This window comes from Lachnospira multipara ATCC 19207 (assembly GCF_000424105.1).
Taxonomy (GTDB): domain Bacteria; phylum Bacillota; class Clostridia; order Lachnospirales; family Lachnospiraceae; genus Lachnospira; species Lachnospira multipara.
Map to the genome: position 1 here is coordinate 1 of NZ_AUJG01000018.1, position 46,820 is coordinate 46,820.

Sequence of the window (46,820 nt, forward strand, 5' to 3'; positions counted from 1 at the left end):
AAGAAATTCTTGTAGGCTTTCTGTAAATTCATTTGTACATTGGCAAGAGCTAGACTGTCTACTTCCCTAAGATAATGGTAATCGTTTTTATATTTAGCAGGTGTCACAGTGGGGAATTTGCCCGTAGCTTTGTAGCCGTCAATCTTATCAGAAAGCATAAGATTCCAGACCTTACGACAACAGCCGAAGGTCTTAGCAAACATAACTTCTTGTTCAGTTGTAGGATATACTCTGTACTTAATTGCCTTATTTGCCATCTTTCTTTCCTTATGCTTGAATGTATTGTTTAATAATATCTACAGTAACACCGTCTGAGTAATACGATAGATTTATACTTATATTATACAATCAAATTACAAAATAGTCAAACAAATGTTCTTATAGTAATTATATGTAACAAAAAATGCCGTGTTATTCGCAATTCATCCCACCACCTACACTTCGTTTAGAGGTGGGGGATTTCTTGCTCACGGCATGTTAAACTAGATTTTTAATGATAAAAAAAGGACCTAAGAGACGGATAAACTGTCCCTTAGGCCCTTGCGTACCAACTATATTAATAACTAATCCCTAGTTATATCTTTAATTTAAAACCTTATTAGTCTTCCTGTCCGTAAAGAGCAACAAGCTTCTGAAGATGCTTAAATCTATCATTAGCTGCCTTCTCTGAATCAGCGAAGAGCTTCTCAGCTCTTTCTGGGAATGGCTTAATAAGTCTTGTATAACGAGCTTCATTGTTAAGGAATTCCTGATAAGATCCATCACCTTCCTTAGATGTAAGTGTGAATGGATTCTTACCTTCAGCCTTATTAGCTGGGTTGAATGAGAAGAGGTTCCAGTAACCAGACTTAACAGCCTTCTTCATTTCATCCTGGCAGTGGTTCATACCACCCTTAGCGATACCGTGAAGTTCGCAAGGAGCATAACCAATGATAAGTGATGGACCTGGATAAGCCTCAGCCTCAGCAATTGCCTTAACAGCCTGAGCTGGGTTTGCACCAAGAGCGATCTGTGCTACGTAAACGTAACCATAGCTCATAGCGATTTCAGCTAATGACTTCTTACCGATTTCCTTACCTGCTGCAGCGAACTGACAAACTTCACCGATGTTAGAAGCCTTAGATGCCTGTCCACCTGTATTAGAGTACATTTCTGTATCGAATACCATAACGTTAACGTTCTCGCCAGATGCAAGTACATGATCAAGACCACCGAAACCGATATCGTAAGCCCAACCATCACCACCGAAGATCCATACAGACTTCTTAGCAAGGTAATCCTTCTTAGCAAGGATTTCTGGAGCGATTTCACAACCGTTAGCTGCTGCCTTCTCTAATTCAGCTACTAATGGAGCAACTGTATCAGAGTTCTTCTTTGTATCTTCCTTAGTGTCAAGGAAGTTCTTAGCTGCTGCCTTAAATTCAGCAGAAGCCTTATCAGATGCTGCCATCTCTTCGATCTTAGCAATAGCCTGATCTCTTAATACCTTCTGACCTAAGTACATACCGAAACCGTGCTCAGCGTTATCTTCAAATAATGAGTTAGCCCAAGCTGGTCCCTTTAATGAATCCTTATTAACTGTATATGGTGATGTAGCAGCTGGACCACCCCAAATTGAAGAACAACCTGTTGCGTTAGAGATGTACATATGCTCACCAAATAACTGTGTAATTAATCTAGCATAAGATGTTTCTGCACAACCTGCACATGAACCTGAGAATTCAAGTAATGGCTGGTTATACTGAGAACCGATTGGTGTTGTATCTGTAAATACTGGCTTGATTTCCTTCTTACCAACATTTTCAACTAAGTAATTGAATACTGGCTGCTCTGCTGCCTGTGATTCCTGTGGAACCATCTTTAATGCACCCTTAGCTGCTGCAGGACACACAGTAACACACTCACCACAACCCATACAGTCAAGTGGAGATACAGACATTGTAAACTTCATTGATGTATCTACTGCATGCTTAGAATCAGCTAACTTAATGTTTTCTGGAGCTGCTGAAACTTCAGCTGCATCTAAGATAAATGGTCTGATTGTAGCATGTGAACAAACAAATGCACAGCTATTACACTGAACACATGATGCTGGATCCCATTCAGGAACCATAACTGCTGTACCTCTCTTCTCGTACTGAGAAGCACCTGTTTCAAACTGACCATCAGCGCAATCCTTGAATGCAGATACTGGAAGACTATCACCATCCATTAATCCGATAGGATCAAGTAATTCGTTAACCATCTTAACTGTAGCAGGACGACCCTTACGATCGATAACCTTCTTTTCAGCTGTAGCATTTGCCCAATCAGCTGGAACTTCTACCTTATGAAGAGCGTCAACACCAGCATCAATAGCCTTGTAGTTCATTTCAACTACTGCGTCACCCTTCTTAGAGTAAGACTTCTTAGCAGCTTCCTTCATAAATGTGACTGCATCATCGATAGGCATTACGTTAGCAAGCTTGAAGAATGCTGACTGTAAGATTGTGTTAGTTCTCTTACCCATACCGATTTCGATAGCCTTATCGATAGCGTTGATTGTATATAACTGAATGTTATTCTTAGCAATATACTGTTTAGCTTCTGCAGGCATATGTTCATTTAATTCTTCGTCTGACCACTGGCAGTTAATCATAAAGATTCCACCTGGCTTAACGTCCTGAACCATCTTGTAACCCTTGATTACGTAAGATGGGTTATGACATGCAACGAAGTCAGCCTGGTTAATATAGTAAGGAGATCTAATTGGGTTATCACCAAATCTTAAGTGAGAAATTGTGATACCACCTGTCTTCTTTGAATCATACTGGAAGTATGCCTGAATATACTTATCTGTATGGTCACCGATGATCTTAGTAGAGTTCTTGTTAGCACCTACTGTACCATCACCACCAAGACCCCAGAACTTACATTCAACAGTACCCTTAGCAGCTGTAATAGGAGCTGGCTTAACTTCTGGAAGTGAAAGGTTAGTAACATCATCCACGATACCGATTGTAAATCTGTGCTTAGGCTGGTCATTCTCTAATTCCTTATATACAGCAAATACTGATGAAGGAGGAGTATCCTTTGAACCTAAACCGTAACGACCACCAACTAATGTGATGTCATTTAAGCCTGCTTCACGAAGTGTTGTAGCAACATCAAGGTAAAGTGGCTCACCAAGAGAACCTGGTTCCTTTGTTCTATCAAGAACAGCAATCTTCTTAACTGACTTAGGTAATACCTTAAGTAAGCCCTTTGAAGACCATGGACGATATAATCTAACCTTAACAAGGCCGACCTTCTCACCCTTAGCTGTTAAATAATCAATAACTTCTTCACATACGTCATTAATAGAACCCATAGCGATAATAACTCTATCTGCATCAGCTGCACCATAGTAGTTAAATAAGTCGTAGTTAGTACCTAACTTCTCGTTAACCTTAGCCATGTACTTCTCTACTACTGCTGGAAGTTCATCGTATGCTGTATTACATGCTTCTCTGTGCTGGAAGAATACATCACCATTTTCATGAGAACCACGCATTGCTGGATGTTCTGGGTTAAGAGCATGAGCTCTGAATTCCTCAACTGCATCCATTGGGCACATATCCTTAAGATCTTCGTAATCCCATTCTTCAATCTTCTGAATTTCATGAGAAGTTCTAAAACCATCGAAGAAGTTAAGGAAAGGCACCTTACCTTCTAATGCTGCACAGTGAGCTACTGGAGAAAGATCCATAACTTCCTGTGGGTTTGTTTCACAAAGCATTGCGAAACCTGTCTGACGACATGCGTATACATCACTATGATCACCAAAGATATTAAGTGACTGTGTAGCTACTGTACGAGCTGATACGTCGAATACACATGGTAACTGCTCACCAGCAATCTTGTACATATTAGGAATCATAAGTAAAAGACCCTGTGAAGCTGTAAATGTTGTTGTAAGTGCACCAGCAGCTAATGAACCGTGAACAGTACCAGCTGCACCAGCTTCTGACTGCATCTCAGAAACCTTAACTGTGTTTCCGAAAATGTTCTTTCTACCGGCTGCAGACCACTGATCCACTACATCAGCCATTGGGCTTGATGGTGTAATTGGATAGATACCAGCTACTTCTGTGTAGGCATATGCTACATGAGCTGCGGCTGTGTTACCATCCATAGAATGTTTAACTCTTGCCATTATATTTTCATCCTCCTTTTGATGCTTGACGTTATAGTACTACATAACGTCGACTATATAATATTTTATAGTTTTAGCACAAAAAAGTAAACAATTTAAGGGCAAGAATTAAATAAAATACATAAATTTTATCTATAAATTGTATACTTTTAATTTACTTAGTTAAATTTTTATCGTAATTTGATAATAATATAACCATATTAATAGTAAATAGACAAATATTTTAGTGTAACTATAGTTTTGGCATTGAAAAAAACATTGTGAAAAATATAATTTGTCATCCATTTTTTACAAAAGTTTACATTTCTTGAAAAAAAAGGACATTTTTTATTGACTTTTGGAATAATTGTACTATTATTAAAATAGATAGAAATATTTATGATAAAAAAAGTCAGTTTGTTCAATATTTAAAGGAGGGAAATATGAGCACTACTAGCAACATGATTCAGCCTTATTTTGACTTAGACACAAGTGCATTTAAGGTAACAACAACTACTCTTTACACACCATCTCGTATGATGATTTACGAGCTGGACGCTAAAAGACCAACCTCTCTTAATTTAAGAGTTGTACCATCACCATATATCGATTGGATTATTGGTTATAATGATGATAATGAAAATGCAACGTTTTATTGCATTGGTCTTCAATCAGAGTACAAAGAAATAAAGCTTAAGGCTTACAAACATTTCTTTGGTGTACGTTTCGATGAAAAGGGGGCATATTTTGGAAAGGGCGTTGATGCAGAATCTTATCCTGTATTACTTAAAGATACAGTTTCAGACTACGCACCAGAAAAGGATTCTTTTGAGAAAATATTAATCGACAACCTAAAGTCTAGCCAGTCTTCAAAGGAAAGAGTTAAGGCCTTTACAAATTACTTATCAAAGAGTAAGACTTTCGTTCCTATCTCGCCAATCGTTAATGATATCGTAGATGATATTAACGCAAGCAAGGGAACACTTCCTATTCTTTCATTAGCAGACAAATATGGTTACTCATCAAGACATATTACAAGAATTTTCTTCTTAACATATGGCCTTACACCAAAGGAATATGCAAAATTAATTCGCTTCCAGTGTGTTGTTAAGGAAATGATTAAATATCCAAACCTTGAAATTGGAAAGATAATAAATGGCTACGGCTATTCTGATCAGGCTCACTTCCATAGGGATTTTAAGAAAATGATGCAGAATACACCAAGAGCATTTGAGCTTCTCTGCAGGGAGAAGGAAGGAAAGTAGATTGCTAACGGCGTAGTGAATACTAGAAAAAAGACACGATACTTTGTATCGTGTCTTTTTTACTACCAACGCCATTATGACATTCTTTGAGGGGCTTAATCTTAAGCTGCAACGCCCCATCTGCATTACCTAACCTATTATAAAATCCGCCATCACACTATTACTTATATCCACCCCACTTCTTGTGAGCTTCATCCTATCACCTTCAATCACAAGCAAACCTTTTTCCACGTTGCTTGCAATTTCTTTTTCATATTGTTTATTTATGTCTTCTCCGAAGCGCTCTTTATAGTCCTCTAGAGAGATGCCATCCGTTTTTCTAAGTCCTAAAAATACAAATTCTTCCTTAGCATCATTGATGTCCAATTTTTCCACATTTTCTCTAATGGAATCTAACTTCATGTCCTTTTTATTCAATGCGTCCATGTAAGCATTTATATCTCTAGTATTTGAGTATCTTGTTTCATTTACAAAGCTTGCAGCGCCAATACCAAAACCTAAATACGCTTCTCTATTCCAGTACTTCAGATTGTGAATGCACTCATAGCCCTTCTTTGCATAATTTGAAATCTCGTACTGTCTAAGCTTCGCCTTAGTTATCTGAGCTCTACCAAGCTCATACATATCTCTATCATCCTCGTCAGATGGGATACTTGGGTAATTGTTTATATTTTCAAAAAGCTTAGTACCCTCTTCAAGGATAAGTCCGTAAGCGGAGATGTGCTCAGGTTTAAAGGCAAGCACAGTCTTTAAGGTCTTTTCTAGACTTTCTTTAGTCTGCCCTGGAAGGCCTGTCATAATATCGATATTGATATTGTTAAAACCGTAGTTTCTAGCGAGTCTAAAGCTATCTCTAAACTCTTCAAAGCTATGTATTCTACCAAGCATCTTAAGCTCGTCGTTGTTTACCGACTGCAAGCCAAAGCTTATTCTATTAATTCCAGCATTTCTATAAATATAGGCCTTATCTTCATCAAGAGTTCCTGGATTGCACTCTAGACTCACCTCTGCGAATTCATTTATTTGAAAATGTGTTCTAAGGGCGTCCATGATTTCAACTATCAAGATTGGATCTAGGGTTGAAGGCGTTCCACCTCCAAAGAAAATGCTGTTGACATCCCTATCCTTAAAATCCTTTGAAGTCTTTTCAATCTCTTTAATGAGTGCGTGAACATAGCTATATTTTGTTTCTTCATTTGCTGGTGCAGATAAAAAATCACAATAAATACATTTCTGCACACAAAAAGGGATATGTATATATATCCCTAATTGATTATTATTCTTCATCTAATTTTAGAACGCTCATAAACGCCTTTTGTGGAATGTCTACATTACCAATCTGGCGCATTCGCTTCTTTCCTTCTTTCTGCTTTTCAAGCAATTTCTTCTTTCTTGAGATATCACCACCGTAACACTTAGCAAGTACATCCTTACGAAGCGCCTTAACAGTTTCTCTTGCAATGACTTTGCTTCCAATTGCTGCCTGAATTGGAATTTCAAATTGCTGTCTTGGAATTTCAAGCTTAAGCTTTTCACACATCTTTCTTCCACGCTCTTCAGCACTGCCAGCAAATACAATAAATGAAAGGGCATCCACCTCTTCTTTGTTAATAAGAATATCAAGCTTAACAAGCTTAGATCTTACGTAACCCTTCATTTCATAGTCAAAAGAAGCATAACCTCTTGAACGAGACTTTAAGGCATCAAAGAAATCATAAATAATTTCGTTTAGTGGTAATTCATACTTAAGTAGAGCTCTTGTCTGCTCAATATATTCCATGCCAAGATAGATACCACGTCTCTCCTGACAAAGTTTCATAATAGGACCAACAAATTCTGTTGTTACCATGATTTCAGCATTAACAAATGGTTCTTCCATAAAGTCAATTTCTGAAGGATCTGGCATATTAGATGGATTAGTTAAATCAATAACCTCACCATTAGTTTTATGTACCTTATAAACTACGCCTGGTGCTGTAGTTACAAGGTCTAGATTATACTCTCTTTCAAGTCTTTCCTGAATGATTTCAAGATGTAATAAACCAAGGAAGCCACATCTAAAACCAAAGCCTAAGGCAATAGATGTTTCTGGTTCAAAGAAAAGTGAAGCATCATTAAGCTGTAGCTTTTCAAGGGCATCTCTTAAATCCTGGTACTTAGAACCATCTGCAGGATAAAGGCCACAATAAACCATTGGATTAACCTTCTTATAACCTGGAAGTGGCTCACTACAAGGTCTGTTAGCATCTGTTACTGTATCACCTACACGGGTATCAGATACATTTTTAATACTTGCAGTAATATAACCTACCATGCCGGCTGAAAGTTCATCACATGGAATAAATTGGCCTGCACCAAAATAACCAACCTCAACTACTTCTTCTGAAGCACCTGTGGCCATCATCTTAATCTTAGTGCCCTTCTTTACAGTTCCTTCCTTGACTCTTACAAATATAATTACACCCTTATAGGCATCATAAATCGAATCAAAAATCAAGGCCTGAAGTGGCGCCTTTCTATCTCCTGTTGGAGCTGGAATCTTAGTTACAATCTGCTCTAATACCTCTTCAATATTAATTCCGTTCTTAGCCGAAATAAGAGGAGCATCCTGTGCCTCAATTCCTATTACATCTTCAATTTCATCTATTACTCTTTGTGGCTCTGCACTTGGTAAATCTATCTTGTTAATTACTGGGAAAACATCTAGGTCATGATCTAAAGCTAAGTAAACATTAGCTAAAGTCTGAGCCTCAATACCCTGTGCCGCATCTACAATTAAGATAGCACCATCACAAGCAGCAAGAGCTCTTGAAACCTCGTAGTTAAAATCTACGTGACCTGGAGTATCAATTAAGTTGAAAATGTATTCTTCACCATCTTTTGCCTTATAAACAGTTCTTACTGTCTGGGCCTTAATTGTAATACCTCTTTCTCTTTCAAGATCCATATTATCAAGGACTTGTTCCTGCATTTCTCTACTAGTTAAAAGTCCTGTCTTCTCAATAATTCTGTCTGCTAATGTTGATTTACCGTGATCAATATGTGCGACTATGCAAAAGTTTCTAATATTTTCCTGTTTAATGCTAGCCATAAAAATTACATTCCTTTTCTATTAATTATACCTTTAGATTAATATCCTTGTGAAATAAGGTAAGAAGCGATTCCGTCTGCAATTGCCTGCGCTGTAGCATCTTCCTTAGTAGTAAACATTTCATTATCCTTTTCACTATCTAAAAATCCTAATAAAATGATACAGCTTGTGCTCTTAACCTGACTGTTAATTGCATAATCTGATTCGGAAGATTTCTCTGTTCCTGCCTTAATTCCTCTGCTAGTAAAACCTTCATTGGCTATTTCCTCAAGAATTGAGTTTGATAATTCAATAGCTTCAATTGGCTCACCAGAATAAATCCAGCTTTCCACGCCACTAGCCTTACCATTATAAACATTTCTTCCTAAAGAAACAACCACAGCAGCGTCACTTTCATTAGCTGTTGCTACTCTATCTGAGTCTGAGACAGTCTTATCACTATCTCTTGTAAGTACTACTGTAACGCCCTTTGCTTCAAGCTTTTCCTTTACTAGCTGGGCCATCTCTAAATTCTGATTCTTTAAAAGAGTGCCATCAAGAGAAGTACCACCATTAGATGAACCTCCAAGCTGAGGATCAACTACTACAGTGACTTCTTTAGTTATCTCAGTTCCTGTTGCAACCTCATCTGAGGCCACATCTCCTGAGCTAAAGGTTACATTCTTAAGCTCATCATTGGCATAAGATGAAATATTGCTGCCATAATCTAAATAAACCATAAGAACTAAAACAAGTAAAGAAATCAATGTTAATAGTCCAAAAATCTTGTCATAACGATAACTTTTCTGATTATCCTTCTGAGTTTTCTTCTGATCTTTCATAAAATATGTTCCTCCCGATAATTAGTATCTGATTAAAATATCCCTATCCTGACCCATAGAAATTTATTCATTTTTTCAAGTAAAAGTTGCTAGTTCAATTTTCTATCATTTTTTTAATTTTGTCAATTATAGAGAAGAAAAAAATCCGGACGGAGAATGAATCCGTCCGGATTAAATAATCTAAATTTAATTACTTCTTGCTCTTCTGTAAGAATGTAGGAATTGTAATTCCTCTTTCTTTAACATTACTTGTAACAGGCTCTGGCTGCTTGAGACCAGGAAGTGGTGTCTCAGTAACTTGAGCGCTTGGCTGTGGAGCTGTACTTGCTCCGTTATAAGTATATGTTGGTTTAACTACAGTCTTAGCTGGTGTTGTTGCCTTAGCTGAAAAACCTGCTAATGCAAGGTTAACATTACGATCTTCAAGACCTGTTGCAATAACAGTAATTGTTGCCTTGTCTGTTGCTGTTTCATCAACCATAGCACCAAAGATAATGTTAGCATTATCACCTGCAAGTTCCTGAACGTATCTTGCAGCTTCATCAGCTTCCATAAGACCTACATCACCTGAAATATTAATAATAACATGTGATGCGCCTTCAATTGTTGTTTCAAGAAGTGGACTTGATACGGCCTGCTTAACAGCTTCAATAGCCTTATCATCACCTGTTCCTGTACCAATACCGATATGGGCAATACCCTTATCTGTCATAACAGTTCTAACATCGGCAAAGTCAAGGTTAATAAGACCTGGAACATTAATAAGGTCTGTAATTCCCTGTACTGCCTGCTGTAAAACTTCGTCGGCCTTCTTTAAAGCATCTGGCATTGATGTTCTTCTGTCAATAATCTGAAGAAGTCTGTCATTAGGAACAATAATTAATGTATCAACATTCTCCTTAAGCTTTTCAATACCTAAATTGGCATTGTTCATACGAGTTCTACCTTCAAAAGCGAAAGGCTTAGTTACTACACCGACTGTAAGGATACCCATATCCTTAGCAACCTTAGCAACTACTGGGGCTGCGCCTGTACCAGTTCCGCCACCCATACCGCATGTAACAAATACCATATCTGCGCCCTTAAGGAGCTGAGTAATATCTTCAATATTCTCTTCTGCGGCTTTTTCTCCGATTTCAGGAACTGCACCAGCTCCTAAACCTTTAGTAAGTTTCTCTCCAATTTGGATTGCAGATGGAGCCTTACATGACTGAAGTGCTTGTCCATCTGTATTGATAGCTACAAATTCCACCCCGCTGATATTTTCATCTATCATTCTGTTAACAGCATTGTTGCCTGATCCGCCGACTCCTACTACTATAATCTTTGCAGAGCCTTCTGCGTCATTAGTCATAATTTCTAACAAAGTTGTTGCCTCCTTCTACTCCCTTAAAAATCACTATAAAATATAATATCGTTTTTCAAATAAAATATCAACCGTTTTAGTTGTCTTTCTTAAAAATAATTGAGGACTGACTGCCGTCAAACTCGTCTAAATACAGGGTTCCTGACAATCCGTTCAATTTTGAGTACAATTGTTTTAATTCAAATAATCTCTCGCTATAATCGTCTGTATTTCCCATTGCTACTTTAACACTTCCAACGTAAACATAGATATTACCTTCACTATCAAAGAAGATAGAATCTACATCTAAATCATACTTATCAAAACCTTGGGCAAGCTCTAATATCTTATCAAATATTGACTCGTCCGCCACTTCGATTTTCTTATTAAGTACAATTGAGGAATACTCTAAACCTTGAACTTCCGGTACCGAGTCAATTAACTCAGTGGAGCTTTCAACCACAATACCGTCTTTATCAAAATACATATAGCTGCCCATATATTTCACATATCCTATTATAGGTTTTTCGTATACCGTAACGTAAAATTTATTAGGCCATTTAATCTCAACATCATATTTTTGGATAAAGGGAATTTCAATATTCGTATTTCCAAATAAAAAATATATTAGTGAATTAGGTGTCTTTCCTTCAAATAAGAAGTCTGACATCTCCTCATCACTGTAATGAGTATTACCTTCATACTCAATTACATCAACTCTAAAAACTACATAAGCACTAAAGCCTACAATAAAGATAATTAAGAAGGAAATTAAAAGTGCTAATGGAAATGTAACTCTTTTCGTATTAGTCCTTCTCTTCCTACTTGCTTTAGACTTGTTTGCATTAGCTTTAGCTTTGGCATCTGATGCTCTATCTAGTTCATCGATGTCATCATAAAAATCATACCCTTCTAACTCTTCTTTTTTTCGCTTACTCATTTAACTCATCCTTAATTTGGCTACTGACATTAAACACCACACCCATTTCAAGCAATAAGATAAGCAGCGCCGTACCACCTTTACTAATAAATGGCAATGTAACACCTGTATTAGGAATGGTATCTGTTACTACAGCGATATTAACTAAAACTTGAAGTGCAATATGTGAAAATACACCGGCACAAAGCAAGGCTCCCTGCATATCAGGCGCATTTCTTGCAACATGGGCTATTCTCCATAATAAAACGCCAAAAGCTATTAAAACGCATAAAGCCCCAAACAAGCCAAGCTCCTCACAAATAATTGTAAAGATCATATCATTATAGGCTTCTGGTAACTTTAGCTTAACAACACTTTTACCTAGTCCCTTACCAAAAAGTCCTCCAGAACCTATGGCATAAAGACCATGTATCGTTTGGTAAGCCTCGCCATCTGCATAATCTTCTGGATGCAGCCAAGCTAAGATTCTTGTTGATCTAAAGCCGTCTCCTTTTTGAATTGCAGATAGAATTGCTGAAAATGCTACGCTAATAAAGGCTGTAGCACCAGCAAACATGGCAATATATGGTTTATAACCTGGATAAGCAACAAATGTAATTAAAAAGGCCATTCCTAAAATAATAATGGCACTACTTAGGTTGTTAGATATAAAATACAGCATTGCCGCTGGAACTACTCCATACCATGCTATCAACCAAACAACCACTCTAAAATATTTCATCTTTTCTCCAAGACTTGATATTCTACAGGCAAGCGCAGCAATTATTCCTACTTTAACAAATTCAACTGGCATGAAATTAAATCCGCCAATTACAATCCATCTTGTGGCACCATTATAGTTTTTACCAAGTGGCGTTAAAAGTAATAATACAAGTATTAATGAAAATATATATAGCCCTCTAGCTACATACTTGTTGGTTAGTATATGATAGTCCAAAACTCTTGCTACTATCATCATCATAAGCAAGCCAAACACTGCAAAAATTACCTGACTTTTTAAAACGCCTTTTAAGGAATCAGTTGTGGTAGATGAACTACTATAAACCATTACAAGGCCTATACCAATTAGAATAATCATAATTAACATTAAAGAGTAATCTAGATAAAAGCCTGTGCTTCTTGATAAACTCTTTCTAAAGCTAAATTTCTTTCTATGAGCTTTCATGTAATTATTCTTATTCTTTTTAGCTCTTCTATTTACACTTCTTTTACTTATCTTTTTGTTTTGTGTGTTTTGTTTAATCGTCGACCTTTGTCTTCTTTGATTGGTTTCCATAAACTCTCCACGCATTAATAAGCATTTCTTTAAGCTAACTTATTAACTAAGTCCTTAAAGATTTCTCCCCTTTGCTCATAGTTGTCAAACATTCCCCAGCTAGCACACGCAGGAGATAGTAAGACTGCTTCTCCCTCCTTTGCATTCTTTGCACAAATATCTACAACTTCCTCCATAGAATTTGCAAAAATGTAATTTGTAAATCCTAACTTCTTAGCTGTATCAGCAATCTTTTGACTTGTCTGACCAAGTAAAACCATAAGTCTTACCTTATCACCAAAGGCATTGATATATTCATCAAATTCTGAACCCTTATCATAGCCTCCTGCAATAAGAATTGTTGGCTTAACCATAGCCTCAATAGCCTTAATTGCTGCATCTGGATTAGTGCCCTTAGAATCATTATAGTAGTCAACTCCAGACTTAGTTGCTACAAATTCAATTCTATGTTCAACAGCTCTAAAGTTCTTAACTTCTCTGATAATTACCTCATCAGGAATGCCCATGGCCTTTGTCATAGCAATGGCTGCGCATACATTTTCATAATTATGAACTCCTAAAAGCTTCATATCATGAACGTTTAAGAACTCTTTATCATTAACGCCGTCTGTATAACGGATTGTATCTCCATCAACATAAGCGCCAACTTCAACTTTTCTCTTAGATGAGAAGTAAACCACGCTTGCGCTACATTTCTTCGCAAAATCCTGTAACCACTCATCTTCTAAATTAAGTACACATACATCATCTTTAGTCTGCTTAAGTGCCACTCTTTCCTTAGTTTCGGCATAGCATTCCATTGTATGATGTCTGTTTAAATGATCTGGAGTGATATTAAGAATTGCTGATACCTTAGGGTGGAACTCATTAGTTGTCTCTAATTGGAAACTACTAATTTCTGCCACTGTAACAGAATCCTTGCTAGTATTAAATACCTCTCCTGTATAGGAATTGCCTATATTACCTACAACAAATGTCTTCTCATTATAGGCTTTTATAATCTGACCTACAAGGGCTGTTGTTGTAGTCTTACCGTTAGTACCTGTAATTGCTACAATACTACCCTTATCGTAGTTATAAGCTAATTCAATTTCGCCCCAAACTAAAACGCCTGCTTCCTTAAATCTTAAAACAAGTGGGCTATCAATTGGCACACCAGGGCTAATTACAAGTAAATCCACCTTGCTAATTAACTCATCACTACACTCGCCAATGACAATTTCTGCCTTATTAGACTTAAGCTTAGCCTCTACGTCAGCTTTTTTAAGCTTCTCATTGCCATCGTAGAGAATTACGTCTGCGCCTACTTTATTTAAAAGGTCAACTGCACCAATACCACTAATTCCAGTGCCAACTACCATTACTTTCTTTCCTTTAAGTTCCATAACTTCCTCCCAAAAAATCTTAGTTTTGTGATGTATCTGGTACATCAACTGTCAATTCATCTTCGCTATTAGATGTATCTACATCTGTTGCTGTAAGGTCTTCATAGATTCCTAAATATGGTAATAAATCCTCTAGGATATCATGACTTAATTGCAATACATCTGCTGAAGAACCAGAACTACCTGTTGTACCATCAGGCTCATCAATAATTACATAAATTGCAATTTCTGGGTCGTCTGCTGGAACGTGTCCAATAAAGGAAATGAGCCATTTTCTCTCATCTCTGTTTACCTTTTGGGCAGTACCTGTCTTACCTGCTACAGAATATCCTGTAACTGCTACTTTTTTCGCTGTACCTTCTTCAACGGTTGCAAGTAAGTACTGTCTTAGAAGCTTTGATGTATCCACTGTACATGTCTGCTTTACTAATACAGGATCAAAAGACTTTACTATATTACCAGAGCTATCCTCAATTTGCTTGACAATATGAGGCTGATAATAATTTCCGTCATTTATAATAGAACAATATGCTGATATCATTTGAATCATATTAACGTTGATATTTTGTCCAAAGGAGTTAGTCGCAGCATCTATAACTGTCATAGAATCTGCAGAATATGTAATACCGCTAGTCTCACCTGGTAGGTCGATTCCTGTAAGGGAACCAAAACCAAACATAGTTACATACTGAGCAAATTTTGTTGTTCCTAACTTAATTGCTAAATTTATCATGTATGGATTACATGATTCCATAAGCGCTTGTTCTAGAGTAATAACTCCATGTCCACCCAAAGAATATGCGTGACACTTAATTGTCCAATTACTTACCACTTCAGCACCAGTACAATTATAAGTATCTCCATCCTTTACAACTCCTTCATCAAGGGCTGATGCCTCTGTCACAGGCTTAAATACAGAACCCGGCTCGTAACTTTCTGAAACACAGAAGTTAGTCCAAAGCTCATATAGAGCATTTGTCTTATCCTCATCTGACATAGCTGCTAGCTCTTCCTCAGTGTAAACACCAGAAAGATCTCTTGGATTATTCAAATCAAAGGTTGGATAACTTGCCATTGCTAAAATCTCTCCTGTATCAGGGTCCATAGCAACAACTGCTGTATTCTTTGATGGGCTTTCTTGATTATATGCTATAATATGATCTTCAATTATTTTTTGAATATTATAATCAATAGTTGTTACCACATTATAGCCATCTGTTACTTCCTTAGTTGTGTTAGTAATCTCAAGTCCATCATTAACATAACTATAGGAAAGGCCATTAACACCTGTTAAATAGTCATTATATTGTAATTCAAGACCTAACTCGCCGCCGTTATTCTGACTATAAAAGCCTACCACATCGGCTGCTAAATTATTATTAGGATACTTTCTTACATAAGTTTCTTCAAACCAAACATCTACAACTGTTGTATCAACTTTATTGCCTTTAGAATCTGTGGTGCTCATAAGGGCTTTAAAGCTTTCCATATCTTCTTCTGATATTTCCTTTACTAGCTTTAAATATCTGCTGGTTTGATTATCGTAAATCTTAGCAACTAGCTCTGCTCTATCAAGACCAAAGCTATTACAAAGGGCTGTGATTGTGTCATCTGTTAGATTATCTTCACTTTCCTCATCGTCGCTTAGTAGTTGTGCCACATCTAGGATTACGTTGTACATTTTCTCACTGTAAGCAAGAATTGTACCATCACTGGTTTTGATCTGACCTCTCTTTGCAAGCACAGTATCATTAGTCTGGGTCTGTTCGTTTAAAACACTTTGTGTATACTCATCACCACGGTTATATACTATATAAAAAATTCTGCCACCTAAACCCGCAAGTAGTAATGCTACAATAACTAACATAACCTGTATCTTCTTACCAGTTTTTTTAAGAAGCATCCTTTTCTTTTTTAATTTTCTCTCTTTGATCTTCTCGTAATCAGCCATTAGTTTTTACTCCATCCAGGCTAGTTATCAGCCTTATAATTATACACACTTGCCCCTTCATATTCTAGTTTTGTTTTAGAATATTCCTTCTCATTACACTAAACACTAAATACTAATTATTAACACAAAATGCTGGCTTAAATAAAAGCCAGCATTATTATCTATTCTTGACCAGGTACATCCTTATACTGCTTAACGTATTCGCTCTCACCTGACTCATAAAGAATAACTTGACTTGAATCTGGATAAACCATACCTAATTCATTAACTGCAGTATTGTAAATTGCTTCATAATCAATACTTGCATCTAACTTAGCATCTAGTTCATCATTATCAGATTTAAGTTCTTGATATTCTGTCTTTAAATCATCTAGCTTCGTTTGATTAGCTTTATATTCTGATTGAAGACTTACTAGCTGATAGCAAACAGCAACGCTAATCGCAACTGCCAATGTCATCATTCCCATGAATATCATGTTGATTTTATTGGCTTGTCTTTGATTCTTCTGGCGTCTTAGTCGCTCTCTACGCTCTTCGCTAGTTTCCACATGACGCTTTCTTACTCGTTCTTGTGGTTTTGGCGCTAATTCCCTAGCAGCACTACCAGACACATAAGTCGCTCTTCTAGCACTTTTATAATGTCTTTTTTTGCTATTTCTTGCCATTCATGTCTCCTCCTTTGCTTGTTTTACTTCTCCTACTCCTATCTCTTCTCAAAGACTCTTAACTTAGCCGACTTTGATCTTGAGTTCTCCTCTAACTCCTTATCAGAAGGTAAGATTGGCTTTCTTGAAATCACCTTACCCTTTGATTTCTTGCCACATACACACACTGGAAATTCCGGTGGGCAAGTACATGGGTTCTCTGCTGTTTTAAATTTAACCTTAACGATTCTATCCTCAAGTGAATGGAAAGTAATAATACATAATCTTCCACCTGGATTTAATCTATCAATAAGGTCGTCTATTGAATTTTCTAGAACATCTAGTTCCTTATTAAGTTCGATTCTAATTGCCTGATAAGTTCTCTTTGATGGATGACCACCTGTAGCTCTTACCTTTGCAGGAATTGCTGCCTTTATAATGTCATTTAATTCAAATGTTGTCTCAATCGGCTTTTCCTGTCTTGCATTAACAATGTGCTTTGCAATATTCTTAGCAAATCTATCTTCACCATAATCTCTAATGATTCTATAAAGATCTGATTCGCTATAGTCATTAACAATATCCCTTGCAGTCATCAACTGTCTGTTATCCATTCTCATATCAAGGGCTGTGTCAACATTATATGTAAAGCCTCTTTCTACTGTATCTAATTGATATGAAGATACTCCTAAATCAAGTACCACTCCATCAATCTTATCAATATTTAAATCATCTAATACCTTTTTAAAATTCACGTAATTATCTCTAACAATAGTTACTCTATCTTTAAAAGGTTCTAGTCTCTTACTTGCGGCCTCGATAGCATTTTCATCCTGGTCAATTCCAATAAGTCTGCCATTAGGACCTAACTTACTAGCAATAACGCTTGAATGACCTGCGCCGCCTAAAGTACCGTCTACATAGATTCCGTCTGGCTTTATATTTAAATTTTCAATTGTCTCTTCTAATAAAACTGAATAATGCTTAAATTCCATAACGAAATCTCCTTAATCTAAATTGTGAAGCCAAATTCCAACATGCTTTCTGCCACATTCTCGATGTTCTCAAAGCTTTCGGCATTAACTTCGTTGTACTTCTTGGCACTCCAAATTTCCACCTTATTACCAACGCCTAATGAAACCACGTCTTTTTCAAGTCCTGCGTGAGTTCTTAAAGTCTGTGTAATAGGAATTCGTCCCTGTTTGTCCACTTCTACTTCACTTGCTCCACCAATAAAGAATCGAGTAAGTGAACGTGCTCTTGCATCGTTTAGAGGTAACTTTGCAATTCTTTCTTTCAAGGCTTCCCACTCATCGTTGGAATATGCATAAATACATCCATCGAATCCCCTTGTTATTGTAAATGTATCTCCTAATCCTTCACGGAGTTTTGCTGGAACGATAAGTCTGCCCTTGGTATCAATTGTATGTGTATATTCACCTTGTAGCATAACCGTTCCCCCTTCCATTTAGATTAAGAATCATACTTGCATTGGGATAACAAATGTATTAAAGCCCGTTATTTAAGTAATCTGTGGGATTTTTTAAATCCACCACATTTCACCACTTATTATCACATTACCTCCACTTTCATCCCTATTGTAACCCTAATAGGAATAAAAAGCAAGTCTAAATCCTTTAGAATTCCGCTAATTACGGGACTTTGCACATATTGGGGGAAAGGTGGTGAATTATCCCATATAATGTGCTTTTGTGGGGATTTTTTTCTATAAATATAGTTATTAAACGCCAAATTTATAAAAATAATTTCCCATTATTAGTGAATTTATGATAAAATATTCCTTGCGTTTACAAGGATTTATTAAACGTCAATCAATTAATTTCAAATTAAAATATTTTTATCCACTTAAAGGTGGCATGGAGGTTATAATGAAACTAGGAATCGTAGGTTTACCTAATGTTGGTAAGTCAACTTTATTTAATTCCCTTACTAAGGCAGGGGCACTTGCAGCAAACTATCCTTTTGCTACAATCGATCCTAATGTTGGTGTTGTTACTGTACCTGATGACAGACTTGATAAGCTTGCAGCACTTTATAATTCAGCAAAGATTACACCTGCTGTAATCGAATTCGTAGATATTGCAGGTCTTGTAAAGGGTGCTTCTAAAGGAGAAGGCTTAGGAAACCAGTTCCTTGCTAATATCAGAGAAGTAGATGCTATTGTACATGTTGTTAGATGTTTTGAAGACTCTAATATCGTTCACGTAGATGGTTCAATTGATCCTGTAAGAGATATTGAAACAATCAACTTAGAATTAATTTTTGCTGATCTTGAAGTTTTAGAGAGACGACTTGCTAAGCAAAAGAGAGGCGCATATAACAATAAAGACTTAGCTCGTGAAGTTGAATTCATCGAAAGACTTATTAAGCACTTAGAGGATGGCAATTTAGCAGCTAGCTTCGAACTTGAAGGCGAAGAAGAAGAAGCCTTTATTAAAGAATACAACCTTTTAACAGCTAAGCCAGTTATCTTTGCTGCTAACGTAGCTGAAGATGATTTAGGAAATGATGGTGCAGGTAACGCTAATGTTGCTAAGGTTAAGGAATATGCAGCAGCTAATAACTCAGAAGTATTTGTTATTTGTGCTCAGATTGAACAGGAAATTTCAGAACTTGATGATGATGAGAAGAAGGAATTCCTTGATGACTTAGGTCTTGAATCATCAGGTCTTGATAAGTTAATTGCAGCAAGCTATAAGTTACTTGGTCTTATTAGTTACTTAACAGCTGGTGAGACAGAAACTCGTGCTTGGACAATCACTAAGGGAACTAAGGCTCCTGGTGCTGCTGGTAAGATTCACTCTGACTTTGAAAGAGGATTCATTAAGGCAGAAGTTGTTTACTATCAGGATTTACTTGACTGCGGTTCTTATAACGCAGCTAAGGAAAAGGGTCTTGTTCGTATGGAAGGTAAGGAATACGTGGTTAAGGATGGCGATGTAATCCTCTTTAGATTTAACGTATAAGATATATATATACTTAAAAGGACGATATCAATTTGATATCGTCCTTATTTTTATGCTTTTTGAACGCAGTGTAAGCAATCCCCCGCTTCAAAAGCGTAAGCTTTAAGCGGGGGTATAAAGCTTACTAGTGTCAGAAGGGGTTAAAGCCCCTTCTGACAGATGGCACAAAGTGCCACTGCGTTCATGAGGAAGTAGCGAAGCGGATTCCGAATGTCCGCTTTACAATGTATCATCTAGGAAACTTTAGCTAATTTTAGCTAGTTTTTATTTAGTTCCAAGATGACATAACTTCCTTGAACTTCTTAACATTTTCTGCAGTATCACCCTTAAAAATAGCTGAACCAGCAACTACTACATTTACGCCAGCTTCAAGGACTCTAGCAAGATTTTCAATATTAATGCCACCATCAATTTCGATGTTTACATTAGTTAAGTTCTTCTCTTCTAATGCCTTCTTAATTTCTCTAACCTTATCAAGAGATTCTGGAATGAATTTCTGACCGCCAAATCCAGGATTAACGCTCATAACAAGCACCATGTCTACCATTGAAAGGTATGGAATAACTGCCTTTGCTGGAGTCTTAGGATTAAGTGTAATAGCTGCCTTACAATTAAATGACTTAATCTTTTCAAGTGTAGCCTTAACATCCTGACAACTTTCAACATGCACTGTAATAATGTCTGCGCCTGCATTTGCAAATTCCTCAATGTATCTGATTGGCTCATCAATCATAAGATGTACATCAAAAACCTTCTTAGTTGCACTTCTAATTGACTTAATAACAGGAATACCAAGGGAAATGTTTGGTACAAAGCTTCCATCCATAACATCGATGTGTACGTACTCTGCTCCTGCCTCGTCAATAATCTCTAATTCTCTTCCTAAATTCTTAAAATCTGCTGATAAAATTGATGGTGATAAATAATTCATATCTTACTTCCTTTTACACTTTAATATTTCTTTTTATTTTTTAATTCATCAAATATTTCTATATAGCTCTGATATCGTCTCTTACTTATCTGTCCATCCGCTAGAGCTTTCTTTACACTGCAGTCCGGCTCATTTACATGTACGCAACCGTTAAATCTGCAATTTCCCTCATGCTCTTTAAATTCTTCAAAATAAAATCTTAACTCTTCCTTTTCTATATCAGGAGGGTTAAGTGATGTAAAGCCCGGCGTATCTGCAATATACGTATTAGGACTTACATTAAAAATTTCTGAATGCCTTGTGGTATGACGTCCTCTACCAATTTTACTAACCTCACCAGTGGCATTAACCTCCTCTGGTAAAATCAAATTAGTGAGGGAAGATTTTCCAACTCCTGAAGGGCCTGCAAGCACTGTTGTCTTGCCCTTTAGACATTCTAAAACCTCGTCTACACCAGTCTTGTCATAGGTACTTACCCATATTAACCTACAACCGCATTTATTATAAATTGATTCTAATGCATCAATTTCTTCTTTAGTTGCTAAATCTACCTTGTTAAAAACCACTACTGTATCCACATCCTGATAGTCCATATAAACTAAAAATCTATCTAAGAGATTGTAGTTTATATCTGGTTGTTTAACGGCAAATATAACCATCGCTTGATCTATATTGGCAAAAGCCGGTCTAATAAGAGAATTCTTTCTTTCAAGAATTTCTGTAATATTACCCTTTAGATTGTCATTATCAACAATATCCACTAGGCAATTATCACCTACTAAAGGCTTAATCTTCTTATTTCTAAAAACGCCTTTCGCCTTACACTCATATATAGCGCCGACTTCTTCTATGTAAACATAGTAGAAGCCAGCGATACCTTTAATTATCTTACCCTGCATGAATTACCTAGTTAGAAGCTGTTGTAGCTTCAGTTGTACTTTCAGCTTCTGTTCCTGTATTTGTACCTGTTCCTGAACTAGTTCCAGATCCTGAGCTTGATCCCGTTCCTGAACCGGTTCCGGATCCTGTTCCTGAACTAGTTCCAGATTCTGAGCTTGTACCCGTTCCCGAACTATTACCTGTGCTGCTTTTAATAGTTAATGTCACAGTTGAGCCTACAGTTACATTATCACCTTCTTTTTCTAATTGAATTGTTACATATCCATCCGAATCAGAACTATCAGTAAATTGATATTTTAAACCATTTGATGTTAACCAAGAAATAGCTTCAGACTTAGACATTCCTACTAAGTTTTTCATCACTACTGTTGTCTTTTCTTCACCTCTACTTACCTTAATAGTAATTGTAGAGCCTTTTTCTGCACTACCTGTTGGTGAGTAGCTAATAACGCTACCAGCTTCAACTGTTGTACTATATGCATATTCTACTTCAACCTCAAAGCCTAAGTCCTTAAGAGTTTCAGTAGCCTTTTCCTCTGTCATGCCCTTTACATTAGTTACAGAAACTGTTTCTGTTTCAGTTCCCTTACTTACTGTAAGAACGATTCTTGTATTAGCAGAAACCTTAGAGCCTGCTGTTGTACCCTGACTAATTACATAGCCCTCTTCTACTGTTGAAGAGCTCTGTGTAACAATTGAATAACCAAGACCAACTTCATTTAAGCTTTCAATAGCCTTTTCCTTTGACTTACCTGTAACATCAGGTACTGAAACAAGGCTTGAATCATCTTCTGAAACTGTTGTTGTCTCTGTTTCTGTCTCTGTTGAAGAAGAGCCACAACCTACTAACTTTAAGATTACAAATACTGTAATAATAAGAATAATAGCCGCAATACCGATTCCGATATACTTCATGATCTTATCAAGCTTTTCATTGCTTTCATCATCAATATCATCTTCATCGTCGTCTTCATCATCTAAAACGCCATCTTCGTCGTCAAGATTTTCTAGTGTTTCTTCATTGTCATCGTCAAGAACGTCTAAATCTTCATTTAATTCTTCGTTTTCTTCTTTCTTTGACATTTCATCCTCCATTACTGGTGCCATTTTAACAAAATCTACATCTGGCATAACAAGAGATTTCTTTAAATCAGCAAGTAATTCTTCTGCTGACTGATATCTTCTGTCAGGCTTTTTCTCAGTACATTTTGCAACAATCTTATCTATACTTACAGGGATTCCCTCAGCAAGTGTTGATGCAAGTGGAATCTTATCCTGTATATGCTTTACAGCAACTGTTACTGAATTGTCTGCATCAAATGGTACAGTTCCTGTTAACATCTCAAAAATTGTGATACCCATTGAGTAAATATCAGTTCTAGCATCTGAGTATCCGCCTCTTGCCTGTTCTGGTGAAATGTAGTGAACAGAGCCCATTGTCTGTGATGAGTTAATTGTTGTATTAGATGAAACCTTAGCAATACCAAAGTCAGTAACCTTAACCTTACCGTCCTTTGAAATAATAATATTCTGAGGTTTAATATCTCTGTGAACAACTCCAGCCTTGTGGGCAGCTTCCATGCCGTTTACTACCTGAATAGCAATACTAGCAGCTTCCTTAAATGGAATTCTACCTCTTTTTTCTATATATTTCTTAAGAGTAATACCCTCAACTAATTCCATTACAATATAATAAATGCCATCTTCATCTCCAACATCATAAACGCTTACGATATTAGAATGTGTAAGGCCTGCTGCTGATTGTGCCTCTGCTCTAAATTTAGCAACAAATGTCTTATCATCACTAAACTCTTTTTTCATAACCTTAATGGCAACAAATCTATTAAGTTTGTGGCATTTAGCCTTATACACATCAGCCATTCCTCCAGCGCCGATCTGCTCTAGTATTTCATATCTGTCAGCTAAAAACTGTCCTTTTCTCAACATATTAATTTATACCTTTCTAATTAGTTTTAATAATAACAACTGATATATTATCTAGCCCGCCATTCTTATTAGCCTTGTCTATCAGTTTCTTTGCGGCATTATTAATATCTGACTCATCTTTAATGATATCAGCAATCTCTGTATCCTCGAGCATGTTAGTTAAACCATCACTACATAATAAAATCCTATCATTTTTCTTTAGGTCTATTCTAAACATATCTGGCTCTACGGTAGTTGTACCGCCAATAGCCCTCGTTATAACATTTTTCCTCTCATGGTTTCTTGCTTCCTCTTTGTTAATCTCACCTGCAAGAACCATTTCCTCAACCAATGAGTGGTCTCTGGTAACTTGTCGTATGTCCTCATCAACTACATATAGTCTACTATCCCCTACGTTGGCAACTAAAAGTGTATCATCAATAATACTTGCTAGACAAAGTGTTGTCCCCATGCCTGTATAATCTTCAGATTCCTTGGCCTTTTCTAGAAGTAATGTGTTTACCTCTAAAATTGCCTTCTCTACTGTGCTAACAGCATCCTTAGTTAGATTCTCCTTAAGTAGCTTTACTAGTGTTTCCACTGTAAATCTTGATGCTGTGTCGCCTGCTTTATGGCCCCCCATGCCATCTGCCACAATGAAAAGATTCGGGAGTATTCCTATAGGTGTCATAGATGTATAGACAAAATCCTGATTGGTTTTTCTTTTTTTGCCAATATCAGTCATTGCTACTGCTTTCATGACTATCCTCCATATAACTTTTTCTTAATTGACCACATGCGCCGTCAATATCTCGGCCCATTTCTCTTCTAATAGTAACATTAATTCCACATTTTTCAAGTTTATTTTTGAATGCCATAATAGCATCCTTATTAGATTGTTCGTAATCTCTTTCCTTAATCGGATTAACCGGAATAAGGTTAATATGACAATTAAGGCCATGTACTAAATCGATTAACTGACTTGCACATTCCTTAGTATCATTAACGCCCTTTACTAAGCTGTACTCAAAGGAAATTCTTCTGCCTGTCTTATCAAGATAATATCTGCAGGCATCCATTATTTCTTCTATAGAATACTTATTAGCTATAGGCATCATAGTCTTTCTAAGCTCGTCATTAGGTGCATGTAAAGAAATCGCAAGAGTTATCTGTAACTCAAGGTCAGCTAACTCTCTAATCTTTGGCACTAAACCACAAGTAGAAACTGTTAAGTTACGAAGACTAATATTAAGCCCTTTTTCAGAATTAATCAACTCTAGAAACTTAATAACATTGTCGTAATTATCCATAGGCTCACCAGAACCCATAATTACTATATTAGAAACTCGCTCTCCTGAAATACTCTGAATTCTATAGACCTGATCTAACATTTCAGAAGGTGTGAGGTTTCTTACACAACCGTCAAGTGTTGACGCACAGAAGCGACAACCCATTTTACATCCAACCTGGGATGAAATACAAACTGAATTTCCATGGTGGTACTTCATTAATACACTTTCAATGACATTGCCATCGTAGAGTTTAAATAAGTACTTTTGTGTTCCATCAATTTGTGATGTCTGCACCCTTATTGGCTCAAGTGCCATAAGATATGCATTTTCCTTTAAACTTTCTCTTAGCTTAGCAGGAATGTTAAGGCAGTCGTCAAAGTTAGTTACAAGCTTTTCGTGCATCCACTGATAAAGCTGATTAGCTCTAAACTTCTTCTCTCCTAAGCTCTCTATATATTCAATTAGTTCGCTAGAGTTTAGACTCTTTAAATCCACTCTACCGTCCTTAATCTTATAATTAATATCCATTCTAATACCTTACTTCTTCTTTAAAATTGCATAAAAGAATCCGTCTGTGTCCTTTGTCTTTCCAGCTAATAACTGCTTCATGTCTAAAAGTTCAAAGCCTAGACCCTTTATAAATTCCACTTGTTCTTCATTCTCTGCCTTATTGATTGTACAAGTACTATAAACTAGTATAGCAGATTCTTTCAAATAATTAACTACTGTAGTTAAAATATTTTTCTGAATTTCTACCAATTCAGCACATTTTTCAGGACTCGCATTGTATTTAATGTCTGGCTTTCTACCTATAATACCAAGACCTGAACAAGGTAGGTCAGCAATTACTACATCAGCCTTAGCTACTAAACTCTCATCAAGTTCTGAGGCATCAAACACTTCTGTCTCTACATTAGTAATTCCTAACCTATCAAGGTTTTCCTCAATCTTATCAAGCTTTTCATAGGAAATGTCTCTAGAATAAACTCTTCCTTCATCGCCAACCCACAAACTAGCATTGATTGTTTTGCCACCAGGTGCGGCGCAAACGTCCACTACTGTCTGTCCATTTTCAAAATGAGAATTGTAACCTGCAATAATTGAGCTTAAATCCTGAATCTGAAAAAGACCTTCATTAAAACTGTCTAAATTCGTCAAATAATCATAATCCGAAATCTCTAGTGCATAATCAATCTCAGTATTAACAACCTTAACCCCTTCAGATTCTAGCTTTTCCTTTAAATCCTTAGGGCTAATCTTACTTGTATTAACTCTAATATAGGTTCTTTTCTCTTTAAAGAGACCTTCTAGAATATCAGAAACTTCCTCTTTACTATAGCTTTCAAGCCAAAGCTTAATAATCCATTCTGGCATTGAATATTTAATACTATTATGTAAAATGTAGTCACTCTCTGCTGGGTATTCTATTGAATCCTTATTTCTTGCAATATTTCTTAATACGCCATTTACAAAGCCCTTTAAGCTTACAAAACCACGCTTAGTTGCTAACTTAACAGCCTCATTACAAACTGCAGACTCAGGCACTGAATCCATGTATAAAAGCTGGTAAATCGACATTCTAATTAAGACCCTAATTAAGGGCTTCATTTTCTTAGTTTTGGTTTTTGAAAATTGATTGCAAACATAGTCTAATTCTATCTTTCTTTCAATACTTCCAATAAAAAGCTTAGCGATAAATGAGCGCTGGCTCTTTTCCAAATATTGGTATTTAGCCAGCGCATTATTTAAAAGATAGTTAGAAAATTCGCCGTTCTTTTCATTCTCTAAGAGCATATCTAAAACAACTGCTCTTAGATTAACCGAATTATTAGCGGTCGTCACGGTTATTTCCTCCAAATAAAATTATTAATCTAAGTAACTGTAAAATAGCTGAGGCAGCACTTGCTACATAAGTAAGAGCTGCTGCTGTTAGTACAGATCTCGCCTTAGAATTTTCTCTATCTACAAGCATTCCGTTAGATTTTAAAATTCTAAGGGCTCTAGCTGAGGCATTAAACTCAACTGGAAGTGTAACAATCTGGAAAAGCACTGCAAGAGAGAACATTAAGATTCCCACTGTAATAAGTGTCTGATTCCAGCTTAAAAGCACACCAAGTATAATAAAAATCCAAGATGCCTTTGAACCGATATTGGCAAAAGGTACTATTGCAGATCTAAGGCTTAGTGGCACATAGCCTCTGTTGTGCTGAATTGCATGTCCACATTCATGGGCTGCTACAGCAACCGCTGCTATAGAAGACATATTATATACTGAATCTGATAGATTTACCATCTTAGTTCTTGGATCGTAGTGATCTGTAAGAGAACCTGAAACATGGGCAACACCCACATCATAGATTCCTTCGCTTCTAAGAATCTGTTCAGCAACCATAGCTCCTGTAAGACCTCTAGAGCTTGCTACTTTTGAGTATTTTGAAAATGTAAATTGAACTCTAAGCTGTGCAAGCAAGGCTAATACTGCTGCTATAATTATTAGTATATAAGTTGGATCAAAATAATATCCATAGCCTAAACCATACCCATAGTACATATAAGTCACCTCTTTTTATGATTATTCTTCCTTACCAAATACTGTGCCAAGTTCAATGTTATTGCCACGAAGGAAGGAGCCTGCATCCATTCTCTTCTTACCTTCTAATTGAACTTCAAGAGCCTCTAAGTAACCCTCTCCTGTTTTAATTACAAGGGAATTCTTTCTTAGAGCTACGATTTCGCCGTTCTTAGCTGTGCTTAAATCAACTTCGGCATCAGTAACATCATCAAGGCAATTAGCTTCCCAAATCTTAAAAGTCTTTCCTTGTAAATGTGTGAAAGCTGATGGCCATGGATTAAGACCTCTAATAAGTCTTTCAATGACTACTGCAGACTTATTAAAATCTATCTCTCCCATGGACTTCTTTATCATCTTAACATATGTAGAATCCTCTTCCTTTTGAGGAATTGGACTTATGCTTCCCTCTTTAAGGCCTACTAAAGTCTTAACAAGTAGGTTAGCACCTACAACTGCTAATTTATCAAATAAAGAACCGCCTGTTTCCTTAGGATCAAGCTTTAACTTCTCAACCATAAGAATGTCGCCTGTATCAAGGCCTTCATTCATCTGCATTGTTGTAACGCCTGAATATTCGCAACCATCAATAACTGCGTACTGAATAGGCGCAGCACCTCTATACTTAGGAAGTAAAGATGCATGAACGTTAACACAACCATACTTTGGCATCTCAATAATTTCCTTTGGTAGAATCTGGCCAAATGCTACAACTACAAAAACATCTGCATTATAACTTCTTAATTTTTCTACAAATTCAGGGTCTCTAGCTTTCTCTGGCTGTAGGACTTCTAAACTATGGGCAAGAGCCGACTCCTTTACAGGTGAGAATTGTAATTGCTTACTTCTTCCCTTTGGCTTATCAGGCTGTGTAACTACTGCGCAAACTTCATGTCCTGCCTTTATAATAGCTTCTAATGTACCCACCGAAAAATCCGGTGTTCCCATAAAAATTACTCTCACTAATTTGCCTCTTTTCTATATTTATGAATTTATCTTCTATATTTATGGATTATTCTTCGTCGTAGTCAACTTCCATTAACTCGCCTTCCATCTTATCAACGTACATTACACCGTTTAGATGGTCAATTTCATGAAGCATACATCTAGCAAGTAATTCTTCACCTTCAACAATAATTTCTTCCATATCTTCATTTAAAGCCTTAACCTTAGCATAGTTAGGTCTTGTAACAATACCTACCTTACCTGGAACTGAAAGGCAACCTTCCTGTCCTGTCTGGCTTCCGCTTGTCTCTAAAACAACTGGATTAATTAATACGATTGGGTCATCGCCACAATCAATTACTACTAATCTCTTTCTTACACCTACCTGAGGAGCTGCAAGACCAACACCATTAGCCTCATACATTGTTTCAAACATATCCTCGATAAGTTCCTTAATTCTTGGTGTCATTTCTTTTATTTCTTTGCATTCTGCTCTTAATATATCATCACCAATTTCTCTAATATTTCTGATTGCCATATTATTATTCTCCTATCTTTATAATATTATTCATTAAAGTCATAATTGACTAAAACATTTTTAAACAATGGGTTTCCAATAACAAAATTGTCCAAGTTCTCATATACACTGCTTAGTTTACCATATTCTTTATTGCGAATATATATAACTTTGCTAAAAATATCATTAATTTTATAAATATTAGCTTTAGTTGGACCTAAAACTATTGAATTATTTACCTTGTCCGCTTTCTCCTTTAAGCTAATGCTAGCCCTATCTAGTGCCTCCTCATTAGGGCTTGATAAGGTAACTTTTAGCATATTTAATATAGGAGGATAGCCAAGTAATTTTCTATAGCTTATTTCTTGATCAAAAAATCCTCTAAAATCCTGATGTGCCGCAGTCTGAATACTGTAGTGATCTGGTGTATAGCTTTGAATTACTACCTCACCAAGACTTTTACCTCTACCAGCTCTACCAGCACTTTGAGTTAGCAACTGGAAGGTCTTTTCGGGGGCCTTGTAATCACTAGCATAAAGTGACATATCTGCTGCCACAATGCCAACTAAAGTAACATCTGGAAAATCGTGTCCCTTTACAATCATCTGAGTACCTACTAAAATATCTGCCTCATGATTTGCAAAGCATTCAAGGATTCTTTCATGTCCACCCTTATTCTTTGTTGTATCTGTGTCCATACGAAGGACTCTAGCATTAGGATACTCCTTTTTTAGTAATTTTTCTAATGCTTGAGTTCCTGCCCTAAAGCCTGCTATATATTTTGAGCCACACTCTGGGCAAGTCGTAACATTTTCCTGCTCATAACCACAATAGTGGCAGATAAGTTTCCCGTTATTATGGGCCGTTAAGGAAACGTCACAATGAGGGCACTTCATTACATGCCCGCAGCTTCTACAAGATATAAATCCTGCATAGCCTCTTTTATTTAAAAAGAGCATTATCTGCTCCTTCTTTTCAAGTCTATCACTAATTAGCGCCTTTAACCTTCTACTAAAAACAGACCTATTGCCAGCTCTTAGCTCGTCTCTCATGTCTTCTACATAGACCTTTGGTAACTTAGCATCTCCCGCTCTCTTAGTCAAAGTAATTAGTTTATATTCTCCATTTAGGGCTCTTTCATAACTATCCACGCTTGGGGTAGCCGAACCTAGTATTACTGGAATTTGTTTCTTCTTTGCTATATGAATTGCAACGGGTCTAGCATGATATCTTGGAGTCTTATCGGATTTATAAGCTCCCTCATGCTCTTCATCAATAACTATAAGACCTAAATTAGGAAATGGTGTGAACAGCGCAGACCTAGGTCCAATAATTACACTGATTTCCCCACGCATACTTCTTAAAAATTGGTCGTATCGCTCGCCCTTTGACATCTTAGAATTTAAGATAGAAACCTTATCTCCAAATCTATAGTAGAATCTCTGCACTGTCTGTAAAGTTAGAGCAATCTCTGGAATAAGCATAATTACTTGCTTTCCTGATTCAATAACCTTCTCAATTACATCCAGGTAGACTTCCGTCTTTCCACTACCTGTAATTCCGTGTAGAAGATAAGTTCTATATACATTTTCATCTATGTCTTTTTTTATCAAATCTGCTGCCTGTCTCTGCTCTGGGTTTAATTCCACATTCTTACCAAACATATTCCTTCTTGGCACAGGATTTCGATAATATTCTTCTGAGTTAATCTTTATAATTTCGTCATCTTCAAGTGATTTAATAGTTGATGCTGAGATATTAAGCTTAGATTTTATAATACTCATATCAATTATTTCTTCTTCTATCAAAGCCTCTACTAATCTAAATTTTGCCTTTGCATTCTTTTTTAAAAATGTATCAAGCATTGCCTTTGCCTCATCCACCGGCACATTAAGGCACACAGACTTCTTCTCTTTTTGGCTAACCTTATCCTTTACAGGAATAACTGTCTTTAGAGCCTGATTCATGGTTGAACCGTAGTTTTTCTTAATCCAGTAAGCAAGCTCAATCATTTCCCCTGCAAGACCCACTTTGTCTGTAACTAGGCTGTCTATGTACTTAATCTTCTCCACAGGGTACTTTGCCTCTTCCCCCATATTAATTACATAGCCCTGAATCATCTTGTTAGCTCTACCAAAGGGTATGTTAACTAAACTTCCAATCTTAACAATATCCCGGAGTTCATCCGGGATATTGTATTGAAAAGTCTTATCTAATTGTTCATGAGATATATCTATTATTATATCAGCAAACATTTTTACCTCTTAAGTTCCTCTAAAACCTCAGCAATAAGCTCTCTTTCATCCATGTGATGCTTTACGCCCTTAATAATCTGGTAGTCCTCATGTCCCTTACCTGCAAGAACAATGATATCTCCTGGCTCACCATGAGCAATTGCGTACTTAATAGCTTCCTTACGGTCTATTATATCCACATGCTTACCATCAGTTTTAGATATTCCAGTTATAATATCCTTAATAATTGCTTCAGGCTCTTCATCTCTTGGATTATCAGATGTAATAATTGTTAAATCTGATAATTTTCCAGATACTTCGCCCATTTCAAATCTTCTATCTCTTGATCTGTTACCGCCACAACCAAATAAAGTTACAATTCTATGTGGATTGTATTCTCTTAAAGTTGTAAGTAAGCTTTCAAGGGACATAGCATTATGTGCATAATCTATCATTAAACTAAAGTTATCAGATACCTTTACAAGTTCAATTCTACCCTTTACCTTAACCTCCTGAAGTGTCTTTAAAAGAGTTGCCTCTGGCACATTAAAATGTTTTGTTACCGCAATAGCTGATAAAGAGTTATAAACTGAGAAGCGACCTGGAAGATTTAATTTAACTTCTAAGTCCTTACTATCATCCTTTGAAACTAACTTATAGTTTAATCCAATATTACCACCTTCGTGGAAAAGCTTAATATCGCTTGCCTTAAGGTCTGCGTCCTTATCAATAGCATATGTCTCTATTTTACAAGTTGCATTCTTAATCATCTTTTCAACATGCTCATCATCTGCATTAAAAATACCTGTTGAGCACTGTCTAAACAACTTAGCCTTACATTCTAAGTAATCCTCAAAGCTTTCATGTTCATTAGGTCCGATGTGATCTGGCTCAAGGTTTGTAAATACACCAATATTAAACATAATACCTGCTGTTCTATCAAGCTTTAGTCCTTGACTTGAAACTTCCATAACAACAGCCTTACAACCAGCATTAACCATCTTTCTAAAGCTTTCATGAATCTGGCTTGATTCAGGAGTAGTATTCTCTGATGGAATGTGCTCATCACCAATGATTGTCTCGATTGTACCAATAAGACCTGTCTTAATACCGCATGCCTCTAATACATTCTTAATCATATATGTTGTAGTTGTCTTTCCCTTTGTACCAGTAATACCAATAGTAAAAATTTCCTTATCTGGATTCTTATAGATACTAGCTGACATTAAGGCAAGAGCGAGTCTTGTGTTATCTGTCTTAATAACTGTGATTCCTTCTGGAATATCAGCTAAATTAGCAGTAGATTCAACTACAATAGCACTAGCTCTATCAATCACATTAGGGATAAATTTGTGTCCGTCTACTACCGCTCCTTTAATTGCAACAAAAACGCCGTCCTTATCTACTTTTCTAGAGTCAGAACTTACATTTGTTACATAAATGTCTTCTTTACCCTGTAGGATTTCATAGCTGAAATCTGTACATTCATTTTCTATACAATTTTTTAAAATCTCTGATAATAACATAATTTTTACCTAACAAGTATAATAACTTGTCCTCCCATTAATCTTTTGCTTTATTATAAGCAAATTATAAGTAAATGTGTGAAAGTCTTTTAAGTAAATGTGTAAATATATTTTAGAATAAACCTGTTATTTTATTATTTTCTTCATCAAAGTCAATTCCAACTGCGGCTGGCTTCTTTGGAAGTCCTGGCATTGTAAGAATTTTACCTGTAAGCACAACTACAAAGCCTGCGCCTGCATTTACATAAACTTCTCTTACATTAACATCGAAATTTTCTGGTCTACCAAGTAAGCTTGCATCATCTGATAAAGAATACTGAGTCTTAGCCATACAAATAGGAAGCTTAGCAAAACCAAGTTCTTCTAATCTAGCTAATTCCTTCTTTGCCTTTGAATCAAATGTTACATGACTTGCGCCATAAATTTCCTTAGCGATTGTGTTGATCTTATCTTCAAGGCTTAAATCAAGTGAGTAAATTGGAGCGAAATTGCTTTCCTTCTTCTCAATTGTCTCTAATACCTTGTTAGCAAGCTCGATTCCACCTTCGCCGCCCTTAGCCCATACATTTGCCAATGCAAATTCACAGCCAAGGCTTTCACAATGTTCCTTAATGAATTCATATTCAGCCTGTGTATCTGAAATAAATGAATTAAGTGTTACTACTACTGGAACACCGTATTTATGCATATTCTCGATATGCTTATCAAGATTTACGATACCTTTTTTTAGAGCTTCTAAGTTCTCTTCGTTTAAATCCTGCTTTGCAACGCCACCATTGTATTTTAAGGCTCTAACTGTTGCTACAATTACTACAGCATCTGGCTTAAGGCCTGCCATACGGCACTTAATATCAAGGAACTTCTCAGCACCAAGATCTGCGCCAAATCCTGCCTCTGTAACTGTATAATCAGCAAGCTTAAGTGCAAGCTTTGTTGCTCTTACTGAGTTACATCCATGTGCAATATTAGCAAATGGGCCACCATGTACAAGTACTGGTGTATTCTCTAATGTCTGAATCATATTAGGCTTAATTGCATCCTTAAGTAAGGCTGCCATTGCACCTGTTGCCTTTAAATCTTTAGCTGTTACAGGCTCTCCAGCTCTATTATATGCAACGATAATATTGTCTAATCTTCTCTTTAAATCCTGCATATCTTCACAAAGACATAGGATAGCCATAATCTCAGATGCTACTGTAATTATGAAATGATCCTGTCTTGGAACACCATCAGTCTTCTCGCCAAGTCCAACTACAATATTACGTAATGCTCTATCATTCATATCAAGGCAACGCTTCCAAACTACTCTATTAACATCGATGTCAAGCTCGTTACCATGATGAATATGATTATCAAGCATAGCTGCTAATAGGTTGTTAGCAGAAGTTATTGCATGAAAATCTCCAGTAAAGTGTAGATTAAGGTCCTCCATAGGAACTACCTGAGCGTATCCGCCACCAGCTGCACCACCCTTAATACCAAAACATGGTCCAAGAGAAGGTTCTCTTAGTGCTGCTACAGTCTTCTTTCCTAACTTATTAAGTGCCTCTGTAAGTCCAATACTAATTGTAGTCTTACCCTCACCTGCTGGTGTTGGGTTAATTGCTGTAACTAGAATTAACTTACCATCCTCATTTTTTGAAACACGCTCAATAGCCTCATCGGAGATCTTAGCCTTATACTTGCCATACATCTCTAAATCGTCCTCAGAAATGTCTACTAACTTAGCCACTTCCTTGATGTGTTTCATTGTTGCTTCCTGTGCGATTTCAATATCACTTTTCACTGCCATACAAATCCTCCAAAAATAAAAGATACGTTTTGTAAACGCATGTAGATTGTACCATATTGTTAGTTCTCTCACAATTGCTATTTAAACACATTTACTATTCTAGCTATCTTTCCAAAAAAGACTTATCTTAATTAACCATTTGCAAGATTATTGTTGAAATCCTCAAGGGACATCTCAACTTTTCTAGGTTTTGTTCCCATTTCCTGTCCAACAACCCCTGCATCAAAGAGCTGGTCCATGATTCTGCCGGCTCTGTTAAATCCTATTTTAAAATGTCTTTGAAGCATGCCAATGGAACCCTTTTCGTTTTCAATAACGAATCGTCCTGCCTCAGCAAATAAAGGATCTCTTTCATCCTGACTTTGTGACTGGCCAACTAAGGCTGCCCCAATTTCAGTCTTTGAAATGCTCTCATCATATACTACTGGTGGATTCTTTCTCTTTACATCCTCTACCATGTCTGCCACTTCTTCATCAGAAATAAAGGCACCCTGCACTCTTAAAGGCTTTGGTAAATTTGAAGGGAAATAGAGCATATCGCCCTTTCCAAGTAGTTTTTCAGCACCATTCATATCAAGGATAGTTCTTGAATCCACACCTGAGGATACTGCAAATGCAATTCTTGACGGTACATTTGCCTTAATAAGTCCAGTTACAACATTAACCGAAGGTCTCTGTGTTGCAATAACCATGTGAATTCCTGCAGCTCTTGCTAGCTGAGCAAGTCTACAGATTGCATCTTCAACTTCATTAGCAGAAACCATCATAAGATCAGCTAACTCATCAATAATAATAAGAATCTGTGGCTTCTTATCCTTAACAACTTCACCCTGATCATCAATAATTTCGCCCTTAACAACCTTCTCATTGTAACCTTCAAGGTTTCTAACACCGTATTTAGCAAAATCCTTATATCGTCTATCCATTTCAATAACTGCCCAGTTAAGTGCCTTAGCAGCTTCCTTAGGATCTGTTACGACTTTTTCAGCTAGATGTGGAATGCCATTATAAACACTAAGTTCAACCACCTTTGGATCTACCAAAATCATTCTTACATCTTCAGGAGATGCATTATATAAAATACTTGTAATAATTGTATTAATACAAACTGACTTACCAGAACCTGTAGCACCAGCAATAAGCATATGTGGCATCTTAGCAATATCCGCTAAAATCACCTTACCAGCAATATCTCTACCTGTAGCAAATACAAGCTTTGACTTAGCATTCTTAAATTCCTTAGATTCAATTAACTCTCTAAGTCCAACTGTTGTTGCTTCCTTATTAGGCACTTCAATACCAATGGCTGACTTACCAGGAATTGGTGCCTCAATTCTAATATCTGCTGCCGCAAGGCTTAACTTAATATCATCTGCAAGGGAAACAATTTTACTAACCTTTACTCCTTGTTCAGGCTGAATTTCATATCTTGTAACCGATGGGCCATAACTAATTCCAACTACATCTACAGCTACACCAAAGTTAAGTAAAGTCTGCTTTAATACTCTTGCAGTCTCATCATTCTTGCCTGTTGATGCTCCAAGAAATGCAGTCTTTTTACTACGCTTAAGGCAGTTAATATCAGGCTTGTGATATTTCTTTTGATTGCCTTTTTCAAACGTAGTCTCCTTAGCTGCTGCCTGACCATAACTTTCAGTTAAGCTATCTCTAGCACCTGAACTAGCATGTGGATTAGGGTTTGCATAAGTATTAGAACTTGCATAAGCATTAGAACTTGCATAAGCATTAGAACCTGCATTATAAGCCGATACAAAATCATTATCAGATGCAACATCTGCTCTTAAATCCTCATCTAGTGTATTAGGAGCTTCCTGTGCTGCCTCGTTATGACTTTCCTTATAGCTGTCACTATGGTTATCAGGATAGCCTTCATCATAGTCTTCATCTGTCATTACGCTGTTAAAGCCATTAAAGACCTGATTGTTAGAATCTGGTTCATAAATATCCTTTGAATACTCATCCTCAGGATTAGAAATTGCCTCAACATTTTCTATATTAATATCACTATCTTCTTGTCCGTTTCTTTCAATTAAAGTATCAGATGTAACGCCTAAAACTTTTCGTCCCATTCTTCTTGCTGGGCTCTTTTTCTTCTTTTTAGTTGAATCTATTTGTCCATTTTCTTCAAAAGCGTTTTTGTTAGCATTTTTAGAAAAATATCCATTTCTTTCAAGTTCTTCGTCTTCATCATCTTCATAATCTGCAAGGTCATTTTGTTCCTTATATTCAAAATAATCCTTCTTAGCTACTTCGATAAATTCCTTACTCTTAGTCTTAGCATTCTTCATGCCCTTAATAAAGGATTTCTCAGTGATTACCACGATGCAAATAATCATTAAAGCAAGCATAATCACAAACGATCCAACTGTTCCAAGAGGATATAAAATCTTACAAAGAAGGCCGCCAAAAAAGCCGCCGCCGATTTTGTCATTAGCGCACACTGTAAAGAAGGAGAAAATGTTACCTTCAACTCTAGGTACATTTGTAATTCTCTGCCACATTGCAGCTAGGTCTACCATAAGGCCGTATACTGCAATAGCCTTGATTCGTGCAATCTTAATAAAGCTCTTGTTTACAGAAATAAAGATAATAGTTCCTGCCACAACAAATGGGAAGAAATATTCCATTACCCCAATAAAACCAAACATGAGCCACTTAATTGCTCTACCTACAGAACCTGCTAATTCGAAATTTGATAGTACTAAAATAGCAGCGCATGCAAATGCAATCAATACCACTATTTCTTCCTTTAGACCGTATTCTTCCTGAGCTTCCTCAGTCTTTTTTGCCTCTTCGCCCTTAGTCTTTTTATTTGAACTAGTCTTAGCATCACTGCTAGACTTACTATTTGCCCTACTTACTGTTTTTACTGGCCTTTTATTATTTTTACTAGCTAAAGCCATTTATGATTTCCTCCCGTCCCAAAGCATTCTTTAAACTTATTTATTATACCATATAAGCCAAAAGTAAAACAAGGAAGCGAAATGCAATTAAGCAAATCACTTCCTAATTTCACATATTATATTAGTTTGTATATGTCCAAACTTTTAGAACATTTTTAAAAATGAATCTAAGCCTTAAATTAAGCAATTCTTAAATTAGTCTTCATCATCTGATGCAGCATCAGCAAATCCCTGACGCTTTCTAGCCATTTCATCACTTTCAAGGTATTCATCATAAGTTGTAATCTTATCAATTAACTGACCTGATGGAACGATCTCCATGATTCTGTTAGCTGTTGTCTGAATGAACTGATGATCGTGTGAAGTAAAGATTACAACACCATTAAACTTAATTAAAGCATTGTTAAGGGCAGTAATTGATTCCATGTCTAAGTGGTTTGTAGGGTCATCAAATACTAAACAGTTACAACCCATAATCATCATCTTAGAAAGTAAACATCTAACCTTCTCACCACCGGATAATACCTTAACCTTCTTAACGCCATCATCACCAGCAAATAACATTCTTCCAAGGAATCCTCTTACATATGTAGGATCTGGATCTGGTGAATACTGTGTTAACCATTCAACGATTGTATCTTCTCTATTAAACTCTGCAGCTGAATCCTTAGGGAAGTAACCCTGAGATGTTGTAACACCCCACTTGTAGCTACCTTCATCAGGTTCCATCTGACCTGTAATAATATTGAAAAGTGTTGTAGTTGCAAGCTCGTTAGAACCTACAAATGCAATCTTATCATCATGATTTACAATAAATGAAACGTTATCTAATACCTTAACACCATCAATTGTCTTAGAAATTCCTTCTACCTGTAATACTTCATTACCGATTTCTCTCTGTGGTCTAAAGTCGATATAAGGATACTTTCTTGAAGATGGTCTGATTTCATCAAGTTCGATTTTCTCTAAGGCTCTCTTTCTAGATGTAGCCTGCTTAGACTTAGAAGCGTTAGCAGAGAATCTCTGAATAAAGTCCTGTAATTCCTTAATCTTCTCTTCTTTCTTCTTATTAGCTTCCTTCATCTGCTTAATAAGTAACTGGCTTGATTCATACCAGAAGTCATAGTTACCAGCATATAACTGAATCTTAGCATAATCGATATCAGCGATATGAGTACATACCTTATTAAGGAAATATCTATCATGGGAAACAACAATAACTGTATTATCAAAGTTAATTAAGAACTCTTCTAACCAAGCAATAGCATCTAAATCTAAGTGGTTAGTAGGCTCATCAAGAAGTAAGATATCAGGGTTACCAAATAAAGCCTTAGCAAGTAATACCTTAACCTTAAGTGAACCATCAAGTTCGCTCATTAATTTATAGTGATTCTCTGTTTCAACACCTAAACCATTAAGAAGCTGAGCAGCGTCTGACTCTGATTCCCAACCGTTCATATCAGCAAATTCTGCCTCTAATTCAGAAGCCTTATTACCATCTTCCTCAGTAAAGTCTTCCTTAGCATAAATTGCTTCCTTCTCCTTCATGATCTCATAAAGACGAGCATTACCCATAATTACAGTATCTAAAACAGTATATTCATCATACTTAAAGTGATCCTGCTCTAAGAAAGATAATCTCTGACCAGGTGTGATTGAAACATCACCCTTACTTGGCTCGATCTGGCCTGTTAAAATCTTAAGGAATGTTGACTTACCTGCACCGTTGGCACCAATAAGGCCATAACAATTACCTTCTGTAAACTTAATATTAACATCTTCAAAAAGAGCTTTCTTACCGATTCTCAATGTTACATTATTAGCACTAATCATCTAAATATAACCTCCAAATAGAAATACAAAGTATTTCAGTCTAATCTAAAATTACAAACAACGTGCCATTAAAGCACAAACATAATAATTATAGAGGTTATAAAGCCTAAATGCAAGTAAAACTAATTTACACATTTTAAAATAAAAATAGCACCCCCGCTTCATGTATTGAGGTGACCCCCAAAAGTTAGACCAAAAATCTAACGATTGGAGGTCGGTACATATAGCCATAAAACTGGGGTGTTATTTATCATCTTATCATAAATCTTCTAGTTACAATTTCTTCTTATTATAATTTCTTCTTATTATGTTTCCTTCTATAATTATGAAAGAAATCTATTTCACTTCTATATTAGGAAATGTATATTTAAAAAATACATCAAAAGGATCGTCATTATAACTTAGGGTTTGAATATACTTGTTATATTTCTCAACAATCCAGGAAAAGCTAGCTGGCAAATCCTCATAATCGTACATCAAAAATCTCACATAAATAGCCTTTCTCTTAAGAAGCTTCTTTATCATATTTAATAAGAAGTCTCCATGTTCTGTCTGTAACACCGTCTCATCTAAAGAAACCACAATCATTTTATGTCCCACTATCATATTCTCAATTTCCTCATTTGTGATCTTCTCGCACATACTATTAATTTTAAAGATATTATAAAAATAATCTTCAAACATCTTTGTTAAATTAAAATTCGAAATTTTTGAATCATTAGATCCTAAATATAGCATAATTTCCTCCTGCACTAATCTTTTTCTTATAGTTCATTTTCTAACATTCTCTGTTTGTTTTCTTTCACCTATACAATTTTAAATAATTGTATAGTGTTTAATTTAATTGGCCTCAATTAAAGTTGCCTTAAAATACGTATAAAATATTCTCAAAACTGTCCCATTTCTTAATTTAAGCCTGGGATGTCTTTATCTTTTCAGTACATTTACGGTTAACCAAACCCATCTTTTTGTATCTTCTATCTTTTACTTCTATCTTTTTGTGACTTCTTCCTTTATCTTCTTGTAGCTTTTTCTCTCATCTTTAAGCATAATATTAATCAATTGATTCTTTCTCTGTTAGTTTTTTGTTTTTTTACTTTTCTTTAGTTTTCAATGACTCCTTTCATCCTTTCGCAATCCTCCATGAAATGCGTTTATTTCCTTGAATTACTTTTTGTGAAAATGTGTCGCAGTAAGCCAACAAACCAACTAATCAGTAAATCGAATCCTCCAATCATATCATCAATTTAAATCATAATTCTAGATTAAACCAATCGAATCAGAAACTAAATCGCCAAATTTAAACTTTCAGATACGACTAGTGTAATTGTTTACATAATAGTCAAAAAAATAAGCGGGCATTTACACTTTTTATACAGTAAATCCCCCCTTTTATCTGTGTTTGACCATTTATGAATTAGTTTGTGTTTTTGCAACGACAAAATATTATCAAAGGATTTTTTATTTGTAAAGTACTTTTTTTATATTTTTGCTAAAATATTTCCGTCCATATGTCTCTAATAAAGATTTTTTCTATATTTCTAGCATATAAATTTTTTCAAATTTAAAAAATTGCATTTTGTATATTTTTTCCTTTAATTTGTTTTTTAAATAAATTCTCTTTTGAAAAATAGCGACAACATTTTCCTAATAAAAAACTAGTTAATATAAAAATAACCAGCAAATACAAGCTTTTCGCCAATTAAACTGTAAGTTTAATTTCTTTTACGAAATCTTATATTTGCCGGTTTAAATACATTTTTAAAAATTTTTTATAAGAAACTATTAACAATTAGAAAATATTAGCTGTTAAAGTTCTTAATGAATTTTTTTAAAAAATTATTTCTCTGTTTCCAAAAATCAACCCAATTTTAAAAACTAAGCTGTAATTGTTGTACCAGTTTTTCCATTAAGAGCATCTTTAGCCTTTTCAAGATTTGCAATTACTGCTCTTGAGCCTTCAATAGCTGAAACAAATCTAACTGATGCATCAACCTTAGGAAGTGTTGTAATTGCTGGGAAGTCGCCCTCGTTAATATGCTTAACAAGTGCCTCAACCTTAATGTCATCAACTTCCTCTTCCTTGTCTGTTCCAAGGCCGATTGTAAGCTTATCTGCAGCTGTTAAGAATAAAAGTGTCTTAGCGCCTGTAAATTCAGCAAGCTTAGCTGCTGTATAATCCTTTTCAATGATAGCTGAAGCGCCCTTAAGGTGTGTACCCTGCTGTAAAACAGGAATTCCGCCACCGCCAGCAGCAATAACTACCTGATCCGCATCAAGTAAAGCCTTGATTGCATCAATTTCATAAATATCAATAGGCATTGGAGCTGCAATAATTCTTCTAAACTTGCCTGGCTCCTCCTCAACTACGTGATTACCCTTCTCTTCCTCAGCTTCAGCCTCTTCCTTTGTCATATAGCGACCGATAATCTTTGTTGGATTTGAAAATGCTTCATCAAAAGGATCAACTCTTACCTGAGTAATTACAGTTGAAACTGTCTTATAAATACCTCTGTTAAGAAGTTCCTCTCTAATAGCATTCTGTAAATCATAACCAATGTAACCCTCGCTCATAGCGCCACAAACTGACATAGGAGCTACAGTTCTATCTTCTGGCTCAAGTCTAGCATATTCAGTCATAGCTGTCTGAATCATACCAACTTGTGGTCCATTACTATGAGTTACAACAACCTGATATTTGTCCTCAACTAAATCAGCAATTGCCTTAGCTGCTTTAGATACATTTATTTTCTGTTCATTAAATGTTGTACCAAACGCATTTCTTCCTAGTGCTACTACAATTCTTCTATTCTCCATATTTAAACCTCCAAAGTTAAAAAAAGATTAATTTAATTATAAAATAAAGCCCCTGCCTTCGCAAGGAAAATAAGCTATTTACTAGCTTTTCTCATATTCAATTTTGTTCTTAATTCTATCCTAAGTAAATTACTTCACAAAATTAAAAATACAAAAAGACCCGACTTTACTTTATCAATTGATAAAAATAAAATCAGGTCTTTAAATTTACTTGCTTTATCTATGTTAGCTAAAATTCATCTAGAAAAATTTAAAAATAAAGTTGTTAGTTATCATTTGTAGAGCGGCTGTTGTCTCCTCAGTCTGGCTTGCAGCTGAGTCATTAGCCCACTGTAAAATGTCCATCATAAGGTAATTTAGCGCAATTAATGCAACTGCTAAAATTACGATAATTACAAAAGGAACCCACTGATTCTTCTTTAAACTTGATGAACCCTTACCGCTTCTGTTAGTTGAATTTAAATTCTTAAAATTACGACTGTCTACCATATTCTCTACCTTTCAGAAAAATTTCTTACTTGGCTAGGATAACATTTTATGAACAAATAGTAAATAAAGTTTTTATAAAATGTTACTGAAAGACTATATTAGCCTTTTCCTTCTCGTCTTCTTGCTGCTTCTTTTGCATCATAAGCTTATAGGTGTCTAAAACAGCCTGCTTTTTCATCTCACTTACTGCCTCAGAATAATCTGTATCCTGTAACTGGCTTAAAACCCTTGACTGGTTATATGAAGCCATGCTGTTATAGGCTGAAATATGGGACATACTATTAGTTGTTGCACCTGTTTCTGAACGCATACTAGAAACTGTCTCTAAGGCAGCATCAATGTCTGATATATCAAAGTCTCCTGTTACGTCATAATCAGCAATTCCTAGGGCTTCTAGAGTCGAATTATATGTTGAAACTGTAGCTGTAGAACCATTTCCATCTGTAGCCACATTTAAATCGTCCTCACTTCCATCAAGGAGTGAAATGCCATTGTAGTTAGTTGTATCTGCAATGTCTGTAATACCTTCTTTTAATTGATTAATCTCTTCTTGAATAGCAGCCTTTTCTGTTGATGAAAGGGTATCGTTTGAAGCTTGAATTGATAGCTCCCTAATTTGCTGTAAATAGTCTGTAATACCTTCTAGGGCAGCATCTTCAATATTAAGCACCGATACTGCTGATTCTACGTTAGAACTTCCTACATCATAGGAATTAACTTGTACCTCAGCGGCCTCTGATATAGCTAATTCTGCTGCGCCATCTGCTGCTGACTGTAATGAAACACCTGATGCAATAGAGCTGTAATAGTTACTTGAACTAGTTACACTTGATACTCCATTCATAAGATACCTCCAAATTTATAATCCTTCTTTAAAAATGTTTTTCTGCCTATTGATTAGCCCCTTGTTGTATTTATAGTACATTAGTACTAATATATTGTAAAGTGAACTTTTTGTGAAATGAAATACACATTTTACGCAAAAAAAAGCTCCACTAGGAAATATCCTAGTGGAGCAAAATTCACAACTATATATCTTTCAATAATAAATCAAATTATAACTGAGGACCAGCTGCAACTAAAGCCTTACCAGCATCATTTGTCTCATACTTCTTGAAGTTCTTAACAAATCTTTCTGCAAGATCCTTAGCCTTCTTATCCCATTCAGCTGCATCAGCATATGTGTCTCTAGGATCTAAAATACCTGTATCAACACCTGGAAGTTCTGTAGGAACCTCGAAGTCGAAGTAAGGAATCTTCTTAGTTGGAGCCTTAAGAACATCGCCTGAAAGAATTGCATCAATAATACCACGAGTATCCTTAATAGAAATTCTCTTACCTGTACCATTCCAACCTGTGTTAACTAAGTAAGCCTTAGCACCGCTCTTTTCCATCTTCTTAACAAGTTCTTCAGCATACTTTGTTGGGTGAAGCTCAAGGAAAGCCTGACCGAAGCAAGCAGAGAATGTAGGTGTAGGTTCTGTAATACCTCTTTCTGTACCAGCAAGCTTAGCAGTAAATCCTGAAAGGAAGTAATACTTTGTCTGCTCTGGTGTAAGAATAGATACTGGAGGAAGTACTCCGAAAGCATCTGCAGAAAGGAAAATTACGTTATCTGCATCTGGACCAGAAGAAATCTTGTTAACCTTCTGTGCAATCTTATCAATATGATCAATTGGATATGATACACGAGTATTTTCTGTAACACTCTTATCATCAAAATCAATCTTACCATTAGCATCAACTGTAACATTCTCTAAAAGAGCATTTCTCTTAATTGCATTGTAAATATCTGGTTCTGATTCCTTATCAAGACCGATAACCTTAGCATAGCAACCACCTTCAAGGTTGAATACACCATTATCATCCCAACCATGTTCATCATCACCAATTAATAATCTCTTTGGATCTGTTGAAAGTGTTGTCTTACCTGTACCAGAAAGACCAAAGAAGATAGCTGTGTGCTTACCTTCCATATCTGTATTAGCTGAACAGTGCATTGAAGCCATACCATTAAGTGGTAAGAAGTAGTTCTGCATTGAGAACATACCCTTCTTCATTTCTCCACCGTACCATGTATTAAGAATTACCTGTTCACGGCTAGATACGTTAAATAAAACAGCTGTTTCTGAATTAAGACCTAATTCCTTGTAATTAGTAACCTTAGCCTTTGAAGCATTGTAGATTACAAAGTTAGGTTCGAAGTTAGCTTCTTCTTCAGCTGTTGGCTTAATAAACATATTTCTTACAAAATGTGCCTGCCAAGCTACTTCCATGATGAATCTTACTGCAAGACGTGTACCCTTATTTGCGCCACAGAATCCATCAACTACATATAACTTCTTACCTGAAAGTTCTTCAACTGCTAACTTCTTGCAAGCCTCCCAAGCTTCCTGTGAAGCTGGATGGTTATCATTAGGATATTCAGGTGTTGTCCACCATACAGTATCCTTAGATTTCTCATCCATTACAATAAACTTATCTTTAGGAGAACGTCCTGTATAAATACCTGTCATAACATTAACAGCGCCAAGTTCAGTTTCTTGTCCCTTATCAAAACCTGTAAGACTTGGATCTGTTTCTGCCTTATAAAGTTCTTCATAAGATGGGTTGTAAACTACTTCTGTAGCTCCTGTAATCCCATACTTGCTTAAATCGATTGATGCCATAGTCAAAAACCTCTCTTTAATTTATTATTGTTATAATTTAAACAACTTAATTCCTATTATACATTAAAGATTGATAAAATCAATAGAATTCTTCTTGCAAACAAAAAATTGGTATGACATCTAAAAGTTAGTTGTTTAAAAATTAACATTCGTTGAAAGCTAGTATTTATCTGCATTTATAGCACTTTACAAATTTGGTTGTCTGAAATTTAACACCGTTTTGTCTTAATTTTGTAATGTATTTTTTATGTATTTACTTAAAAAGTAAAGTAATTTCAGCCTAATTTCCTTAAATTATGTCCCATATTTTTTTATATTTTTTCCTATTTTTAAATTATACTTTATTTTATTAGGTAATTATTTCAATATTATACATAAAATTCATACTTATACAAAGAATTAATTTCTAAATAAATTGATATTATCAGTTAATTTAAATAGTATCAGCTTTTATCTAAACTTATGTATTATTTATATGGAATTTTTCAAAAACTCACTTTATTTTATTAACCCAAATCTAATTTTAACTTAATTTGTATACAATATTTGGAGAAAAACTTTAGGTAAAAGATAAAGAATTCTATATAAACCATATACTAAATATAAAGATTTTTAGGAAACTAAAACAGTACTAGTTTAAAAATAGTACCAAACTTGATTTGTATATCCCTATAATTTTGTACGCAGTTTAAAGAATCTTTAGATATTATTAATCCTAGCCAATTTTATTAATTTCTTAGTAATTAAGATAGAGCTAATATTGAATGACTTTATTATCTAAGATACGGCTTTATTTCCTTTATTTGGGACTTATTAATGTGAATTGTAATGATATTGATTATTAACCCTATATTATCTGCTGGAGCAATTTAGAAGGATTAATAGATTTATTTCTATATTCCTTTAGATAAACTTATATAGCATTAGATCAGCTTATATAGCATTAGATCAGCCTATATAGCTCTGTATAGATTATTTAGCAGATATAACTTTATATGGCTAATTAGCAAATATATAGCTTATATGACATCTATGTTCTTTATATGAGGTGATTTAATAGTTAAAAGGTTTCTCTCTTAGAAAATGATTTAAGGGCTTTATGGGCGAATTTAGGGCACAAAAAAAGCACCGGTAAAACCGATGCCTTAAATCTTAACAGGGGTGGAGAGAATCGAACTCCCACCAAAGGTTTTGGAGACCCCTATGATACCACTTCACCACACCCCTATAAGGAAATGTATTCATTCCTTCAAAACTGCACATTAAATATATTCATCCGTTTGATTATCCTTAAAGAATAACCCTCGTTTTGTTCAGTGATTTCTCACTCTCTATCCAAACCTTAACCTTACTTGGTTAAGCCCTCGACCTATTAGTACAAATCAGCTCCACATGTCACCACGCTTCCACCTTTTGCCTATCAACCTCGTCGTCTTCAAGGGGTCTTACTACATTCGTATGGGATATCTCATCTTGAGGGGGGCTTCACGCTTAGATGCCTTCAGCGTTTATCCCGTCCCGACTTGGCTACTCGGCCATGCACTTGGTAATGCAACCGATACACCAGAGGTCAGTCCACCCCGGTCCTCTCGTACTAA

Annotated in this window: 34 protein-coding genes, 1 tRNA gene and 1 rRNA gene; 2 read left to right on the forward strand and 34 right to left on the reverse strand. The window is 35.9% G+C overall.

Features of this window, described 5'->3' with window-relative positions:
• Both G600_RS0111825 and nifJ read right to left on the reverse strand, forming a co-directional pair.
• Positions 1–257 (reverse strand): helix-turn-helix domain-containing protein (locus G600_RS0111825; protein WP_027432098.1); only part of this gene is annotated, 257 nt, incomplete at its 3' end.
• 341 nt (positions 258–598) lie between these two features.
• Entirely contained in the window at positions 599–4,174 is a 3,576-nt protein-coding gene (nifJ, locus tag G600_RS0111830) for a pyruvate:ferredoxin (flavodoxin) oxidoreductase (RefSeq protein ID WP_027432099.1), read from the reverse strand.
• 422 nt (positions 4,175–4,596) lie between these two features.
• On the opposite strand from nifJ, the gene G600_RS0111835 reads away from it, so the two are divergent.
• The gene (locus G600_RS0111835) at positions 4,597–5,418 is read left to right on the forward strand and encodes a helix-turn-helix domain-containing protein (RefSeq protein ID WP_027432100.1); all 822 of its coding nucleotides are present in this window, start codon (positions 4,597–4,599) and stop codon (positions 5,416–5,418) included.
• Positions 5,419–5,547: 129 nt separating this feature from the next.
• On the opposite strand, the gene hemW is transcribed toward G600_RS0111835, so the two are convergent.
• The 11 genes from hemW to mraZ form a co-directional block, all read right to left on the reverse strand.
• A complete protein-coding gene (hemW, locus tag G600_RS0111840; RefSeq protein ID WP_027432101.1) occupies positions 5,548–6,705 on the reverse strand; it encodes a radical SAM family heme chaperone HemW in 1,158 nt (385 codons plus the stop codon).
• Complete coding sequence (gene lepA / locus G600_RS0111845) at positions 6,695–8,509, reverse strand: translation elongation factor 4 (protein WP_027432102.1); 1,815 nt, start codon at positions 8,507–8,509, stop codon at positions 6,695–6,697. The genes hemW and lepA overlap by 11 nt, the downstream gene beginning before the upstream one ends.
• 38 nt (positions 8,510–8,547) lie before the next feature.
• Positions 8,548–9,330 carry an N-acetylmuramoyl-L-alanine amidase family protein gene (locus tag G600_RS0111850; protein ID WP_027432103.1) on the reverse strand — a complete coding sequence of 261 codons (783 nt, stop codon included), beginning with the start codon at positions 9,328–9,330 and terminating at the stop codon, positions 8,548–8,550.
• 190 nt (positions 9,331–9,520) lie between these two features.
• Entirely contained in the window at positions 9,521–10,696 is a 1,176-nt protein-coding gene (ftsZ, locus tag G600_RS0111855; RefSeq protein WP_027432104.1) for a cell division protein FtsZ, read from the reverse strand.
• 76 nt (positions 10,697–10,772) lie between these two features.
• The gene (locus G600_RS14580; protein ID WP_051195507.1) at positions 10,773–11,615 is read right to left on the reverse strand and encodes a cell division protein FtsQ/DivIB; all 843 of its coding nucleotides are present in this window, start codon (positions 11,613–11,615) and stop codon (positions 10,773–10,775) included.
• Positions 11,608–12,891 carry an FtsW/RodA/SpoVE family cell cycle protein gene (locus G600_RS0111865; protein ID WP_242826385.1) on the reverse strand — a complete coding sequence of 428 codons (1,284 nt, stop codon included), beginning with the start codon at positions 12,889–12,891 and terminating at the stop codon, positions 11,608–11,610. The genes G600_RS14580 and G600_RS0111865 overlap by 8 nt, the downstream gene beginning before the upstream one ends.
• Before the next feature lie 29 nt (positions 12,892–12,920).
• On the reverse strand, positions 12,921–14,276 hold the full coding sequence (gene murD / locus G600_RS0111870; protein ID WP_027432106.1) for a UDP-N-acetylmuramoyl-L-alanine--D-glutamate ligase: 1,356 nt from the start codon (positions 14,274–14,276) through the stop codon (positions 12,921–12,923).
• Between the two features lie 19 nt (positions 14,277–14,295).
• The gene (locus G600_RS0111875) at positions 14,296–16,227 is read right to left on the reverse strand and encodes a peptidoglycan D,D-transpeptidase FtsI family protein (RefSeq protein ID WP_027432107.1); all 1,932 of its coding nucleotides are present in this window, start codon (positions 16,225–16,227) and stop codon (positions 14,296–14,298) included.
• Between the two features lie 161 nt (positions 16,228–16,388).
• The gene (locus G600_RS0111880) at positions 16,389–16,892 is read right to left on the reverse strand and encodes a septum formation initiator family protein (RefSeq protein WP_027432108.1); all 504 of its coding nucleotides are present in this window, start codon (positions 16,890–16,892) and stop codon (positions 16,389–16,391) included.
• Positions 16,893–16,930: 38 nt separating this feature from the next.
• Positions 16,931–17,866, reverse strand: coding sequence for a 16S rRNA (cytosine(1402)-N(4))-methyltransferase RsmH (gene rsmH / locus G600_RS0111885; protein ID WP_027432109.1), 936 nt, complete (start codon positions 17,864–17,866; stop codon positions 16,931–16,933).
• A gap of 17 nt (positions 17,867–17,883) precedes the next feature.
• A complete protein-coding gene (gene mraZ / locus G600_RS0111890) occupies positions 17,884–18,321 on the reverse strand; it encodes a division/cell wall cluster transcriptional repressor MraZ (RefSeq protein ID WP_027432110.1) in 438 nt (145 codons plus the stop codon).
• Between the two features lie 439 nt (positions 18,322–18,760).
• Here mraZ and ychF point away from each other — a divergent pair, with 439 nt between their 5' ends.
• Positions 18,761–19,858 (forward strand): redox-regulated ATPase YchF, encoded by a 1,098-nt coding sequence (gene ychF, locus G600_RS0111895; RefSeq protein ID WP_027432111.1) that lies wholly within the window; start codon positions 18,761–18,763, stop codon positions 19,856–19,858.
• A gap of 268 nt (positions 19,859–20,126) precedes the next feature.
• On the opposite strand, the gene rpe is transcribed toward ychF, so the two are convergent.
• From rpe to G600_RS0112000, 21 genes are all read right to left on the reverse strand, one after another.
• On the reverse strand, positions 20,127–20,789 hold the full coding sequence (gene rpe, locus G600_RS0111900; protein ID WP_027432112.1) for a ribulose-phosphate 3-epimerase: 663 nt from the start codon (positions 20,787–20,789) through the stop codon (positions 20,127–20,129).
• 20 nt (positions 20,790–20,809) lie between these two features.
• A complete protein-coding gene (gene rsgA / locus G600_RS0111905) occupies positions 20,810–21,688 on the reverse strand; it encodes a ribosome small subunit-dependent GTPase A (protein WP_027432113.1) in 879 nt (292 codons plus the stop codon).
• Positions 21,689–21,695: 7 nt separating this feature from the next.
• The gene (gene pknB, locus G600_RS14585; protein WP_051195508.1) at positions 21,696–23,636 is read right to left on the reverse strand and encodes a Stk1 family PASTA domain-containing Ser/Thr kinase; all 1,941 of its coding nucleotides are present in this window, start codon (positions 23,634–23,636) and stop codon (positions 21,696–21,698) included.
• A 16-nt stretch (positions 23,637–23,652) separates the two neighbouring features.
• Positions 23,653–24,375: a Stp1/IreP family PP2C-type Ser/Thr phosphatase gene (locus tag G600_RS0111915; RefSeq protein ID WP_027432114.1), complete on the reverse strand. Its 723-nt coding sequence runs from the start codon at positions 24,373–24,375 to the stop codon at positions 23,653–23,655.
• Positions 24,353–25,435, reverse strand: a complete 1,083-nt coding sequence (gene rlmN, locus G600_RS0111920; RefSeq protein WP_034246426.1) for a 23S rRNA (adenine(2503)-C(2))-methyltransferase RlmN — start codon at positions 25,433–25,435, stop codon at positions 24,353–24,355. The genes G600_RS0111915 and rlmN overlap by 23 nt, the downstream gene beginning before the upstream one ends.
• A gap of 9 nt (positions 25,436–25,444) precedes the next feature.
• Positions 25,445–26,749, reverse strand: coding sequence for a 16S rRNA (cytosine(967)-C(5))-methyltransferase RsmB (gene rsmB, locus G600_RS0111925; protein ID WP_034246428.1), 1,305 nt, complete (start codon positions 26,747–26,749; stop codon positions 25,445–25,447).
• Positions 26,736–27,458 (reverse strand): zinc metallopeptidase, encoded by a 723-nt coding sequence (locus tag G600_RS0111930; RefSeq protein WP_027432117.1) that lies wholly within the window; start codon positions 27,456–27,458, stop codon positions 26,736–26,738. Before G600_RS0111930 ends, rsmB begins: the two co-directional genes overlap by 14 nt.
• A gap of 21 nt (positions 27,459–27,479) precedes the next feature.
• Positions 27,480–28,439 carry a methionyl-tRNA formyltransferase gene (fmt, locus tag G600_RS0111935; protein ID WP_027432118.1) on the reverse strand — a complete coding sequence of 320 codons (960 nt, stop codon included), beginning with the start codon at positions 28,437–28,439 and terminating at the stop codon, positions 27,480–27,482.
• 49 nt (positions 28,440–28,488) lie between these two features.
• The gene (gene def, locus G600_RS0111940) at positions 28,489–28,959 is read right to left on the reverse strand and encodes a peptide deformylase (RefSeq protein ID WP_027432119.1); all 471 of its coding nucleotides are present in this window, start codon (positions 28,957–28,959) and stop codon (positions 28,489–28,491) included.
• Between the two features lie 26 nt (positions 28,960–28,985).
• On the reverse strand, positions 28,986–31,193 hold the full coding sequence (gene priA, locus G600_RS0111945) for a replication restart helicase PriA (protein ID WP_027432120.1): 2,208 nt from the start codon (positions 31,191–31,193) through the stop codon (positions 28,986–28,988).
• A gap of 2 nt (positions 31,194–31,195) precedes the next feature.
• The gene (locus G600_RS0111950) at positions 31,196–32,698 is read right to left on the reverse strand and encodes a UDP-N-acetylmuramoyl-L-alanyl-D-glutamate--2,6-diaminopimelate ligase (protein WP_027432121.1); all 1,503 of its coding nucleotides are present in this window, start codon (positions 32,696–32,698) and stop codon (positions 31,196–31,198) included.
• 112 nt (positions 32,699–32,810) lie between these two features.
• Positions 32,811–34,484: a formate--tetrahydrofolate ligase gene (locus G600_RS0111955; protein WP_027432122.1), complete on the reverse strand. Its 1,674-nt coding sequence runs from the start codon at positions 34,482–34,484 to the stop codon at positions 32,811–32,813.
• Positions 34,485–34,621: 137 nt separating this feature from the next.
• Positions 34,622–37,414 (reverse strand): DNA translocase FtsK, encoded by a 2,793-nt coding sequence (locus G600_RS14590; RefSeq protein ID WP_051195509.1) that lies wholly within the window; start codon positions 37,412–37,414, stop codon positions 34,622–34,624.
• A gap of 195 nt (positions 37,415–37,609) precedes the next feature.
• On the reverse strand, positions 37,610–39,247 hold the full coding sequence (locus G600_RS0111965) for an ABC-F family ATP-binding cassette domain-containing protein (protein ID WP_027432123.1): 1,638 nt from the start codon (positions 39,245–39,247) through the stop codon (positions 37,610–37,612).
• 336 nt (positions 39,248–39,583) lie between these two features.
• Positions 39,584–39,985: a hypothetical protein gene (locus G600_RS0111970; protein ID WP_027432124.1), complete on the reverse strand. Its 402-nt coding sequence runs from the start codon at positions 39,983–39,985 to the stop codon at positions 39,584–39,586.
• A 1,140-nt stretch (positions 39,986–41,125) separates the two neighbouring features.
• Positions 41,126–42,064: a carbamate kinase gene (arcC, locus tag G600_RS0111975; RefSeq protein WP_027432125.1), complete on the reverse strand. Its 939-nt coding sequence runs from the start codon at positions 42,062–42,064 to the stop codon at positions 41,126–41,128.
• Between the two features lie 240 nt (positions 42,065–42,304).
• Positions 42,305–42,553, reverse strand: a complete 249-nt coding sequence (locus G600_RS0111980; RefSeq protein WP_027432126.1) for a hypothetical protein — start codon at positions 42,551–42,553, stop codon at positions 42,305–42,307.
• An 82-nt stretch (positions 42,554–42,635) separates the two neighbouring features.
• The gene (locus G600_RS0111985) at positions 42,636–43,397 is read right to left on the reverse strand and encodes a flagellin (RefSeq protein WP_027432127.1); all 762 of its coding nucleotides are present in this window, start codon (positions 43,395–43,397) and stop codon (positions 42,636–42,638) included.
• A gap of 211 nt (positions 43,398–43,608) precedes the next feature.
• Positions 43,609–45,222, reverse strand: coding sequence for a phosphoenolpyruvate carboxykinase (ATP) (gene pckA / locus G600_RS0111990; protein ID WP_027432128.1), 1,614 nt, complete (start codon positions 45,220–45,222; stop codon positions 43,609–43,611).
• A 1,156-nt stretch (positions 45,223–46,378) separates the two neighbouring features.
• A tRNA-Trp gene (locus G600_RS0111995) sits at positions 46,379–46,449 on the reverse strand.
• Positions 46,450–46,574: 125 nt separating this feature from the next.
• Positions 46,575–46,820 (reverse strand): 23S ribosomal RNA (locus tag G600_RS0112000); the annotation flags it as partial.

What these genes read in the sequence shown, in the direction of transcription:
- G600_RS0111980 (WP_027432126.1), bottom strand. Translation starts at nt 42,553, where the DNA reads ATGGTAGACAGTCGTAATTTTAAGAATTTAAATTCAACTAACAGAAGC.
- G600_RS0111880 (WP_027432108.1), bottom strand. Translation starts at nt 16,892, where the DNA reads ATGGCAAGAAATAGCAAAAAAAGACATTATAAAAGTGCTAGAAGAGCG.
- G600_RS0111985 (WP_027432127.1), bottom strand. Translation starts at nt 43,397, where the DNA reads ATGAATGGAGTATCAAGTGTAACTAGTTCAAGTAACTATTACAGCTCT.
- G600_RS0111930 (WP_027432117.1), bottom strand. Translation starts at nt 27,458, where the DNA reads ATGTACTATGGGTATGGTTTAGGCTATGGATATTATTTTGATCCAACT.
- G600_RS0111950 (WP_027432121.1), bottom strand. Translation starts at nt 32,698, where the DNA reads ATGTTATTATCAGAGATTTTAAAAAATTGTATAGAAAATGAATGTACA.
- G600_RS0111965 (WP_027432123.1), bottom strand. Translation starts at nt 39,247, where the DNA reads ATGATTAGTGCTAATAATGTAACATTGAGAATCGGTAAGAAAGCTCTT.
- G600_RS0111915 (WP_027432114.1), bottom strand. Translation starts at nt 24,375, where the DNA reads ATGAAAGCAGTAGCAATGACTGATATTGGCAAAAAAAGAAAAACCAAT.
- mraZ (WP_027432110.1), bottom strand. Translation starts at nt 18,321, where the DNA reads ATGCTACAAGGTGAATATACACATACAATTGATACCAAGGGCAGACTT.
- nifJ (WP_027432099.1), bottom strand. Translation starts at nt 4,174, where the DNA reads ATGGCAAGAGTTAAACATTCTATGGATGGTAACACAGCCGCAGCTCAT.
- hemW (WP_027432101.1), bottom strand. Translation starts at nt 6,705, where the DNA reads ATGAAGAATAATAATCAATTAGGGATATATATACATATCCCTTTTTGT.
- G600_RS0111835 (WP_027432100.1), top strand. Translation starts at nt 4,597, where the DNA reads ATGAGCACTACTAGCAACATGATTCAGCCTTATTTTGACTTAGACACA.
- rsgA (WP_027432113.1), bottom strand. Translation starts at nt 21,688, where the DNA reads ATGCAGGGTAAGATAATTAAAGGTATCGCTGGCTTCTACTATGTTTAC.
- rsmH (WP_027432109.1), bottom strand. Translation starts at nt 17,866, where the DNA reads ATGGAATTTAAGCATTATTCAGTTTTATTAGAAGAGACAATTGAAAAT.
- def (WP_027432119.1), bottom strand. Translation starts at nt 28,959, where the DNA reads ATGGCAATCAGAAATATTAGAGAAATTGGTGATGATATATTAAGAGCA.
- G600_RS14580 (WP_051195507.1), bottom strand. Translation starts at nt 11,615, where the DNA reads ATGAGTAAGCGAAAAAAAGAAGAGTTAGAAGGGTATGATTTTTATGAT.
- lepA (WP_027432102.1), bottom strand. Translation starts at nt 8,509, where the DNA reads ATGGCTAGCATTAAACAGGAAAATATTAGAAACTTTTGCATAGTCGCA.
- rpe (WP_027432112.1), bottom strand. Translation starts at nt 20,789, where the DNA reads ATGAATTATTTATCACCATCAATTTTATCAGCAGATTTTAAGAATTTA.
- ychF (WP_027432111.1), top strand. Translation starts at nt 18,761, where the DNA reads ATGAAACTAGGAATCGTAGGTTTACCTAATGTTGGTAAGTCAACTTTA.
- G600_RS14590 (WP_051195509.1), bottom strand. Translation starts at nt 37,414, where the DNA reads ATGGCTTTAGCTAGTAAAAATAATAAAAGGCCAGTAAAAACAGTAAGT.
- G600_RS0111850 (WP_027432103.1), bottom strand. Translation starts at nt 9,330, where the DNA reads ATGAAAGATCAGAAGAAAACTCAGAAGGATAATCAGAAAAGTTATCGT.
- pckA (WP_027432128.1), bottom strand. Translation starts at nt 45,222, where the DNA reads ATGGCATCAATCGATTTAAGCAAGTATGGGATTACAGGAGCTACAGAA.
- G600_RS0111970 (WP_027432124.1), bottom strand. Translation starts at nt 39,985, where the DNA reads ATGCTATATTTAGGATCTAATGATTCAAAAATTTCGAATTTTAATTTA.
- pknB (WP_051195508.1), bottom strand. Translation starts at nt 23,636, where the DNA reads ATGTTGAGAAAAGGACAGTTTTTAGCTGACAGATATGAAATACTAGAG.
- murD (WP_027432106.1), bottom strand. Translation starts at nt 14,276, where the DNA reads ATGGAACTTAAAGGAAAGAAAGTAATGGTAGTTGGCACTGGAATTAGT.
- G600_RS0111875 (WP_027432107.1), bottom strand. Translation starts at nt 16,227, where the DNA reads ATGGCTGATTACGAGAAGATCAAAGAGAGAAAATTAAAAAAGAAAAGG.
- arcC (WP_027432125.1), bottom strand. Translation starts at nt 42,064, where the DNA reads ATGGAGAATAGAAGAATTGTAGTAGCACTAGGAAGAAATGCGTTTGGT.
- G600_RS0111865 (WP_242826385.1), bottom strand. Translation starts at nt 12,891, where the DNA reads ATGGAAACCAATCAAAGAAGACAAAGGTCGACGATTAAACAAAACACA.
- rlmN (WP_034246426.1), bottom strand. Translation starts at nt 25,435, where the DNA reads ATGGATATTAATTATAAGATTAAGGACGGTAGAGTGGATTTAAAGAGT.
- priA (WP_027432120.1), bottom strand. Translation starts at nt 31,193, where the DNA reads ATGTTTGCTGATATAATAATAGATATATCTCATGAACAATTAGATAAG.